This is a genomic window from Maribacter sp. 2-571 (genome assembly GCF_050589625.1).
Classification (GTDB): Bacteria; Bacteroidota; Bacteroidia; order Flavobacteriales; family Flavobacteriaceae; genus Pelagihabitans.
Genome location: NZ_JBNGOP010000035.1, coordinates 1 through 47,895 on the forward strand (window position 1 = coordinate 1; position 47,895 = coordinate 47,895).

General features: G+C 43.7%; 44 protein-coding genes. 26 read left to right on the top strand and 18 right to left on the bottom strand.

Annotated features, from left to right (window positions below; translation table 11 throughout):
• Window positions 1–663: 663 nt before the first annotated feature.
• Window positions 664–2,670 (bottom strand): putative porin, encoded by a 2,007-nt coding sequence (locus ACRD7P_RS18845; RefSeq protein WP_430909277.1) that lies wholly within the window; start codon window positions 2,668–2,670, stop codon window positions 664–666.
• A 132-nt stretch (window positions 2,671–2,802) separates the two neighbouring features.
• Here ACRD7P_RS18845 and ACRD7P_RS18850 point away from each other — a divergent pair, with 132 nt between their 5' ends.
• The 3 genes from ACRD7P_RS18850 (at window position 2,803) to ACRD7P_RS18860 (ending at window position 6,948) form a co-directional block, all read left to right on the top strand.
• A complete protein-coding gene (locus ACRD7P_RS18850) occupies window positions 2,803–3,399 on the top strand; it encodes a ribonuclease HII (protein WP_430909278.1) in 597 nt (198 codons plus the stop codon).
• 230 nt (window positions 3,400–3,629) lie between these two features.
• Window positions 3,630–6,077 (top strand): hypothetical protein, encoded by a 2,448-nt coding sequence (locus ACRD7P_RS18855; protein ID WP_430909280.1) that lies wholly within the window; start codon window positions 3,630–3,632, stop codon window positions 6,075–6,077.
• 172 nt (window positions 6,078–6,249) lie between these two features.
• Window positions 6,250–6,948, top strand: coding sequence for a TapB family protein (locus ACRD7P_RS18860; RefSeq protein ID WP_430909281.1), 699 nt, complete (start codon window positions 6,250–6,252; stop codon window positions 6,946–6,948).
• A 123-nt stretch (window positions 6,949–7,071) separates the two neighbouring features.
• On the opposite strand, the gene lipB is transcribed toward ACRD7P_RS18860, so the two are convergent.
• Genes lipB through ACRD7P_RS18875 form a run of 3 tightly spaced genes read right to left on the bottom strand, consistent with a single transcriptional unit; the run spans window position 7,072 to window position 8,753 of the window.
• A complete protein-coding gene (gene lipB / locus ACRD7P_RS18865; protein ID WP_430909282.1) occupies window positions 7,072–7,773 on the bottom strand; it encodes a lipoyl(octanoyl) transferase LipB in 702 nt (233 codons plus the stop codon).
• Window positions 7,770–8,561: a hypothetical protein gene (locus ACRD7P_RS18870; RefSeq protein WP_430909284.1), complete on the bottom strand. Its 792-nt coding sequence runs from the start codon at window positions 8,559–8,561 to the stop codon at window positions 7,770–7,772. Before ACRD7P_RS18870 ends, lipB begins: the two co-directional genes overlap by 4 nt.
• A gap of 36 nt (window positions 8,562–8,597) precedes the next feature.
• Window positions 8,598–8,753, bottom strand: coding sequence for a YqaE/Pmp3 family membrane protein (locus ACRD7P_RS18875; protein WP_138660057.1), 156 nt, complete (start codon window positions 8,751–8,753; stop codon window positions 8,598–8,600).
• A gap of 167 nt (window positions 8,754–8,920) precedes the next feature.
• Between ACRD7P_RS18875 and lysS the strand changes: the two genes are divergently transcribed.
• The 3 genes from lysS to ACRD7P_RS18890 all read left to right on the top strand — a co-directional run bounded on the left by lysS (window position 8,921) and on the right by ACRD7P_RS18890 (window position 13,633).
• Window positions 8,921–10,612, top strand: coding sequence for a lysine--tRNA ligase (lysS, locus tag ACRD7P_RS18880; RefSeq protein WP_430909286.1), 1,692 nt, complete (start codon window positions 8,921–8,923; stop codon window positions 10,610–10,612).
• Between the two features lie 41 nt (window positions 10,613–10,653).
• Window positions 10,654–12,075: a pentapeptide repeat-containing protein gene (locus ACRD7P_RS18885; protein ID WP_430909287.1), complete on the top strand. Its 1,422-nt coding sequence runs from the start codon at window positions 10,654–10,656 to the stop codon at window positions 12,073–12,075.
• A gap of 127 nt (window positions 12,076–12,202) precedes the next feature.
• On the top strand, window positions 12,203–13,633 hold the full coding sequence (locus tag ACRD7P_RS18890; protein WP_430909288.1) for an SLC13 family permease: 1,431 nt from the start codon (window positions 12,203–12,205) through the stop codon (window positions 13,631–13,633).
• A 167-nt stretch (window positions 13,634–13,800) separates the two neighbouring features.
• Here the strand turns inward: ACRD7P_RS18890 and ACRD7P_RS18895 are convergent, their stop codons facing one another.
• Window positions 13,801–14,109, bottom strand: coding sequence for a hypothetical protein (locus ACRD7P_RS18895; protein ID WP_430909289.1), 309 nt, complete (start codon window positions 14,107–14,109; stop codon window positions 13,801–13,803).
• Window positions 14,110–14,927: 818 nt separating this feature from the next.
• On the opposite strand from ACRD7P_RS18895, the gene ACRD7P_RS18900 reads away from it, so the two are divergent.
• Window positions 14,928–17,429, top strand: coding sequence for a zinc-dependent metalloprotease (locus ACRD7P_RS18900; RefSeq protein WP_430909290.1), 2,502 nt, complete (start codon window positions 14,928–14,930; stop codon window positions 17,427–17,429).
• A gap of 207 nt (window positions 17,430–17,636) precedes the next feature.
• Here the strand turns inward: ACRD7P_RS18900 and ACRD7P_RS18905 are convergent, their stop codons facing one another.
• Both ACRD7P_RS18905 and ACRD7P_RS18910 read right to left on the bottom strand, forming a co-directional pair.
• Window positions 17,637–17,849, bottom strand: a complete 213-nt coding sequence (locus tag ACRD7P_RS18905) for a class I lanthipeptide (RefSeq protein WP_430909291.1) — start codon at window positions 17,847–17,849, stop codon at window positions 17,637–17,639.
• 128 nt (window positions 17,850–17,977) lie between these two features.
• Complete coding sequence (locus ACRD7P_RS18910; protein WP_430909293.1) at window positions 17,978–19,870, bottom strand: tetratricopeptide repeat-containing sensor histidine kinase; 1,893 nt, start codon at window positions 19,868–19,870, stop codon at window positions 17,978–17,980.
• Between the two features lie 46 nt (window positions 19,871–19,916).
• On the opposite strand from ACRD7P_RS18910, the gene ACRD7P_RS18915 reads away from it, so the two are divergent.
• Window positions 19,917–20,678 (top strand): LytR/AlgR family response regulator transcription factor, encoded by a 762-nt coding sequence (locus tag ACRD7P_RS18915; RefSeq protein ID WP_430909294.1) that lies wholly within the window; start codon window positions 19,917–19,919, stop codon window positions 20,676–20,678.
• Between the two features lie 229 nt (window positions 20,679–20,907).
• On the opposite strand, the gene ACRD7P_RS18920 is transcribed toward ACRD7P_RS18915, so the two are convergent.
• Entirely contained in the window at window positions 20,908–22,107 is a 1,200-nt protein-coding gene (locus ACRD7P_RS18920; protein ID WP_430909295.1) for a lanthionine synthetase C family protein, read from the bottom strand.
• A 345-nt stretch (window positions 22,108–22,452) separates the two neighbouring features.
• Between ACRD7P_RS18920 and ACRD7P_RS18925 the strand changes: the two genes are divergently transcribed.
• From ACRD7P_RS18925 to ACRD7P_RS18965, 9 genes are all read left to right on the top strand, one after another.
• Window positions 22,453–22,896, top strand: coding sequence for a hypothetical protein (locus ACRD7P_RS18925; RefSeq protein ID WP_430909296.1), 444 nt, complete (start codon window positions 22,453–22,455; stop codon window positions 22,894–22,896).
• Between the two features lie 1,067 nt (window positions 22,897–23,963).
• Window positions 23,964–24,173, top strand: coding sequence for a hypothetical protein (locus tag ACRD7P_RS18930; RefSeq protein WP_430909297.1), 210 nt, complete (start codon window positions 23,964–23,966; stop codon window positions 24,171–24,173).
• An 864-nt stretch (window positions 24,174–25,037) separates the two neighbouring features.
• Window positions 25,038–25,445, top strand: a complete 408-nt coding sequence (locus tag ACRD7P_RS18935; RefSeq protein ID WP_430909298.1) for a DoxX family protein — start codon at window positions 25,038–25,040, stop codon at window positions 25,443–25,445.
• A gap of 11 nt (window positions 25,446–25,456) precedes the next feature.
• A complete protein-coding gene (locus tag ACRD7P_RS18940) occupies window positions 25,457–26,068 on the top strand; it encodes a hypothetical protein (RefSeq protein ID WP_430909299.1) in 612 nt (203 codons plus the stop codon).
• 13 nt (window positions 26,069–26,081) lie between these two features.
• On the top strand, window positions 26,082–26,987 hold the full coding sequence (locus ACRD7P_RS18945; protein WP_430909301.1) for a helix-turn-helix domain-containing protein: 906 nt from the start codon (window positions 26,082–26,084) through the stop codon (window positions 26,985–26,987).
• Window positions 26,988–27,228: 241 nt separating this feature from the next.
• On the top strand, window positions 27,229–27,402 hold the full coding sequence (locus ACRD7P_RS18950) for a hypothetical protein (RefSeq protein WP_430909302.1): 174 nt from the start codon (window positions 27,229–27,231) through the stop codon (window positions 27,400–27,402).
• A gap of 249 nt (window positions 27,403–27,651) precedes the next feature.
• Window positions 27,652–28,071: a MarR family winged helix-turn-helix transcriptional regulator gene (locus ACRD7P_RS18955; RefSeq protein ID WP_430909303.1), complete on the top strand. Its 420-nt coding sequence runs from the start codon at window positions 27,652–27,654 to the stop codon at window positions 28,069–28,071.
• Entirely contained in the window at window positions 28,068–28,910 is an 843-nt protein-coding gene (locus tag ACRD7P_RS18960; protein WP_430909304.1) for a hypothetical protein, read from the top strand. Before ACRD7P_RS18955 ends, ACRD7P_RS18960 begins: the two co-directional genes overlap by 4 nt.
• Window positions 28,907–29,584, top strand: a complete 678-nt coding sequence (locus ACRD7P_RS18965; RefSeq protein ID WP_430909305.1) for a hypothetical protein — start codon at window positions 28,907–28,909, stop codon at window positions 29,582–29,584. The genes ACRD7P_RS18960 and ACRD7P_RS18965 overlap by 4 nt, the downstream gene beginning before the upstream one ends.
• A 142-nt stretch (window positions 29,585–29,726) precedes the next feature.
• Here ACRD7P_RS18965 and hemL read toward each other — a convergent pair whose 3' ends face one another.
• The 4 genes from hemL to ACRD7P_RS18985 all read right to left on the bottom strand — a co-directional run bounded on the left by hemL (window position 29,727) and on the right by ACRD7P_RS18985 (window position 33,160).
• Window positions 29,727–31,007: a glutamate-1-semialdehyde 2,1-aminomutase gene (gene hemL, locus ACRD7P_RS18970; protein ID WP_430909307.1), complete on the bottom strand. Its 1,281-nt coding sequence runs from the start codon at window positions 31,005–31,007 to the stop codon at window positions 29,727–29,729.
• Between the two features lie 80 nt (window positions 31,008–31,087).
• Window positions 31,088–31,918, bottom strand: a complete 831-nt coding sequence (locus tag ACRD7P_RS18975; RefSeq protein WP_430909309.1) for a glucosaminidase domain-containing protein — start codon at window positions 31,916–31,918, stop codon at window positions 31,088–31,090.
• On the bottom strand, window positions 31,915–32,820 hold the full coding sequence (locus ACRD7P_RS18980) for a 1-aminocyclopropane-1-carboxylate deaminase/D-cysteine desulfhydrase (protein WP_430909310.1): 906 nt from the start codon (window positions 32,818–32,820) through the stop codon (window positions 31,915–31,917). The genes ACRD7P_RS18975 and ACRD7P_RS18980 overlap by 4 nt, the downstream gene beginning before the upstream one ends.
• Before the next feature lie 16 nt (window positions 32,821–32,836).
• On the bottom strand, window positions 32,837–33,160 hold the full coding sequence (locus ACRD7P_RS18985; RefSeq protein WP_430909311.1) for a hypothetical protein: 324 nt from the start codon (window positions 33,158–33,160) through the stop codon (window positions 32,837–32,839).
• Window positions 33,161–33,394: 234 nt separating this feature from the next.
• On the opposite strand from ACRD7P_RS18985, the gene ACRD7P_RS18990 reads away from it, so the two are divergent.
• A complete protein-coding gene (locus tag ACRD7P_RS18990; RefSeq protein ID WP_430909312.1) occupies window positions 33,395–33,562 on the top strand; it encodes a DUF5522 domain-containing protein in 168 nt (55 codons plus the stop codon).
• 70 nt (window positions 33,563–33,632) lie between these two features.
• On the top strand, window positions 33,633–34,217 hold the full coding sequence (locus tag ACRD7P_RS18995; protein WP_430909313.1) for a DUF4136 domain-containing protein: 585 nt from the start codon (window positions 33,633–33,635) through the stop codon (window positions 34,215–34,217).
• A gap of 93 nt (window positions 34,218–34,310) precedes the next feature.
• Here the strand turns inward: ACRD7P_RS18995 and ACRD7P_RS19000 are convergent, their stop codons facing one another.
• Window positions 34,311–34,781, bottom strand: a complete 471-nt coding sequence (locus ACRD7P_RS19000) for an Lrp/AsnC family transcriptional regulator (RefSeq protein WP_430909315.1) — start codon at window positions 34,779–34,781, stop codon at window positions 34,311–34,313.
• A gap of 205 nt (window positions 34,782–34,986) precedes the next feature.
• On the opposite strand from ACRD7P_RS19000, the gene ACRD7P_RS19005 reads away from it, so the two are divergent.
• Window positions 34,987–36,747, top strand: coding sequence for an aromatic amino acid hydroxylase (locus ACRD7P_RS19005; protein ID WP_430909316.1), 1,761 nt, complete (start codon window positions 34,987–34,989; stop codon window positions 36,745–36,747).
• Between the two features lie 372 nt (window positions 36,748–37,119).
• Here ACRD7P_RS19005 and ACRD7P_RS19010 read toward each other — a convergent pair whose 3' ends face one another.
• Complete coding sequence (locus ACRD7P_RS19010; protein ID WP_430909317.1) at window positions 37,120–38,052, bottom strand: M57 family metalloprotease; 933 nt, start codon at window positions 38,050–38,052, stop codon at window positions 37,120–37,122.
• Window positions 38,053–38,547: 495 nt separating this feature from the next.
• Between ACRD7P_RS19010 and ACRD7P_RS19015 the strand changes: the two genes are divergently transcribed.
• The gene (locus ACRD7P_RS19015; protein WP_430909318.1) at window positions 38,548–38,916 is read left to right on the top strand and encodes a hypothetical protein; all 369 of its coding nucleotides are present in this window, start codon (window positions 38,548–38,550) and stop codon (window positions 38,914–38,916) included.
• Between the two features lie 390 nt (window positions 38,917–39,306).
• On the opposite strand, the gene ACRD7P_RS19020 is transcribed toward ACRD7P_RS19015, so the two are convergent.
• The 4 genes from ACRD7P_RS19020 to alaS are packed head-to-tail and all read right to left on the bottom strand — an operon-like array spanning window position 39,307 to window position 44,395.
• Window positions 39,307–39,915, bottom strand: a complete 609-nt coding sequence (locus tag ACRD7P_RS19020; RefSeq protein WP_430909319.1) for a DUF4230 domain-containing protein — start codon at window positions 39,913–39,915, stop codon at window positions 39,307–39,309.
• Window positions 39,916–39,954: 39 nt separating this feature from the next.
• Window positions 39,955–40,923 carry a GSCFA domain-containing protein gene (locus ACRD7P_RS19025; RefSeq protein ID WP_430909320.1) on the bottom strand — a complete coding sequence of 323 codons (969 nt, stop codon included), beginning with the start codon at window positions 40,921–40,923 and terminating at the stop codon, window positions 39,955–39,957.
• A gap of 18 nt (window positions 40,924–40,941) precedes the next feature.
• On the bottom strand, window positions 40,942–41,763 hold the full coding sequence (locus tag ACRD7P_RS19030) for a carcinine hydrolase/isopenicillin-N N-acyltransferase family protein (protein WP_430909321.1): 822 nt from the start codon (window positions 41,761–41,763) through the stop codon (window positions 40,942–40,944).
• Between the two features lie 13 nt (window positions 41,764–41,776).
• Window positions 41,777–44,395: an alanine--tRNA ligase gene (gene alaS, locus ACRD7P_RS19035; RefSeq protein WP_430909322.1), complete on the bottom strand. Its 2,619-nt coding sequence runs from the start codon at window positions 44,393–44,395 to the stop codon at window positions 41,777–41,779.
• Between the two features lie 100 nt (window positions 44,396–44,495).
• On the opposite strand from alaS, the gene ACRD7P_RS19040 reads away from it, so the two are divergent.
• The 5 genes from ACRD7P_RS19040 to ACRD7P_RS19060 are packed head-to-tail and all read left to right on the top strand — an operon-like array spanning window position 44,496 to window position 47,651.
• Window positions 44,496–45,473 carry a M23 family metallopeptidase gene (locus ACRD7P_RS19040; protein WP_430909323.1) on the top strand — a complete coding sequence of 326 codons (978 nt, stop codon included), beginning with the start codon at window positions 44,496–44,498 and terminating at the stop codon, window positions 45,471–45,473.
• Complete coding sequence (locus ACRD7P_RS19045) at window positions 45,473–45,802, top strand: MerR family transcriptional regulator (RefSeq protein WP_430909324.1); 330 nt, start codon at window positions 45,473–45,475, stop codon at window positions 45,800–45,802. The genes ACRD7P_RS19040 and ACRD7P_RS19045 overlap by 1 nt, the downstream gene beginning before the upstream one ends.
• A 19-nt stretch (window positions 45,803–45,821) precedes the next feature.
• Window positions 45,822–46,421, top strand: coding sequence for a LemA family protein (locus ACRD7P_RS19050; RefSeq protein WP_430909325.1), 600 nt, complete (start codon window positions 45,822–45,824; stop codon window positions 46,419–46,421).
• A gap of 5 nt (window positions 46,422–46,426) precedes the next feature.
• The gene (locus tag ACRD7P_RS19055; RefSeq protein ID WP_430909326.1) at window positions 46,427–46,864 is read left to right on the top strand and encodes a TPM domain-containing protein; all 438 of its coding nucleotides are present in this window, start codon (window positions 46,427–46,429) and stop codon (window positions 46,862–46,864) included.
• On the top strand, window positions 46,845–47,651 hold the full coding sequence (locus tag ACRD7P_RS19060) for a TPM domain-containing protein (RefSeq protein ID WP_430909327.1): 807 nt from the start codon (window positions 46,845–46,847) through the stop codon (window positions 47,649–47,651). The genes ACRD7P_RS19055 and ACRD7P_RS19060 overlap by 20 nt, the downstream gene beginning before the upstream one ends.
• Window positions 47,652–47,895 lie beyond the last annotated feature (244 nt).

A 47,895-nucleotide genomic window follows, 5' to 3' on the forward strand; every position in this document is an offset into this window, starting at 1 on the left:
GTCCGGTAACTCGCTCGGCCCTCTATTCATTATCACGCCTCAGTGCCAAAGCGGGTGCAAATATAAGAGGGTTTTTTTGCTTACACAATACCTAGGCACTTTTTTTTGAAAAGGTTTTTAAAAAATTCAACAATCAATTGAAAATCAATATATTAAATCCGAAATAAAATTTAAAAAAAATTAATCGTTTTTGAAAAGGTCGCTGTCCGACATTACCCCATTAGTATCCTAATTGTTTCCTCAGAAATATAACCTGTTGGAAATGAACAAAATCCCTATAACTTTCCCCAATCCGACCAAACAAAGGCAACAAATCCCTCTTCCTAAAAAATAATGGCAATCTTTTTAAAATAACCCAGAGGCTTAATCGTACAAAGAAAGGGGAGAACGCGCAATTTCAACAGTATTCAACTCAAAAACAGCATGCTATACCATTTTTAGAGCAAAGGTGACCAAAAAAGCGTTTTTGGGCAGCTACCCAATATAATTTTCAGTTTTGCCTAAGAAGTGGTTTAAACTTTTCCAATTGGCTAAAAAATGGTGCTTTTTCACACTTTTTTCGACTTTTTTTCTTTCCGTAGCCCTGCTATGCAACTCAAAAAAGGCTTCAAAAGAGCAAAAAATCATGAATTTTCGCTTCAATCCAAAAAGTTTAAATCACTTCTAAGAAAAGAAGTTCCAGACCAACCCGAAACGAATTACAAAATCGCGATAAGGGTAATTAGGCGCAGCAAAAAATTCGCTGGTTTCGCCCAGGGAGGAATTAAAATGTTCGGCTTTTAGATAAATGCGCGTCTGCTGGACCCTTGCATTAATGAAAAAATCCATTAGCGGATATCCTCCAAGCTCCGTTTCATTTTGAAGATAGAATTCCCCGAGGACCGGATTATAACCGTTCATATTATAAGCGCTGAAGTATTTGAAATGAATGCCCGTCTGAATGTACATCGCCTTCTTAAAAACCTCCGATGAGAAGTATAAGGTATTTCTAGTGACCAACTGAGGAACGTTCAAAACCTGGTTCGTTTGGGTAACGTTCTGGTACATTACCGTATTGTTCAAGGCGAACTTGCCTAGCTTGAACTCCTTATTGTACTTTACTTTTATATAATTGATACTGTTCGTTTCTTGAAACGGTTTGATAAAAGCATTGTCAAGACCCGCTTCTATCTGTTCCGCCGAAGCGGCATCGGTATCCGGAGCAAAATAGGCGTAGTTATCCAATCGTGTATATTTCGCGCTTAGGTTTCCAAACAACTTGGATTCCAGATCGAATTGAAAGCTATTGACCCGCTCGTTTTCGAACCGTTCATCGTTCTGCCAGTTGTAATTCAAGTAGTCGCTCTGGTATAACAAAAAATTAAAATTGGGCAAGTTGGCCGAGGAATGGACCATAAATCGAAAACGATTGTTCTCATTTATACGATACCCTGCAGACGCATCGAGAAGGTTTCCGGTCAATCTCCCGGATATGGTATACCGGAACGCACCTTCAATGTCAAAACCTCCGATCCGTTTTTCATAATCCGCCCCAATAGCGATCTCTTCCCCTTTCAGCTGATTTTCCACACGTCCGTCGTCCGTAATCAAAATGCTATTGAAAAAATAATTATAGTTGTACAGGCTAAGGTTTCCTTCCAACCGACCCAAGGTAGCATTGTAAAAGGTGGCATTAAACTGATTGTACATTGTTTTTAAGGACGCGCGGTCATCTATTTCCGAAACGATACCATCCCCATAAAAGGCATCTTGTACCTCTTGATCGTATCGATAGAATTTGGTTTCGTAGTTGAACTCGTGCCCAATAGCCAAGGAAGTCTTTTCCACTTTACTGGAATCTTTTTGTTTTCGCACCAGTTTGTATCGATGGTCAAGATAGTAACGCTTCCCCAGAATTCTATTGTTTGCGTCGTCAAAGCGTATTTCTACCCTAGCCCTATCCGAAAAATCGGCTCCCCCGTTGACAAACTGTTCGTCAGCGGAAACAAGCCCCCCGTTCTCTTCCGTTTCTATATTTTGGGCAGCGATGTGCGCCCTTAACAGGTATCTTTTGTTTTTGCTCTCATAGTTTGTGGTGGTGCGAAAGTTCCCGGATTGCGATTGGTTGAAACGGTATTTGCCCAAAGAACGGAACCCTTTATAGGCTATCGAAAAATTCAACCTTCGAGAAGTGTTAAAAGCCAACAGCGCATCCAAAAGCTGTCCTTGTTCAAACGTTGTTTTGAACATGATGTCGGTCATCGGAGTCGCTACATTGTAATAATCGATGTCCTGTATTTCGGCGTAGTTGAAATGTTTTGCGATCGCTCCCATGGCAGGGTACAGCTGTTTACGTTCAAAATTGATTCCCAGACTATTGTAGGGCTGTCCCACGTTCGCAAAAGGCATCAATTCAAAATCGTCGCGTCTTAGATAATTATAGCGATATTCTTTTTGTATGGTCAACGTAGTATCCAAAAAAACGGTATCCCTGGCATGCGAAATGATCTTGTAGTCCTTGATCGTTACTTCGGGCGCCTTGGAATCCTCGGGATTCTTTCCGAATGGTTTCGGACCGGATTTCCGGTCATTTCCCAAGCTATCCGTTTCCCGCGGTGGCGGAAGTCCCTCTTCTTGTGCTAACGATACCGCTCCCATTAGGAGTAAAAAACAAAGGAGATAATATTTCATTGACCGTTATTAGGCGGGTAAAGTTAATTTTTTTTGTTCGTAATTAAATGTGAAAGTTTGCAAGAAGTTCTTGATAGGACCATAAGCTGTCCCGTCAAAAAAGTATCTTCGTTTAAATTTGGATGGCATTCCATGTTACAACTCTTCTTAAAATCCGAAAATGAAGCAGGTACCGATGAGGCGGGACGGGGTTGCCTTGCCGGACCGGTAACCGCAGCGGCCCTTATGTTGCCCAATAGCTTTTCCAACAACATTCTCAACGATTCCAAACTGCTCTCGGAAACCAAAAGATTGGCGTTATTACCCTTGCTGGAAAAAGAGGCCGTTTGTTTTGGTGTGGCCCACGTGTATCCGGAAACGATCGATAAGATCAATATTTTAAACGCCTCTATTTTAGCGATGCACCATGCCATCGATCAACTGGATAAAAAACCCGAGCACCTCATCGTTGATGGAAACCGATTTAAACCATACCAAAAAATACCGTTCGAATGCATCGTAAAAGGCGACAGTAAGTTTATGAGCATTGCGGGGGCCTCGGTATTGGCGAAAACGTATCGGGATGCCTACATGGAAAAAATTCATGAGGAGTTCCCCATGTACAATTGGAAGAAAAATAAAGGATATCCTACCAAAGAGCATCGTGCCGCCATTCGAAAACACGGGGTAACAAAGTATCACCGCAAGAGCTTTCGACTGCTACCGGAACAACTTTCATTGGAGATATGAGCAAACTGCTTACACTGCAATATAGCGGCAGCAACTATTTGCTTATACCGAAACCCTAAGCGTGATTGTAATGATGTTATGCCCAAACTCGGAAAACATTCGGTTTTAGTGCGTTTTCGCCCCTCATCACGATGTGTTACTGCATAAACCTAGGTAAAAGCCGAATAAAAAATCGCCCCATCAAAAAAAATGAGCAGTTACTTCCTATACCTTTGTAGCAAACCTTTTTCATGATACGGGTATTATCGCTTTTGGTCTGTTTCGTACTAGCCTTCGGCTGTGCTACCGATTATTCCCAAAAAACTACCGAACACCACCGCTACATTCCCCCGAACAGTAGTTTGGTTTTAATGATAAACGACCTTGGGTACCTACGGGACAGTATTTCCAATAACTTTTTTCTTCGGAACCTGAACGACAAGATACCCTTGGCAAGGGTGTTGCCAAAAATCGAACTGTTACAAAGTGCACCCCTGAGCGCTAAATGTCTTTTGGCTTTCACCCATTCGGGCGAGGTACTCTACATCGGTGAAACCGCCAAAGAAAACCCCAATGACAGTACCGCAACTACGCCCGAAAAACTTTTTACCCGCAAGGAGGGCAGCATTTTAAAACACAGCCTTGAAGGTACTGACGTTTATGCCACCCGCTCCAATTCCGTAGTATTGGTCGCATCGGAAAAAGCCCTTATTTCAGCGGCACTATTGCAGGCGGAACAGAAACCAAACCCGATTTTCAAAAAGCTGTATGCCACTTCCAATGAAAGACTGCCCCTAAACCTTCTCTTTTCCCTACACGAACAGGACACCTTGCGATCCAAAATATTTGGTAGCGAAACAACATTAGACCTTAAAAGCTTTGGCAAATGGATGTCGCTCGATCTTGCATCGTCACCTTACGAACTTCGCCTGGAGGGTATTGCCGTATCGGATACTTCAGTTACCGATTTTTTGGGGCTTTTTAAAAATACCACCCCCCTGCCCAACACTACGGCCGGTTTTGCCCCTTCCAGTAGTGATGCCATACTATCGTATTCCTTTGCCGATTTTGAGCGTTTTAGCACCAACCGACAACATTATACTTCACTGCAAAGTACCCAAGACCCTATTTTTAACGCAGTAGAAGAAGTAGGTGTTATCTTTAAAAAGAATGAAAAGGCAGTGGTGTTGAATACCTATGGGTCGGAAACCTTGTCCGATTTTTTAGGCAACATTCGACAAAATGGATACGAATATCAGGGCAATCCTATTTTTAAGCTCACCCAAACCGACTTTTTGAATATGTCCCTAACACCTTTGGTCACCGATTTTAATGCCGGTTACTATACGATTTTGGACAATGCCTTTCTATTCTCGTCCCATAAAGAACTCTTGGAGGAAAGCATTAGCGCTTTTAAAAACGGAAATACTTTTGACCGAGCTCCTGCTTACACCCTTATGAGCGAAAGGATCGCTTCCGCCGCAAGCATTCTGTTTGTCGGGAATGCATCCTACATGCAACAACTGTTGGATGGGCAGCTCATGAAGGACGCACATACAAAGGGTCAACATTCCATGTTCAAGGGGAATTTTGTAACGGCACAGTTAGTGGCGGAAGGCGATTTCTTTTTAACCGACATTACGGTACGTCAAAAGGACGGAACCCTGAAAGAGCCGCTATCGGAACCTATTACCATTGCCCTGGAAGATGAATTCAGTATGACCCCGCAATTGGTCCTCAACCATACCGACAAAAGCGGGGAAATTGTGGTGCAGGATAATCTAAACCGCTTGTATTTAATATCGGAAAAAGGTGAAATTCTATGGAAGAAACAGCTGGACGGACAAATACAGGGGCGCATCCATCAGGTAGACCTGTTGAAAAACGGAAGGCTACAGCTCGCTTTTACCACCGACCGACAGTTGATAGTCCTCGACCGAAACGGCAAATCGGTAGACGGGCTCAGCAGGTCGTTTGAAGGAGGGAACCTAAACCCCTTGGCCGTATTTGATTATGAGAACAACAAGGAATACCGCTTTGTGGTTACCCAAGGGGAACGCATTTTTATGTTCGACCGAGCCGGTAAAGACGTATCCGGGTTTACCTATCGTAAGGCCAAGAGCCCCGTAATCGGTACACCACAACACCTGGTTATCGGAAACAAGGACCATATTGTATTTCAATTGGCCGATGGCAGCCTAAAAATTTTGAGCAGAACTGGAAAAGTAAGGGTGCCGGTTTCCAAAAAATTCGAATTTTCCGGCAACCCCGTATTTATGCATAAAGATCGTTTCACCTTCTCCGATGCTAAAGGAGTACTGCACCAAATAGCGCCGAACGGAGAACACACCCGCACCGATCTTTCACTCAACACCGACCACGGATCAACGGGAAGCCAAAATTCCCTGGTGTACCAAAACGATAATGAGCTGCATATCAACGGAAAAACCATTACACTTGATTTGGGCATCTATACCGTACCGAAACTATTCTCGATCAAGGACGAGCTTTATGTTTCCGTTACCGATATTCAAAATCAAAATACATACCTGTTCGACAACCAGGGCCGCGCTATTTCCGATTTTCCGGTTTACGGAAATGGTAGTATCGCCCTTTCTACGACCAAACGGGACTCCAAACTGTTGCTTGCCGTTAAGAAAGATAGCAATACACTACTATTGTATCGTCTTGGCCTTTAATCGCGATTGCAACCTATACAGCCTCCGCGACCACTTATACAAAGTTGCCTACCAACGATATAGTTTCGTCCGTCATCCTAAGGAAAGCTTGCTACTTTTCCTCCCGTAACCTGGGGTTTCAGCGGTATAATATCAATTGCCATCGGAATCTTCCCTATAACTGATACAAAACATGAGAAATCTACTGTTCATACTGGTCGTACTATATTCGGGTTCTTTCTGCCTAAAGGCACAAAACAATTGCAGCAGATTTTACCCTTTGAACGAAGGGGCAACCTATACCTATACCAACTTCGATAAAAAAAATAAGCTTGAAGGTACCACCCGGTACACCATTGCGTCCGCAATCAACGACAACGGCGCCACAAAAGCGACCATGGCCTTAACGTTTTCCGATAAAAAGGGAAAAGAGGTATACGCCTCCGATTATAAGATCAGCTGTAGCGATGGCACCATACAGATCGATTACAAGTCACTGTTTCCCAATGCCATGATGAAACAGTATGAGGACATGGGGATGGAAATGGAGTTGGATGGTACCGATATTGAAATACCGAACGAGCTTACCGTAGGGCAAACTTTGGAAGATGCCAATGTGGCGATAGACCTTAGTATGTCCGGGATGAACATGAAAATTAAAGTGGACATGACCGATCGTAAAGTGGAGAAAAAAGAATCGGTCACTATCGCCGCGGGAACTTTCGATTGCTACGTGATTTCGGAGACCAACACCTCCCAAACCATGGGGGCGAAACAAGAAATGCGTTCCAAACTATGGCTTGCCGAGGGGGTCGGCATGGTCAAACAAGAGCTATACAAAAAGAACGGTAACCTAGTGAGCAGTACCCAACTTTCGGAGTTTACCCAATAAAACAATCGACCATATTCCGTTATACCACTAGCCAACCTTGATTACCACTCACCGCTGAAAGCGGCTTCAGTTTTTACCAAAACTGAAAAACCAAGCAAAAAACCGGGCGAACACCCGGTTTTTTCAATGGATACCTTCCACTTCGAACAAGCTTGTAAAATGTTCGATTAATTTTTGTTTTAACACCGTTTCATCCACTGCACGGCCACCAAGCTCGGCCTGCATGGAGGTAACCGCCTTATCCTTTATCCCGCAGGGGATCATCAGATCAAAATAGCTTAAATCGGTATTTGCATTTAGGGCAAAGCCATGCATGGTCACCCATCGGCTGGCCCGAACGCCCATGGCGCAAATCTTTCGTGCCCTTGGCGTCCCAACGTCCAACCACACCCCTGTTTCGCCTTTCGAACGGTCCCCTTTAATATCGTAATCAGCTAGGGTACGGATCACCATTTCCTCGAGCAACCGTAAATACTTGTGAATATCGGTAAAGAAGTTTTCCAGGTCCAATATCGGGTATCCCACCACTTGTCCCGGGCCATGATAGGTGATATCCCCTCCCCTATTAATTTTATAAAATTGTGCGCCTTTTTTGGCCAACTCCTTTTCGTTGACCAAAAGGTTGGAAATATCCCCGCTCTTTCCTAGGGTATATACATGAGGGTGCTCTACAAACAGTAAGTAGTTGGGAGTGGCCGCTCCGGCATTTTCCCTTCTGTTCTTTATCTTGACATCAAGAATTTCCTTAAAAAGTGTTTCTTGATAGTCCCAGGTGTCCTTATAGTCCTTTCGGCCCAGGTCCTTTACTATAATTTCCCTGTTCATTTCTCAAAAGCGACCTCAATATCGAAGTAATCGGGATCATTGTTCATTTGATACATGTTCGCTTCCAGTTCCACTCCCTTAAAATCGGAAAGGATCCTAGCATTTGGGTTGCTCACGCTTTTCACCTTGTAGGGAAAATGATATACCTGTTTAAAGCGCATCATATCCACAAAAGGATCGTCGGCCTTTAAGCTGGTATCCTTCTTCTTTGCCATTTCGGCTATTGCATCCTGCGTAATCTTCCGGGAAAATCCTTTTTTGCTAAAACGGGTATCAAAGGACTCGGCCATTTTAAAAATATCCTCCAAACCACCTTTTTCGGTCGAATCTTTTTTTGCGCCTTTCCCCCCCATCATACCTGCCAAGGGATCCATAGTCTGGTTCAGTTCCTTAATATCGGCGGTCGCAATGGCCTCGGCAAACTTGTCGATATCATCTAGGGTTTCAAAGGCGTAGGATAGGTGCATGTCCATCTTTTTTTCGCTATCGTCCATTTTCATGCTAAACCGCAGTGGCCGTAAGTTCTCCAGCCGCTGTTGCTCTTTCTTGGATAAGGTGGCGATGCTATCTTTTTTCTCCTCTAAAAAATCGGCAAAAACCACAACGGTATCTATTGTCTGTGGTACGACCGTATCATTTTCCGTAGCGGGCGCCATACCCATCATTTCCGAAAGGTCGAAACCAACGGCATAACTTCCACTACCGTCGTCGTTAAAGGTTATTTCTTCCCGTATCTGGCAAGCCGTAAAAAAAAGAAGCCCCAATAGGCCAAAACATATTTTTCTCATGGTATACGTTGCGTTTTAACGGCAAAGGTACAACGATCAGTTGGGATTGTTCAAAATGACCAAAGCGGCGATTACACCGGGAACCCAACCGCAGAGGGTGAGTAGCAATACAATTAAAAAGGAACCGCAGCCCTTGCCAATAACGGAAAGCGGGGGAAAGATGATGGCCAATAATACGCGTAAAAAACTCATTGATTTCGATTTTTGATGATTGATGTACCTATTGGTCGCAAACCTATACGTTTTGTTACAACGCCATAAAAATTATGCTTCCATGCCCTATGCCCCAATTTTCATTCAAGTGGAGTACCACAATAAATGCATGAAATAGTATCTTTGCAGGCTTAATATACGACTGTATGCAACTATCGGAACAAGAAATCGTTAGGAGAGAAAAGTTAACCAGACTTCGGGAACTTGGTATTGACCCTTACCCGGCAGCCCTTTACCCAGTGGATACCACCGCTGCTGAAATCGATAAGGCCTATACGGAAGGAAAACCTGTGGTTTTGGCCGGTCGTTTGATGTCCAGACGGATTCAGGGAAAGGCCTCCTTTGCCGAATTGCAGGATAGTACCGGACGTATACAGGTCTATTTTAATCGTGACGAAATTTGCCCCGATGACGACAAGACCCTCTATAACGAGGTGTATAAAAAACTACTCGATATTGGGGATATTATAGGAATCGAGGGAACTTTGTTCACCACCAAGGTAGGGGAACGTACCATAATGGTAAAGCATTTTAGCATGCTTAGCAAAGCGCTACGGCCGCTACCCTTACCTAAAAAAGACGCGGAGGGCAATGTGTACGACGAATTTAACGATCCGGAAACACGGTACCGGCAACGGTATGTGGATCTGGTAGTAAACCCTTCGGTAAAGGAAACCTTTGTAAAACGGACCAAAATCACCAATAGTATCCGACAATTTTATAACGATCGTGGATACCTGGAGGTAGAAACACCCATTTTACAGCCGATTCCGGGAGGAGCGGCGGCACGACCGTTTCTTACCCACCATAACGCCCTTAATATTCCCTTGTATCTACGGATCGCCAACGAACTCTATTTGAAAAGGCTTATCGTAGGTGGATTCGATGGGGTTTACGAATTTTCAAAGGATTTTAGAAACGAAGGGATGGACCGCACCCACAACCCGGAGTTTACCGTAATGGAGCTCTATGTGGCCTATAAGGATTACCATTGGATGATGGACACCACGGAGCAATTATTGGAACAAGTGGCCATTGATGCGAACGGCACGTCCAAAGTTACGGTAGGGGAAAACGAGATCGAATTCAAGGCACCCTATGCGCGGGTCCCAATTTTAGAAGCTATAAAAACACATACCGGGGTAGACGTGGCGGGTATGGACGAAAACCAATTGCGCACCACTGCAAAAACCCTCGGACTCGATGTGGATGAAACGATGGGCGTGGGAAAACTAATCGATGAAATTTTTGGGGAAAAGTGCGAACACCACTATATCCAACCGACTTTTATTACCGACTACCCAAAGGAAATGAGCCCCTTGACCAAACAGCATCGCGACAATCCCGACCTTACGGAACGGTTTGAGCTTATGGTGAACGGAAAGGAACTCGCCAACTGCTATTCCGAGCTGAACGACCCGATCGATCAACGGGAGCGCTTTGAGGAACAGTTACGCCTATCAGAAAAAGGGGACGACGAGGCCATGTTCATCGACCAAGATTTTTTACGGGCCTTGGAATATGGAATGCCGCCCACTTCCGGTATCGGCATAGGCATCGATCGCTTGGTGATGTTGTTGACCAATAACTCCTCTATTCAGGAAGTGTTGTTTTTTCCACAGATGCGGCCCGAAAAAAAGCAGGTGGAATTGACCGGGGAAGAAAAAATCATTCTAGACCTTTTAAAACCGAACGGCAATATGGATTTGGCGCAGCTGAAATCGCAAGCGGGTTTGAGCGGAAAAAAATGGGACAGATCCATGAAAGGCCTCTCCAAGGCCGAACTTATAAAAGTGGTAGTAGCGGGAGACCAAAAAAAGGTGCATTTGAAGACTTAAAAAATAGGTGAACCGAAATTTCTAGTCTAAAGAAACAATAAATGAGCCATGCCCCGTTGGACTTCACGGAATTTTATCAAGGCATCAATTCTTTTGGAGGAAATTCAATATTATTTACGCGTAGGACAATTTCAAATTTCAACAATCGCATCACGACTGTTGATTTTCACCGTAACCTGTTATTTATAGAATTTGCTGATTGTAAATTTTTCGGAGAAATCAATTTGTTTGATAGCCTTAAAAAAAGTGATTTAAGAATTACTTTCAATAATTGCACTTTCGAAGGAAGTTTACAAATACAAGACTGTGAATTCGAGGCTTTGTGCTTTTTTGATACAAATCAAGTATCTAATAAATTCGAAATTTACGGAAATAAGTTTAACTTTTTTTTCTTTAAAAACAGAGATCGGGGTTCTTCAATTGAACTAATTGGAAACATAGAAATTTGTAATAATGTCTTTTATGAAAAAGTAGACATACAAAATCTTAATCATGTAAGTGGTTCATTTGAATTTATTGAAAATGTGTTAGAAACATCCAAAAGGAAACCCAGCCTCCATACGTTAAAAGCAGCATTCAATAATTCAAAATTTCATAATGCCAACTTTTCAATGACGAATTTCGGAAAGGAGGTAGGGTTCGACCAAACGGTTCTAACAGGGGAAGAGGGGCTTCAAAATTTTAATGATTGTCATTTTGGGAGAGCCTATTTTAATCAAACGGATTTTGGCTCCTACGCACTTTTCAACGGAAGCAACTTCCATGACACAGTTATTTTAAACGGTTGTTCCGGAGTCGAAAAAACCATTGTTGATTTCTCCGGTTGCAATTTTGAAAATGATGTTTACTTCCACAATATTCAATTCCGTAGCCTTACTATCGTCAATTCTACATTTAAACAAAAAACAGTATTTAAAAATGTAGAATTTGAAAATATTGACCTTAGCGGAACACTGTTTGAAAAAACCTGCTCTTTTGATGATTTAAAAATTTTAAACGTTGGAAATTGTGGAAGAAGAACTCTAAGATCCATTAAACAGCAACTTCAAAAAACTGAAAATAGAATTGACTATAATCGTTTCAAGATTTATGAACTTGACGCATATAAAAATGAGCTTACTCTAAATCAATGGAAAGAAAAATTTATACTTCGGTTAAACTCAATTTCTTCTAAACACGGTACAGATTGGTTTAAAGGAGTGCTTTTTACTCTAATATGTGGAGGTGTTTTTTATACTCTATACTTTATAGCAGAATACCATTCACAGGAATTTCAAATCACCTGCGACAGTTTAAATTTTTTTTTAAAAGGTTTTTTTAAATTCTTGCTTCCCTCTTACACCTCTCCTTTTGAAAATGGTTTGATTTTTTGGTTTCAGTATATTCCTTTCATTCTTGGCAAAATTTTTATCGCGTATGGTATATATCAAACAATTGTCTCCTTTAGAAAATTTAGGCTTTAGCCTTTTGCTAATTATTATAGCAAGTCTCTTGATAATCGAGCCAAATAAAATTATTTTTTAGCCAAACACAGATAAAGTTTTTGGGGGCCAAAGAAATACTATAGCTTAGAAGTATTAACTCAATACTATGCAACTTAGTAGAAAAATAGGGCTGATTCTTGGCCCCATCTTATTCTTAATTAACACTTTAAAACCATTGGAATTTGTCTCTGAACATGGAGACAAGGTTATTGCGATAGCGTTATGGATGATTGTTTGGTGGATTACCGAAGCCGTTTCCATATCGGTTACGGCGCTATTGCCCCTATTGCTCTTTCCCTTGTTAAAAGTAATGCCCATTGCGGAAGTAGGCGCCAATTACGGCAGCCCCATAGTGTTTCTTTTTTTTGGCGGTTTTGTATTGGCCTTGGCCTTGGAAAAGGTAAATCTGCACAAGCGTATCGCGCTGGGTATCATCAAGATCACGGGCACAAGCCCCGATAGGGTGGTCCTCGGGTTTATGATCGCTACCGCTACCTTGAGCATGTGGATCAGCAACACCGCCAGCACGGTGGTCATGCTCCCTATTGCCACATCGGTCATTCGCTTGTTGATCGATGATGCGGATGGTTTTACCAAGGACGACAACAATTTTGCCTTGAGCGTTATGCTCGGTATCGCTTTTTCGGCAAATGCCGGCGGCATTGCGACCGTAATCGGTACACCGCCCAATTCGGTAATGATCGGACTGTTGGAAAATGAATATGACATTCAAATTTCCTTTTTGAAATGGATGGCGGTAGGCCTTCCCTTTTCCGTGGTCATGATCGCCATCAGTTATGTTGTTCTGGTGAAATGGATGTTCCCCAACAGCAAAAAGACCTTTGGCGCTTCCAAGGAAATCATTCAAAACGAACTCGACGCCCTTGGCAACGTTAGCGGTAAGGAAAAAATGGTGTTGGGCATTTTTGGCGTGACCGTTTTTCTATGGGTGTTCCGAACCGTACTGAACCAGCTTTTTATCGGGTTAAAATTGAACGACACCATGATCAGTATTTTTGCGGCCTTGGCGCTCTTCACCATACCCTACAATTTAAAAAAAGGCGATTTTATCATTCAATGGAAAGATACCTCAAAACTTGCCTGGGGCATTCTAATATTGTTCGGGGGAGGATTGGCATTGGCCAAGGGCATGTCGGTAAGCGGTATTGTCGACGTCGTGGCCAATGCCATTGCCAGTAGTGACATCAGCGCGCTGTTCACCGCTGTGCTGCTGATATTTTTGATGCTTTTTATGACGGAACTTATGAGCAACGTAGCCTTAGTGGCCGTTTTGGGCCCTGTAATCGCCGGTATTGCCATTGGGCTCGACGTTCCCCTACTCCATATGTTGATTCCCGTAACCATGGCCAGTAGTTGCGCCTTTATGTTGCCAATGGCCACACCTCCCAATGCCATTGTTTTTGCGAGTGGTTATGTAAAGGTATACGATATGGCAAGGGTCGGCATTGTTTTGAACTTTGTTGCGGTGCTGCTGTTGGTATTGCTTTTTCAGTTCGGGATCCCACTACTGTTCTAGTACTACCATTCCCGACATTGGTTTGCCCCTTAAAAATTGTTCTCCTCCGCTTATAGTAATACCATTTCAAAGTTAAAATGGTATAAAAGCTATGGCGCAAGGCAATAAAAAAGCCCCCTTGATTCAGGAGGCCCTATCATACCGGTCTATCCAAAAAAAAGTATCCGCTAGCGGTTACGCTTATAGGGATCAAAGCCTTCCGGCAAGTATTTTTTAGTATCGAAATCGACCTCAAAGTCATCTTTTGGGTCAATAAAGTTGATTCCCTCCACATTGGTCGGGTAGGCATAAGGATCAAAATTCTCCGGGAGATAATCGGCCGTATCGAACCCGAGATCGATTTCAATTTCGTTTTCGATTTCACGAATGCTATTTACATCAAAATCCGATGCCTCTTTTACCGGGTCTATCGCCAATGCAGTATTCGCTGCGAACAGCCCAATAATAATGGTTAATTTCAAATTGTAATTTTTCATAACTGTAGGTTAATTGTATGCATCTGTATAACGCAGTTGTCGGTTATTATTGTAAACCCATCCTACACGCGGATCGACCAAAATCGGCCCAATATTCGGATTTCGTATTTTTTGGTTCAAAATCACATCGACTCTTCAATTTTCACATCGATTTGTTCACATCCCGGTAACAATACCAGCTAATTTTTAAGAGAAAAAAAGTGTTATGCTTATGTTAAGAAGTTGTAGATGAACCGTTTATCGATGCTTTTTTCGACAAATATCATTTCAAACAGGTAGTAGGTGTCCCAAAATCAATCGTCCCAAACAAATTGTCACCGATACTGGCAAGGCCCTATAGCAATTAAGTTTTTGAAGGATACGGAAAAAAATAAAGCCGTTCTCCCCCGAGAACAGCTTTATTCATTGACTAATTCGAAAAAATGAGAAATTTTCTATCTAATAGACTGGAAAAAGCGGCAATTGTTACAGTATTCACCAAATTATTTTCACTTTTTTCGAAACGGCCTGTAAACGACGATCTGGGCCCCAGTTGTTGTTTGTATACAAGAACGACGGTATTTTTCGGTTGAAAGGCCTCCAATCCTTCGGGTTTACGGAAGCTAAAAATATCGCGATAAAGGCCCCAAATAAGCGTCCGAACGCATCAGGAGCAGGTAAAAGAACAACGCATGCCACGTTCGATATCGCCAAAATATCGGCACCTTCTTTACTGTGTTAATGGCCCGTTCCCCTGCACGGGTATGCTTATGATTTTCTTAACATCTCTTCCTTCGTTTTTTTCGGTTCTTTGGCAAAATTCAAAAAAACCGACGATAATGCTATCAATTTCTGTTTGGACCAGAATACTCATCCTTTTTCTCACCCTACAAACGGCCACGGTGGAAGCCCAGTTGTTTAAAAAGAAAAAGAATACCAGTGCCCAGGGTTCCGGTAAAAAAGGGGATAAGAAGGATAAGATAAAGCCCTATGACAAGGTCATTACCAAAGAGGCCAAAAGTGACCAAGGCTTGTTCACTACGCACCAGATAAAAGAAAGTTTTTATTATGAGATTCCGGACTCGCTGTTCAATAAAGAAATGCTTATGGTCACCCGGATCTCAAAAACGGCAAGCGGCATCGGTTTTGGTGGCGGAAAAATAAACACCCAAGTGTTACGATGGGAAAAGAAGCCCACAAAGGTGTTGCTGCGCGTGGTCTCCTATGATGTTGTGGCGGCAGACTCCCTACCCGTGCACGAGGCAGTGGTAAATTCAAACTTTGAACCGGTATTGCACGCCTTTGACATCAAGGCCTTTAAAAAAGATTCGGTCGCCCCGGCTACGGTAATCGAGGTGAACGACCTGCTAATCAAAGATGTTCAGGCCTTGGGCATGCCCAGTTTTTTTAGGGAACGGTATAAAGTATCCCGTTTGGACGAAAGCAGAAGTTATATCGAATCCATTAAAAGCTACCCGCTGAATATCGAAGCACGCCATGTAAAAACCTACTTTGCCAAAAAACCACCGAGCAATACCAGTTTGGGGTCCATTTCGGTCGAAATCAATAACTCTATGATCCTGCTTCCGAAAACGCCTATGAAAAGGCGGTATTTTGATGAACGTGTAGGATGGTTTGCCAGAGGACAGGTTGACTACGGTTTGGATGCACAAGAGAGCAAGACGGTACGTTTTTTAGATCGTTGGCGCTTAGAAGTAAAGGAAGCGGACAGGGAAAAGTTCAAAAATGGAGAACTTGTAGAACCTAAAAAACCCATTGTTTACTATGTAGACCGGGCCACACCGAAAGAATGGGTGCCCTTTATCAAACAGGGTATCGAAGATTGGCAGGTGGCCTTTGAGGCCGCTGGCTTTAAAAATGCCATTTTGGCCAAGGATCCGCCTTCGCCCGAAGAGGACCCCGAATGGTCTCCCGAAGATGTGCGGTACTCCGTTGTACGGTATTTGGCCTCCCCTATCCCCAATGCCAACGGCCCCCATGTAAGCGATCCCAGGACGGGCGAGATCTTGGAATCCGATATCAATTGGTACCATAACGTAATGACCCTCTTGCGCAATTGGTTTTTTATACAGACCGCGGCCATAAATCCCGAAGCAAGAAGCACGGCTTTCAAGGCCGAGGTCATGGGCAGGTTGATCCGTTTTGTATCGGCCCATGAAGTGGGACATACTTTAGGGCTTCCGCACAATATGGGAAGTAGTGTTGCCTATCCGGTAGACTCGTTACGATCGGCATCTTTCACCCAAAAATATGGAACGGCACCTTCGATTATGGACTATGCCCGTTTCAATTACGTGGCCCAACCGGAAGACGAAGGCGTGGCCCTCATGCCGGATATTGGTGTTTACGATAAATACGCTATTTCGTGGGGATACCGACCTATTTTAGGAAAAACGGCCGAAGAGGAGAAGAAAACCCTGGATCAATGGATCTTGGCCCATGCCGGAGATCCATTGTACCGTTTTGGACACCAACAGGTCGGAGATGTGGTCGATCCCAGCTCCCAAACCGAGGACTTGGGAGACAATGCCATACTGGCCAGTGCGTACGGCATTGCGAATTTAAAACGTATTCTCCCTAAGCTGGAGGAATGGACCGCGGAAGAAGGAAAAAATTATGAGGACCTTGAAAAACTCTATGGGCAGCTCGTAGGCCAGTTCAATAGATATATGGGACATGTTTCCAATAATATCGGTGGCGTTTATGAGCACCAAAAAACATACGACCAAGAAGGAGCGGTGTACGAGCATGTCGCCAAGGAGCACCAAAAAAACTGTATGGCCTTTTTACATACCGAACTTTTTACCACCCCGGAATGGCTTTTAGATCAAGGGATATTTGAAAAAATACAGTATTCCGGTTCCATAGAACAAGTGCGCGAAATGCAGGTGAGCACCCTTGAGCGGATCTTAAGTTTGGGCAAATTGGCCCGTTTGATCGAGAACGGGACCGTGAACGAAAAAGATGCCTATGGTATTTTGGAAATGATGGACGACCTTAGGAAAGGGTTGTGGTCCGAGTTACGTAACGGAAGTACCATCGACACCTATCGCCGGAATTTACAAAAGGCCCATATTGATCGGCTTGCGTACCTCATGACCGCGGAGAATCAGAAAAAACAACCGGTATTTGGCGGATATCAAAAATCTACCGTGGTCCATACCAGCCAATCCGATATTCGATCAGTGGCCCGTGCACAGCTGCGCTCGTTACAGCGTTCCATTAAAAACGCCATCAATAGAACGGGAGATCGTATGAGCAAGTATCATTTACAAGATGCCGAAAAACGCATTGCCTTGATCTTGGATCCTGTGCAGTAGGGGAATGTGCAAAAAGGGGAAACGTATGGAAGAGGACAAAACAACTGATGGGGTGTATCACCTATAAAATTCACTTATGTGGACATCGAAACCCTTAATGTTGTTGTGAAGGAGTTCAGGCAAAAATCCTATATTGAAACGTAAAGTTTGGGATAAGGAAACATAAAAGGCCGCCTTAAAACTTAAGGTGGCCTTTTTTTTATAAAACTATTCCATTTTACAATTGGCCATTCCACCGCTCCTGCAACCGTTCTCCGTTAAATTGCCAGGGCCATCACCGTAACATGGGTTTTGATCGGCATTACAGGAATTCACGGGCATATTTAAACCGGAACCTACACCACCGTTCAATTCTTTGGCTTCCAAATTAGAAATGACCCTCTTGTTTAAGGAAAGGCCAATTTTTTTCATTTTTTTCATATCGGTATATATTTAACAATTAATAATACAAGAAGATACCGATGAACATGTCCAAAGGGAAGGTAAAAGATTTGAAAGTACCGTTGGATCGTATAAACGTCTTCTTTTTTGGTTTAAAAAAAATCAAACTATACCGCTACAAAAGGAATGGAAATTTTCACCTCGGTACCGCCCGGTCCATTCGGTTCTTCCGAAATTTGTCGTATTTCAAATAATGGCAATGTACCTGCTTTTCTATGGAATAGGGCCAATCGTTCTTGTACGATCTGTAAGGACAGTGACCGATGGTCCCTTATGGAACCCGTACTACTTTCACGATATCCGATACCATTGTCCGTCACTGTACAGAGCATTGTGGTAGGGTTTAGTTTTTTAAGCAAAATTTTTATGGAACCCTTATATGTTATTGCGCCAAAACCATGTTGTACCGCATTTTCGATCAATGGTTGGATCAACATAGGGGGCAACTCGATCATTTCCTTATCAATGTTCTGATCTACATCAAAATAGAAATCGAAATTTTTAGAAAAATCGGACTGCAGTTCCAAATAGGAGCGCAGCGCGGTAAGCTCGTCCGCCAAAGCCACACGATCGTTTCGGGAATTCTCCAGAGTCAACCTTAGCAGGTTACCCAGTTTAATAATATAATCCTTTGCGGCATCGGGCCTTACAGTAATCAACATCGTGGCCTTTTGTAATGCATTGAACAGAAAGTGAGGGTTCATTTGAGATCGGAGCAACCGCTGCTGCAACGATACGTTTTCAAGTTTGTTTTTCAAGTTTTTTTGTCGGAACAACAGCAATCCAACGAAGGTCGACAATAAAAGGATACCAACAAGACCCAACAGCAATAACCGTTGCTGTTTTAACAATTTGGCATTTACCTTTGAAATCTCTTCCAATTTTGAAATTTTCCGTTTGTTGTTCACCGTTTCGTATTGTAACTCCAACTCGGCCAGCTCCTGTTTCAGCTCTTTCTTATGAAAGTTTTCTAAAAATCCGTTTCTTTCTTTAAGTACCTCGACGGCCATAGATTGATTTCCTTGATATTCATGTGCCATAACAAGATGTTGGTAGGCCAAATCGAGGATATCCTTATCATCTTTATTGGTAACGTTTTGCCTTAAACTGTCCGTTACCAATTTTAGATTGTCAATCGCCTCTTGCGTTTTTCCCTCATGTATATCCACATAACTATTGACTACCAATTGCAAAAATTCCGTGGTTGACGGTGCCACCCTCCAATCGGGAACGTAGGTTTCGAAAGTTTCCTTGGATTTTCGATAAAAATGCAAGGTGGAATCCTTATCATGTTCCTTGTAAAAATTTGCGATGTTGCAATAGATAAAGGGTAAATTGTCGCTGTAGCCATTTTGTAGGCTTCTATTTTTGGCCCTGTTAAAATAGAATAAGGAAGAATCCGGCATATTCAAATAACTTTTGGAATAAAGTACTCCCATGCGCGTTAGAACCACTACCGATGGCTGGGAAAGCCCCATACAAATAGAATCCCTAAGGTTTTGTCGGTAATAGTGCAATGCTTTTTCATTATTGCCCAAAGCCAAGTGATTGGCCGCTAGCGTGCCTATAATGTATCCGATGTACTTATAAGGGTACTTTTCATTCAATTCCAATGATCTGTAGAGATACGCATTGGATTTTACATACTGTTTTTGAAGTCTGTTGATCAACCCCAATAGATAGTTTGCCTGCAACAGACTTTTTTCGTCAACATGGTACTTTGGCTCACTTTCATCAAAGTTGGAAATCGCTTTTTTAGCCTGAACAATGGCCGAGTCATACTGTCCTGCCCGGTACAACGAAAAGGCTTTGCTGGAGTAATACTTGGACCAACCCTTCAAGTTTGAATCGGAAGAAAGCTTTCGCTTCAAAAGCTCGAAATTCTCTCGGTTTAGGCTATCTTCAATAAATGCATCGATCTTCGCTTGTTGTAATTGCTTGGTTTGGGAGTGGGTTATGCCAACAGTGAGCAAAAAACAGAGGGCCAGTACAATTCTCATAGAAATATTCTTTACTTTAAGGGTGTTTCAAATCTAAATAAACAGTATGGGTCAAGTGGTACGAACACTCCTTATAGAAGACAACCAGGACACCTTGGAATTCATCACCAAAATTATCGTTAAAGAACTGCATCCGTTGCAGATCGTTGCTTCTTGCGATACCGTTGTCGATTCAAAAAAATGTATTGCCGAATACCGGCCAGATCTAATTTTAATGGACATTCGTTTAAAGGACGGTGATGCTTTTGAAATTCTGGAAGCTTTTCCAAATCCGGATTTTGAAGTCATCTTTATTACGGGACACGGCCTATACATGCAACGGGCTTTTGAAAATTTTGCTTTTTCCTATTTGTGCAAACCTTTTGACAAAAAAGATTTGGTTACCATTATTAACAGATACCTTACTAAAAAGGAACGGTTATACGCCTCTTTTAAAATTCGTGTGTTACAAGATTTTATAAGTACCAAAGGCACTCGGTTTTTAGTGCATACCGGATCCAACCACGAGGCAATAGACCTTAAGAATCTCATATACTGCAAAGCGGATGGTAACTATACGCTTTTTTTTATGGACAATGGCAAAAAAATTATGGCTTCCAATGCACTCAAACATCATGAAAAACTATTGGAACCAAAAGGATTTTACCGAATCAATCGTTTTTACCTCATTAACGTAGAACATATTAAAGCCATACATAAAAAAGAGGCGATCGTATTGACCGATGGTAGCTCTATTAACTTGAGCTCTAGAAACAGGGAAAGACTGTCCGAACTCATCGAAAAATACAATACTTTTTCGTTACGCTAAACAGTTCCGTTCCACACCAAAATGGTAAGCTCGTAAAATCATTGTTTAAGACCTGTATTACCTTATCCCATTTTTAAAAGCACAACTATCTTTTATCGTTGTTTTTGTAAAGCACTTCCTTCTTTAAAAATGGCACCTCATCGATCGGTTTACGCTTTCCTGTTTCTATTTGTATAGACCAAACCATATTTCCTCGGAAAATACTGTTGGGGGGGCGTATTTTAAAAATTCAACTGATCAATAAGCACTCGTCCCAACTGTTTTTTTGTACGGTAAGGGAGTCGATCATAGATAAGCCTATACCAGCTACACCATCTAAAAGGCAAAGGCTCGGCCGATAGGATTCGGTTGCCCCATCCCAACGCTTATAGCCTGCATAACCATCTGTGAAAGTGCTTTTGGAAACACCATCACGAACCCAGAAGTCCGCAGCTTCTTGAAACGAGTCGTTTGAATGTTCCTTGTTCAAAAAACCAAAAATTTGTGCATTACCGTATGACCCATGACACAGTCCGGGATCGACCACCATCGTACTCTTTTTTGACCGTCGTCCCGAGTTGTATATCAGAACATCCAGGGCATTTGCCTGTATAGCGCCATCTTTCAATTCCGAACCTGCACGAAACAGGGAAATTCCGATTCCCAGATCACCATAACACCAGGCCAATCTGCTGTTATAATTTGGCTTTTTTCCGTTCTGGATAACATTGGGAAATTTTGACAAGGTGTTTCTTTGGTCCGCTCGCTGTTGTACGATATACCGCGTGCTTTTTGTTAGCAGGCGCATCACCTTTTCCGGATACAATCCTAACGGCAGCAGACGGGACAAAAAATTAACAATACTCGCCATCCCATGCGATAGTCCAAGGTTGCATACGGGCTGTTGCTTTTCTTGATCCATAACCATTTCCCATTTTACCGTATCCCCGCTTTCATGGGCAAGTTCGTCCAGCTCGGTCAAGAGCGCTCCAAGAAAATACGCGTACCGCTTCTTCAAGTTTTCGTCCGTTGTAAACTGATACCTTTTTAAAAACAAAAAACCATAGCCAAGGGCCCCATGTAAAAAGTCGTACTTTCCAGTGGAAAGGTCTATCTTCATTTGGGAAAACAAATAATTATCAAAAGGACATAAAAGCTCATCACAATCCACATCGATGAAGTTTTTCATGGTCAAATGTTGAATGACCCAACCAAAACCTGCTATTCCATCACAATAGGTCGGATATGAAAATCCACTATTGATCCTATCTATACACGTTGCAATAATAGCCACACCTAAATCGGCATGGTTATCTACATCCGTCCATTTGGAATAATAGAACTGAAACAATGCGCATCCCGAAATACCAGAAAGCACTCCTATATTTTTTTCGTTTTTATAGTTTTCCTGAATGTTTTGACTGATGTTTTTAAGGTGCTGTGCTAACAAAGGCTGTTATTTTGTTGAAATATAGATTACTTGGAAATGTAACGATATCCATATCAATTCAGCAGCAATTATGTGCCAAGTGACCATTTTCGCGTCTGAACGATGTATTTGAAGGTACGAGCGCCAGTCCGGCCGACCAAGAGGTTTTATATGTTTATGGATTAGATACACCAAGAGCGTCCAATACCATTAAACTTCAAATAAGGCATCTCGTGATTTTTTCAAGAACGCTATTTCCATCAGCGGAGTATGGGAACGTTAAAAAGCTGCCAAAAAAGTTGGCCCGGTTAAACCATTTTCCCAAAACAGCGTCCTAAAGAGGTATAATCCAAAAAATCAAAACCCATGAAAAAACTATTGATGTTGTCCGTATTATTCGTAACCTTAGGTGCCATGGCACAAGAGCGTACACCACATGAAGGCAAAAGACATGCGAAAGACCTTAGCCCTGAGCAATTGGCCACATTACATACCAAAAAAATGACCCTACACCTCGACCTTACCGATGCGCAGCAAAAACACGTTCAAGCGTTGCATCTGGAAAAAGCAAAAAACCGAAAACAAAAAATGGAAGAACGGCAAAAGTCAGGTGATACGGAGGAACGGAACAATTTAAGTCCTGATGAGCGGTACGCTAGAAAAAGTCAACGGCTGGACGATCAAATTGCAGAAAAAGCAAAAATGAGGGCAATTCTTGACGACTCACAATACCAACGTTGGGAAAAAATGGTCTTATACAAGCACAAACGGCGAAAAGGGGAACATCACAAATCGCGATCAGATAGATAATACCATCTTAACTTTGAAATAGCACTAATAAATCGTTTCTTTTTCAGCTGTTCTTCGTTAAAAAGCCTGTCCCCGGCTTGAACGGGGATATAACCGTAGCTAAGGCTATGCTTTCATTTTTTGCCTCAAACAACTAAAAAATAATTCAATTTCTATACGCGCGATTTCAAAGTTAAAATGGTATAATACGTTCTACAAACACGCATAACGGTGTTGTTGAAACGATTGAAAATCAGCAATCTTCCTACGACTAACTTAAAAAAGCCATTTCGTATTCCGAAATGGCTTTTTATTTAAGCACGCTTCCCTTAGCTAGGCCCGTGTCATTTACCTTGCAATACATTACACCCAGGTAATCACCTAACCCAAAACCGATGCGCTTCAGTCGCTTTGCGATACATGCAAGGAATACCGGCGAAACAGCAGCGTACTTTTGCTGTCAACAGGCCCAAACACATCCTCGTCGATAGCGCGGCGCCGTTTCTTCCGCGCGTTTATCGGGCAAAAATATCCTTTGGTCCCATAGGGCCATCATCGTTTTTTAAGGTATCGGACATACGCACCACAAAAAAAAACAGGTTGACCACTGAAATTGAGCTGGGAAAAACAGAAACTGTTCACCTTTCTTTCCCCCACAAGTGCGGCCTGACAACTGCGGGCCCGAACGTGCCGTTAGGAACCTCATGGTGAAACAAAAATATCGAGGCAATTCAAGACCATAAGGACAGGACGCCACAGCAGTTTACCAAAAAAAGATCGGTTATGGACACCATAATCAAAAACGGTATGAACATAATGGAGGTACTCTCACTTATCGCTAAATTGCAAACGAAAACAACTTAAAAGTTCGAAGTAGTGATGAAAAATTGAATTTTCTCACATTACTAAAGTACTGCAAAAACATTGCAGGACTTTGAATCCTGAACTGAGACGAGTAAATGAATTAGTTACAAGTAACCAAAAGTTTCATGATATTTATTTCGAAATATTCCCCGTTTTTTTCAATACTTTCTATAACTTTTTTGGTATGTTATTTCTTTTGTTTTGAACCTCCCCAAACGGATGCTATGGGAAGAGGTATTGCCGATGGGCTTAACACCATTGGAGGTCTATTATTTTGTATTCCATACGCTATTATAGTGATATTCTCAATTTATAAATTCACCCAAAATGAATTTGAATTTGAAAATAAATGGTTGTGGACAGTTGTACATACCACTCCATTTTTGATTGGCGTTTGGTATATCATAGCCAATTTTATTCAAAACAATATTTAAGTATGAAACAAAAATCGTGTGATGTCAATATCCATTGTTTGAGGGCGTTGAGCAAACAAACAGCATTATAGCCGAGGCCTTATGGTCGAAGGCGTTCGCCAAGTGGTCGAAAGTGACGCTCTATACCTTGCAAAGAGAGCGGAGGAAAAGCAAAATGAGCTTTACCCATGCCAAGTTCAATCTACCCTGAAAATGTGTATTGAGAACTGTCTTTAGGCAGGTATTGGTTTTCGTCATTAGAAAAACATGTGAGAATATCTTTTTTTAAAACAATGAAAATCAATTTTTTAAAACAACATTTTAATATTCAATCCATCTATTTTCAATGGGTTTGGATTTTGTGATTTACTAAAACATATCTTATTTACAGTGCTTAATTTGTTAAACGAGCCATTTTTTACCTGAAATTCCCATGTTGTACGTTTCCGTAGCTCGTTAATCATTTTAACTGTTATAGTACACTTCCAATGAGAAAAAATAAAAACATACCATCAATCGGGAATGCAGTGACCTACCCTATCTATCCTGTCATACTCAAATTTGCAACACCTTATTCCCTAAACGTAATATTTACCAATTGCCCCGTTGTCCATTAACCCCTTCCATCGGGATCGTCACAGTTTTGTTCAAAACGCCGACCGCACCTCCCAAATCGGTAATTTGTATCCATAGGTCCTTAATATGTGTACCCCAAAAAAAGCTTTCAAAGCTAAATTTGTATGTTAAAAAAAAGAGGATACCATTTGTCTTGCATTATTGTTGTATCGGACACCCGACAGTAATCGGCGTAAATAGCACCGGTATACACTAGCACCCGGGCAAGGGCCATACCTCATATATAAATCATCGTTCATAGCACATACCATGAATAACTTACGATTCCCCCCTAAAACAGATAGCGCAGCTTTGCTATTGCGGCTTTTTCTTGGCGGTATGTTTTTGTTGCATGGGATCGGTAAAGTATTCATCGTCGGGTTGGATATGGTCGTCATTGGTTTTCTAGAACGGGGATTCCCCGCATGGACGGCGTATGCGGCCACATTGATCGAACTTGTCGGTGGAATACCGTTACTCTTGGGAATCTATACCAGAATCAGCTGTTTGCTCCTGTTACCCGTTGCCTTTGGTATTTTCTATTATCACCTACCCTATGGTTGGGTCTTTCACAACCTTGGGGGTGGTTATGAGTATCCACAACTTATCATAATTGCCATACTGGCGCTTTTTTGGATCGATGGCGGCAAATATGCTTTACAAACAAAAAATCAGTGAAATCATTTCAAATGAAAAAATTACTGCTTCCCACACTTTTAGCTATCCTAATGGGTATCGTACCCTGTATAAGTCAAAACACAAAAGGTTCAGATCCCTTGTCATCTAAATTCTATCTCGAACTGCGACCGATACAATTTCTTTTAAGTGGGTATTCCGTAGTTGGCCATTACGCCGTTAGCGAACGTTCGCAACTTGGTTTAAACGTATTCGTGGCGACCCTTTCGGAAGGAATTACCGATTTTGTTTGGGATACCCAAGGTGTTTTAGATCTTGAAGCGAAGCAAGATATCGTACTTTCCGTTTCCTATCGCTATTTTCTAAATAAGAACAAGCCCCAACACAACTGGTTCATGGGTTCCGCAATAGGGGCGGAATTTTACACCCTTACCAATTTGAACGACAGTCAACAAATTCCGTATACTTTCTTCTTTGTTGCCCCGCGGATCGGATATAAATGGCATCCCTTTACCGCCAAACTGCCCCAGCTTTATGTGGTAGGGGAAGCAGTGGTGGTTTTTCCTATTTTTGATGATGGAACCGTACCATTCAACTCGGGAGCCACGGCACAAATAGGCTCGGTACTTCCCTCCCCCTTGGTAGGTATCGGTATTCAATTTTAAGTAACTTGTTTCGATGGAAAATACCTTGCATATCGCTACGATTCAAAAGTTGCATGAACTGGCCGGAATTTCGGCACCCAAACATCAACTTTTTAGCGTTCATAGAATAGAAAACCTAAGAAACCTAGGGCCTAATTTTCCAAAACGGTTGTCTTATGGATTTTATAGCATCGGCTTGAAGAAAGACCTAAGGGGTTATTTGAAATACGGTAGGACGCATTACGACTTTCAACAAGGGGCATTGGGATTTACGGCCCCATTTCAGGTAATGGAGTTTAATTCAGATCTCATGAACAATGGAACCGGTTGGATCTTACTGATACATGAAAACCTGATTGCAAATTCCCTTTCGGAACATCAATTTGACACCTACGCCTTTTTCAATTACGACGTCAACGAAGGATTGCACTTGTCCGAAGATGAAGAAAACGCTCTTCAAAAGTTATTCGAAAATATTGAAACGGAATACCATTTGCCTATCGACCGACATAGTAAAAATGTGGTCCTATCCAACATATCCTTATTGCTCGCCTACTCCCAGCGCTATTACCATAGGCAGTTCATTATGCGGAATGAAGTAAAACCGGATGTTTTAACAACCTTTGAAAAGGAACTCAAACAATACTACATAAAATCCGAAACTGAAGTAACATTACCCACCGTAGATTACTTTGCAAACGCGCTACATCTCTCGGCAAACTATCTTAGCGACCTCTTAAAGGCAACTACGGGAAAAACAGCTTTGGAACATATTCATATGCACTTGGTTTCCACGGCAAAAAAACGGTTGCTCATTTCCAACAATTCCATTTCTGGGGTAGCATATAGTCTTGGATTTGAATACCCTCAGTATTTTAGTCGACTGTTCAAAAACAAAACTGGCGAAACGCCGAGTGCCTTTCGACGTGGCCGACTGTAAATATTGCCGTCTTTGGCAGCTCACAATAACAATGTCCGCTCGTTTATCGGGCAAAAATATCCTTTGGTCCCATAGGGCCATCATCGTTTTTTAAGGTATCGGACATGCGCACCACAAAAAAAAGTAGGTTGACCACTGAAAAGGGGCAGGTTCACAACAAAACGCCGCCATACCAAGGGACTGGGCCTTACATTTAATGTATCGAAATCATCTTGTAAGAAAGACGTTAAAACAGCAAACCATGTCGTATAAAGAAAAAAGTGTTCTCTATTTTTTAGCATTGATGACGGTAAGCATCTTTTATTATCAAGTTGAACAGAACGATGCCAAAGAAATGGCGGCCGAAAAAGAGACCGTTCCCGTAGCGCTCAGTACTTCCGACAACGAAACCAACACCGCATATTATCTACCATAGATAACCATACTTAACCTACTTTAAAAGCCCGACAGTATCGGGCTTTTTTTATTGCCAAGATGCCGTTTGCAAAGATAACGAGGGCTATTCATTGACAAATGCCAGTACCCAACGTCCATCCGCCAACCTATAAAATACCACGTTTTACCATTGTCCCAAATGGTACAAAGAAGCTTTCTATATGTTCTGTTCAGTTGTTGTAAAAACAATTAAAGTTGTATATACAACTTTAATTGTTATCTTTATGCTATGGAAATTTTAGACTTCAGCACATTTCGACCCCAACAATGCATTTCCAGCAAGGTTATGCGACTCAACCGGGTCATTGCCAATATTTTTAGAAAGCACTTGCAACCCTTTGGGGTGACCGATAGCCAACTTTCACTTTTGTTCATCCTTTCCAAAACCAAGGACCGTAATCAAAAACAGCTTTCCGAGATGGCGGTACTTGAAAAATCCTCGCTTCATAGAAACCTAAAAAGGCTTTTGGCAGCAGACCTTATCGTTAGTGATCATGCCCGAAAAATCAACATCACAGAAAAAGGGAAGTTGTTGGTCAGCGCTATTATCCCCGAATGGGAAAAAGCCATGAAAGAAGCAGCGCAGTTATTGCAACCGGATGGCTTGGACGCCTTAGGGGTACTTCTCGTTAAAATTTCATCAAAATGAATACTTTATGGACAGCTCCTAGGGCTTTGGATGATGCTTCCCTGCTTATTTTAGGCACTTTGGTTCTCTTTCAGTTGACCCACTACACGGTCGCGAGTTGGAAATTCTTTAAAAATTCAAAAGGACGTTTTTTAAAGACAGCGTCCGTGACACTCTTTTGGATCGTTTATGGCGTTGTGTTCGTTAGTTCGGTTACCGCCATACCGTCATATGTAAACGCCGTTCCATATGTATTGTGCGGCTTATATCTGCCTTCGGTGATTGCAATCGTGCTATTGTTGGTTTCCCAAAAATTCAGAACGTTCACTGAACGCATGTCCCTTCGATGGATGATACAGAGCGTTGCCGGACCGGCACGGATGATTGTCGGTATGCTATTTCTGGTTTGGTTCTTTGCGGAACGACTTCCCGGAGTAGTGGCTTGGATTGCCGGTCCGGGAGACTGGATTTCTGGTTTTATCGCTTTTTTTGCTGTGGGATATCTGACCATTTTCCAAAAAACGGCCGGTTTGTCCGATAAGCACTGGTCACTTACTTCGTTTAGGAAGGCTACCGCCGAAAAACCATTCTCGAGGAACAAAAAAATCCTTGTCCGAAACCTCCATATTGCCATCATATTGGTCGGTTTTGGAATTTTGGACTTTATACTTGCTCCGGCGTCAACTGCCGTAAGCATCGCCCTCGGAGAGATACCCGAAGCCATGGGAAAACTTCCCTTAACGTTGATTCCTCTCGTCCTGGTACCACAGGTACTGGTATTGGAGGTATTGGCCATGCACCAGTTGATAGGTTTAAAACGTATGCTCAGAAATGACGTATCCAAAAAAAACACCATATGATCGAACAGCTTCCCAACTGGATCAATTTCCTTTTTCTTGGAACCTTGATCGCTACCCTCGGCTTCTTTTACCTTGCCAATGGCAAACCCAAAAAACTCATGGGGTTTATTGTTATTTGGTGCTTTATACAAGGCTTTTTGGGGTATGCAGGGTTCTACCGTATCACCGACAGCGTTCCACCACGGTTTGCCCTTGTGCTACTTCCGATCCTGCTTTTTTGGGGTTATGGATTACGACCCACACCACTGAAGGCTATCATTACAGTACGAACTACCCACCTGAGCACTTTTCTGCATACGGTACGTATACCGGTCGAAATAGTGTTGTGGTACCTCTACCGCTACGGTACGGTTCCTGAATTAATGACGTTCGAAGGCCGAAACTTTGATATTCTGGTAGGGATTACGGCACCTTTGATCGGATCACTATTTTACCTTGGACGGATTTCCAAAAAAGCCCTTTTGGCATGGAACGTCATCGGCTTGTTCCTGGTTTCCTTTATCCTCATTAACGGAATACTCTCTGCGGAACTCCCTTTTCAACAATTTGCGTTCGACCGGCCCAATACCGGTATCACCTATTTTCCATTTGTATTGCTGCCGGCTACCATTGTGCCCTTGGTAATCTACACCCATATTACGGACATCATAAAGCTACATAAGGAAATTTTTTGAACGGATATGTTTGGAAACAAACATGAGCCTTTTGTGACTTGGTAAAGCGGTCTTTTAGTAAAACGGTCCCTACAATGCCAAACGCTTACAAGAAGGCAAATGGGCAATGAACAAGTTATACCGTTTTAAACAGCAATCGATTTTAAAGGGATAAAGCATCCAATGCCGCTATGGTCCGATCCAAATCGTCATACGACAGGGCGTCGTTTAAAAAGTAGCTCTCGAATGCGCTGGGCGGCAAGTAAATGCCCTGCTCCAACATGCCGTGAAAGTACCGTTTAAAGGTATCGTTGTTGCCCTTGGCCGAAGATGCAAAATCGACCACCGGTACATCCGTAAAGTGCACCGATAGCATACTCCCGAAGCGGTTGATTTGATAGGGTATTCCTTTTTTTGCCAGTACGCGATCAAGGCCGTTTTCCAAATGGGCCGTTTTCTTTTCCAATCGGTCAAAAATTTCGGGGCGTTCGTTCAGCTCCGTCAGCATGGCCAGGCCAGCGCTCATGGCCAAAGGATTACCACTAAGGGTACCGGCCTGGTACACCGGGCCTTCCGGGGCTAAATGTGCCATAATTTCGGCATTTGCCGCAAATGCACCAACGGGCAGGCCGCCACCGATCACCTTACCAAAGGTTACCATATCCGCCTTTACTCCCAAGGCTTCCTGTGCCCCGCCCCTTGCCAAACGAAAACCGGTCATTACCTCATCAAAAATAAGGAGTATGTTCTCCTCGGTACAAAGTTGTCGCAAGCCTTCGATAAACAATTTTTCCGGAACAATACAGCCCATGTTGCCCGCTACGGGCTCAATAATGATCGCCGCAATTTCCCCTTTGTTCGCCGCCGTCAGCTTTTTAACGCCTTCCAAATCGTTGTAATCGGCCAACAGGGTGTCCTTGGCCGTTCCTTGGGTCACTCCCGGACTGTTAGGACTACCGAAGGTGACGGCCCCACTGCCCGCCTGTATCAAAAAAGAATCGGAATGTCCGTGATAGCAGCCGGCGAATTTTATGATCTTATCCTTTCCGGAATACCCACGGGCCAAACGTACGGCACTCATACAGGCTTCGGTACCACTATTTACAAAACGTATTCGGTCGATATTGGGAACCATGCCCACGGCCAAGCGCGCCAGTTCGGTCTCTATTTCGGTCGGCATCCCAAAAGACGTTCCCTTTTTTGCCTTTTCCACAACAGCGTTCACTACAGGGCCATAGGCGTGGCCCAGAATCATTGGGCCCCATGAGGCGATATAATCGATAAGTTGTCTGCCGTCCTCGTCATACAGATAGGCGCCTTTTGCCGATTTCACAAAAATAGGATCACCCCCTACCGCCCCAAAGGCCCTTACCGGGGAATTTACCCCTCCGGGGATATACTTTTTTGCTTCGGCGAACAGGGCACTGCTACGTTGGTATATCATTGGTTCTTTGTTGTATTTGGGTCTGTACTTTTGTATTTAGATTTGAATTTGGAAGGATTCCCTTTATTCCCGGTTACCGATCATTTATTGGTCCGGGCCGCGGCAACCAGCAGCTCTTGCCCTACGGAAATCGTACTTCCGGAGATACCGTTCAATCGTCGCAAATCCTCAATAGCGACCTTATACTTTCGGGAAATGGAGTACAGGGTTTCCCCAGCGCTTACGGTATGCGTTAAGGGTTCGGCGGTGACCACCTGGCCATATCCCTCCCGAACGACACCACGATCGTACCGATAGAGTTTGTGCTGTTCGATCAAAGAAATCAATTTTTGGGGATACCGCTTATCGGTGGCATAACCGGCCTGCTTCAATCCTTTCGCCCAACGTTTGTAATCATCATTGTCCAGTTCGAACAAAAAGGCGTAACGCGACCGCCCTGAAAGAAATATGCTATGGTCCCTAAAGGAGTACATGGGATGATTGTATTTGCGAAAACACTCGCCGGCCTCATCGTCGTCATGATAGGCGCGATCGCCCTCCCATCCTTTATGGCATTTTATACCAAAATGGTTATTGGTCTTCATGGCCAGGGCCCCTTTTCCAAAACCGCTCTCCAAAAGCCCTTGCGCCAATGTGATGCTCGCAGGAATGCCATAGGCCTTCATTTCCATTTGAGCCACTTCCGAAAAGGTGTCGATATATTCCGCTACGGAATTGATCGGGAAGGCTACGAATTTCCCCGTATCCTCCGGCAAGCTGTAATACCCATTATCGTCGTATACCGGCTTCTTTACAGGTTTGCTTGTTACTTGTTCCTTTGGGGTGTTGTTGCCATAGGTGGTCCGTTTTTTCATCTTACAGCCGACCAGCGTTACTCCCAAAGCAATACAGAACAATACCTTTTGTATCATATGTCTATTTGTGGTAATCCTTTCTTTTTCAATAGCGCGTTCATTCCCGCTATTCCCTGTAGCCCTCCGGTATGGATGGCCAATATCTTGGTATTTTCCGGAAAAAAATCATCTTCGATCAGGCGCATGATCCCGTAAAACATTTTTCCGGTATACACGGGATCTAGCGGAATATCCGTCTTTCTTTTAAAATCGTTGATGAAATGGATCAACGATTCGTCGACCTTTGCATAGCCGCCAAAATGGAAGTCGGTTTGCAACTCCCAGTCCCCGTTATCGGCAAATTTACGAATATCTTCCCTTAAAAAATCACCTTTTAATGCAGGAAAACCGATCAACCGTTGTGTAGTTTTGGCCGAATTGACGATACCTGCAAAGGTAGTTCCCGTTCCGGTACAGCAACAAATAACATCAAAAACCGCATCGGAATCGGTCAGTATTTCTTCACATCCCTTTACCGCCAAAGTGTTGGAGCCTCCCTCGGGAATATGATAAAATGGCCCAAAGCGATTTTCAAGTTCCGCTAAAAATTGGGGCCCTGTTTTGGTCTTGTAGGCTTGCCTGGTAACGAAATGAAGCTGCATTCCCTGACGCACGGCGAATTGTAAGGTAGGATTATCATGCCAACGGCCCTGCAGTTCCTCTCCCCGGACCACCCCTATGCTATAGAGTCCATTTTCCTTTGCCGCCGCAGCGGTAGCCGCAATATGGTTCGAATAGGCACCACCAAAGGTCAACAACGTTTGCACCCCCGTTTTCTGCGCTTCCTCTAGATTGTATTTGAGTTTTCGAAATTTATTTCCAGATACAAAAGGGTGTATCAAATCGTCCCGCTTTACGTGTAGCGTTACTTTTTTTCGTTCTAATAACGGGAAATGAATTTGCTGGTTCCGGGTCTTCAACTAAAAGTAGCTTGCCCTAAAGATATTTAATAAAACTGAACCAACGCCGTTGTTGCGGATAGGAAAGGTCGTGCTCGTTGTAATACGCCTCGCGTTCAAAGCTAATGTTCTGATAGCCCTTATAAAAGTCGAGATAAAACAAGGAACGTAACAGCCATTCGGTTAAGTACAAGACATAAAAAGGCACCACCAACAACTCCAGTTGTTGCTTCAAATGTATTTTTTCGTGATTGATCAGTACCGTATCGGACTTTAGGGCGTCTTCTTTCAAAATGATAAAAGGCCATACCGAAAGCCCTACGTAGTTACTATAAAAAAGATGTTTGAATATTAGAATCATAGAACATCATTTAAACGGACCTTTTCAAAGATAATTGTAAAGAAGGTCCTATGATTACCAAGCGTTTTTAGTTTCCAACAATTGTCATTTTACGACGAACACCCCATAAATCCCTATAATAGGTACGTTTTAAGCGCCCCTTTGGTCGTTATCAACACAAATCGTCTATTTTTGACCATACAAAGTTCAAGAATTGGGCCAAGTTGAACCCTAACGAAAACGGCCTTTGGTATTATGAAGAAGATCATACCCATAGAAGATGGCGATTTTTATTGGGCCGAGAACGGCTATCGGGTGTTTACCGCGCAATATCATCTTAAAAGGGGATATTGCTGCGAAAGCGGCTGTAGGCACTGCCCCTATGGCTACGACCCCAAAACGAACAAGCTTAGCAAGAACTAGTTTTCCGGCATGATTTTTGAGATTTAATCAACGATGAAAAATAGTACGTAACGTTATAAAAAAAATTGATATGAAGGCACTTAAGACATTTGTATTGCCGATGGTCGTGATGTTGTTCCTCAGTTCCTGTTCTTCGGTACGGGTATTGGCCGATTATGACCGGGAAGCTAATTTTACTTCTTATAAGACCTATGCGTTTTATAAAACGGGCATCGATAAGGCCCAAATATCCGATCTGGACAAAAAACGGATCTTAAAAGCGATCGAAACGGAGATGGCGAACCGCGGCTTCACAAAATCCGAACAACCGGACATGTTGGTCAGTATTTTCACCAAGGAACGGGAGCAAGTAAACGTCTACAACAACAACTTCGGCTGGGGAGGCTGGGGCGGTTGGGGTTGGGGCGCTGGCTGGGGCTGGGGTCCTGGTTGGGGCTGGGGTCCCGGTTGGGGAGGCAGCCAGGTAAGCACAAATACCCAAGGCTCGCTATACATTGATCTGGTCGACACCAAAACAAAATCGTTGGTATGGCAAGGTCGTGGCGTGGGAACGCTCAACAACATTAGAAAAATCGAGAAAAAGGAACAGCGCATACGTGAGTTCGTTTCCGAAATCATGAAAGCATATCCGCCGGATGCCCTAGCGGTAAATTAGAAATCAACATCCCCTCTTCTTGGAGGGGATTTTTTTTGGGGCATAAACGCAAAAGGGTAATTTTTAATGGGTAAATTTAAGTAGGAAATGGTATTAAACCAAAGGAAACGAGGTACTGTACTTTGCCTCGTTTAAAACGAAGGCACTCTTTACCGTACCAATGTGTGGCAAGGACGCTATTTTATCTTTGGAAAATGTAAAGTAGGCATCCAGATCGGTCACAATGATCTTTAATAAAAAATCGAACTCCCCTCCTACCACAAAACACTCTACCACTTCTGGATAGCGTTGCACACTTTCTGCGAACGCATCCATCATTTTACCTTTCTGTGCCTCTAAGGAAACAAAACTAAAAACAGTGATGGCATTTGCGATTTTTGGCCGGTCCAACAAGGCTACATATCCTTTGATATAGCCTTCCTTTTCCAGCCTTCGAATACGCTCATATACCGGTGTTTTGGTAATGCCGAGCTGTTCGGAAATCACTTTAATGTTCACCTTGGCATCGGCCTCCAGTAATTTTAGGATGCTACGATCGATGTCATCCAATTTTTGCGCAGTCATTTTTCCTGATTTTACTTTCTTCCTTCCATAAATTTACACTTTTTCCTTTTAAATGTATTATTATTAGGAAAAATTAGGTCCTTAATGACATTTATCGATTTTTTGTTCCATAATTAATACCTTTAGTAGGGAAAACAACGTTTTATGTTGGCATGACCAACCCTTATTCCTAGAATGGAACAGGGAAGACAATTTTGCTTAATTTATGGAAACCACTTACGAAAGCAATCCCATTCTGGACAAACTGCCCAAACACTTGCGACAGTATATTAAGCCACAGGCATATGAGGCGTACTCCGCTATCGACCAGGCGGTATGGCGTTATGTTATGCGTAAAAACGTAGACTATTTGAGTACGGTGGCCCATAGCTCCTACCTGAACGGACTTCAAAAAACCGGTATTTCCATAGACCATATTCCAAACATGTACGGTATGAACCGGATTTTGGAGGAAATCGGTTGGGCCGCGGTAGCGGTAGACGGTTTTATTCCCCCTGCGGCCTTTATGGAGTTTCAGGCCTATAACGTGCTGGTCATTGCCAGTGACATCCGACAGCTCGAAAACATCGAATACACCCCCGCCCCGGATATCATACACGAAGGAGCGGGCCATGCCCCCATTATAGCAAACCCCGAATATGCCGAGTATTTAAGGCGTTTTGGTGAAATCGGTTGCAAGGCCATTTCAAGCGCCAAAGACTTTGAACTGTATGAAGCGGTACGTCATTTGTCCATTATAAAAGAGGCAAAAGGCACACCGGCCAGGGAAATCCAAAAAGCCGAGCGACATATTGAAACCTTACAGCAAAACATGGGGGAGCCCAGCGAAATGGCCCTGATACGAAACCTACACTGGTGGACGGTGGAATACGGACTTATCGGCACGGTAAGCGACCCCAAAATCTATGGCGCGGGCTTACTGTCCTCTATCGGGGAAAGTGCCCTCTGTATGACCGACAAGGTGGAAAAACGGCCCTACTCCATTGCGGCCGCGGCCACCCCTTTCGATATTACGCGAACCCAGCCCCAACTCTTTGTTACTCCCGACTTCGCTTATCTAAGCCAAGTATTGGAGGAGTTCGCAAATACCATGGCCTTGCGCAAAGGCGGACTTAGCGGTGTACAAAAACTTATCGATTCTAAGGAACTGGGCACCATCGAATTGAGCACGGGCCTGCAGATTTCTGGGAACTTTAGTCGTGTCATTTCTTTTGAGGACGATCCGGTATTCGTGCAGACGAAAGGCCCAACGGCACTTTCCTATCGCGAAAAGGAATTGGTAGGGCATGGCACCTTACAACATTTCGATGGCTTTGGAACACCGCTCGGCAGACTCAAAGGCATCAACCTTCCCATCGAGGCCATGGGACCACGAGATTTGAAGGCCTATGCCATTTTTGAAGGCCAGACCATTACCCTGGAATTCGAGGGGCATATTAAAATAACGGGGGAGATCCTAACCGGAACCCGAAACCTACAAGGGGAAATCATTCTGATCACTTTTAAAGATTGCAAGGTAACCCACAAAAACAACGTATTGTTCGCGTCACATGACCGGCTTTACAATATGGCCGTCGGGGTCAGCATCGTGTCGGCATTCAACGGCCCGGCAGACGTTGGTAGTTTTGACCTGGTGTCGCACGACATCCATTCGACCACGATCAAACCGACCGCTTCCGCCGAACAAAGGCAATTGGAGGGATACTACCGTCAAATTCGGGAATTTAGGGAAGGGACCAATACCACTATTTCGCGGCACAAGGTATTTGAGGCGATAAAAACATCACATCCCAACGATTGGTTGTTGCCGGTGGAGCTCTTTGAACTCGCGATAAAAAATGGCGACTCCGGTTTTGCCAAGGAAATCGCCGACCACCTCAACACGGTAGTGTCAAATGATCAAAAGGTGGCCCATTTGGTCGATGATGGCATTTCATTGGCCAAGGCATTGCACCTAAACGAATAATTAGCGCTTTTTTTAAATGAAATAAGATAAAACAATATATTCGCACAAAAGAAAGCAAAACCAAAACCTGCAGACCAAACCATTTTAAATGGTAGGTCTCCGGTAGATCCAGAAGTGTTGTCACGGTGCAGTTTCTACACCTTTTGTGATTCCGGGGGCCCCTTTAAAAAAGCAGCGTTTTTAGCCCACTTGATGATGTTCCACACACATCTTTCCGAATACCCAAAATATGTGTTTTGTTATAGCTGTAGCACAGATAAGAGGCTCGGGTAATATCCGCTTGTTTTCCGGTAAACACCCACTGTTAGTACACCCATGTATCATTCCAAACATAGCTTCATATATTGGCCATGGGGCAACGCTCGGCGGTAATCAGTAGAGCGCCCGTAATGCCCGTTTATCGAACCGACTCAATTTACCTGTGGTCCTATTCGGATCCAAACAGCTAAGCATTATCGATTTAGAGTCCGTTTCTACGGGAGTTTCTTCAATCGCGACCCCGTTCAACGGGTTTGAATCGGCAATGTTCACGTCCCTCCCCTCACAACTTTCCAAAGTATAGTAATCGGTATGCTGCAATCCTATGGTATGCCCAAGTTCGTGGGTCAAAACCGCCTCCAGTCGCCCAAAGGACAGCCCGTTCAAATTAAAAATCTTAACAAACTCTCCCGGCTTCCCGTTCCTTTTCGGAAATCTCGCATTGGCACCAATTACATCTTCTGGTTTTAACGGATCGTTAAACACCCAAATATCCGCCTCCTGAAAGTCTTCTACCTCATTGGAAAATTTAACCGTAAACGAAATATCCAACCTGTTTAACCCATTGTATCTGTTTACCGCACTTCTTAAAGCCCTACGTTCCCTTTTGGACAAACCGAGCTGCCCGTCAGCGGTAACCAGGTTCTTAAATGCAAAGACTTTCAGATTCTTTTTGCCATTTGCTCCCAAGGCCACTAAAAACCTGCTTCGGTAATGTCGCCCTAAAACGGATTGCTTTTTATCTTTTAGCGCCAAGTGCGCTTTATGCATATCCTGGATTTCTGTCTTCAACAAGAAAATATCTTTCTCTACCACGTAGCCCTTCTGATTCCCTCCATAAATGGAGGGAACTTTTTCAATGCCGACATGCGTTGTATTCAAGGAAAGGTCATCCAACATATCCAATACTTCTTGTTCCACCGAAATAGGTGGTATTTCATCTTTACCGTTTGTTTCTTTCATGGGTTCCTGTTCCATATTTTGGGAACAGGATACTACCAACAGTAGCATCAATATACGGTTCAGGCAATATTTTACTGTGCTCATAACTCCTTCATTTTATGGTTAAATCGATAGTATTGGATAGGCATACTATTTTGAATAAGACACTACTTACCCAAATTACAGTCGTGCTTTTAAACTGCTATAAAACAAATTAAACTGAACTACCGGGTTTTGGCATCCCGGTACATTTTCGTGGAGTCAACGCTTTCTGTATTCCGTATTTCAACTTTACAATCTGTTCGGGTACTCTCAAACGTTTTGAATATGTAAAGAGGCACATCCAAGAGAGTGAAATGGGCCATGGCCATCAACGTAATCCGGAAAGCGTAGGAAATATAAAAAACGAGAAGAACTTCACCAACCAGACCAGACCAGGCCAGACCAAAAACCACTGTTTTCAAAAAGAAATTGACCAAGGCCAATGTACGCCGTCGGCCATAAAACGTAAAAAGTAGCCGTTACATAAATGCCATTATTTCCCTATATTACCTAACGGACAACTCGCCTGTAGGCGACCGGTAATAAAACCTCGGGAGAATGGATCGGCACACTCCTTTTTTAATAGATGGTATTGGAGCATTACTCTCCGCGGTACTAGTGGGAACAATTTTAATTCCTTTTCAACCCTTATTCGGTATGCCGAGGCCCGCTTTAGTTGTTTTGGGGTCGATCGCAATAGTATTTGCGTTCTATTCTTTTTCCTGTTTTGCGCTAAAGCCATTCTTATGGCATAGGTATCTAAGAGGTATTGCACTGGCCAACCTCCTTTATTGCGTCCTTACCACGGGACTGGTTTTACGGTATTACACCAAAATGACCTTTTTGGGCCTTGGTTACTTTTTTTTAGAGATCGTTTTGATTTTGGTTCTGGTCCGTTATGAACTCCATAAAGCAAAATCAGGATGAACCATACCCTAAACCCGGATTATGCATTAGAACTTCGTAATGAAGCTTTTAGCTGCGATAAAATATGACATTTTATGAATGTAAGCATAGCACCGCTACGGTTACATTTAAAAATGTAGCGCAGCACCATAGTTTGAAGTAGCTGGAAGCTGTAATAGATTTTCTAATGCATAAAGCGGGTTAAATACCTCATGTAAACCGGCTACGATCTATGGTGATGTCGGGGAGCCGTGTTATACCAACAGCAAATCAAAATACGCCTTATATCATTTTTTTTGAAATTACCGACACCTCAAGGGTTTTGCATAGCCATAACTTCGCCAACATTTACAAGAAAAGTACATGAAAAATGAACACATTGGAACGGTTCATTTTTATTTGTAACTGGTATTAGTCCAAAATAGGGGAGAAACCATCTGCCACAATCTCGTCTTCGTAAACCAGCGTCCACCCCATGGCATCGGTTAATACGTAAAATTTATGCAATTCACTGATCAATCGATTTTGGGCATTCTTTTTCAGGTTAGAGGCATTGACTTTTTTCAGCAGGGAAGCATTGACATTTTTTTTGATCTTATTGTAATCCGCAGCGGTAAACTGGTTTAAATAATCGGCCGAAACATCGTAATATTCAAAATCGGGATGCACTTTTATTTCAGGTTCGGGAATACGGGTAATGTGCAAGGTTTTGGTAGTTTCATCCAGTTCAAAATCAATTTTTCCCAGGTCATAGGCCACGGTAACCTCCGCATTTACCACCACAAGCGCTTTTTTATCGGCGGTGATCAAAGGGCCGAACAATTCTTGGGAATCCTTATAGTTATACACTTCCGCAAAATGACCTTCGGTCACTACCAACTTGGAAACGTTTTCGATCTGCTGTTGTATCAACATGGAATTTTCCTCTAAAATGGACTTCTCCTTTTTGTCCTCGGCGCATGAGCGAAATACCAACACCCCGGCAAGGGCGATTACGATACCTACGATTATTTTTTTCATTTGCTCATTTTTTTGATTCCGGACATTTGAAGGCAAGTACTACGCCTGGAGCGGAAACGCCATCCAAGGATGCTTCTCTTTAAGATACGTAATTTTTGTGCTAAGCGATCTTAAAAACTGTTGATGTTCCTCGGAATTGGGATGAAACGGTCGATGCTCCAAACCTTTCTGTACCGTTTCTACCGCATCCATGGTGGCCCGGGCTTCGTAGGTAATGTACGCCCCCTTAAATTTTTCCCAAATGTAATCCACGGCCACCGGGGAGGGGTGCACCATATCGGGACCATAAAAACGATAATCGCGCAGTTCGTCCATTTGGATCTCATAGGAAGGAAAATAACTACTGTTATCGCCAAACGTTGCCTTTCCGAGCACCTCATGAACGGCCGAAAGCAAATGGGCCTTGCTCCGTTGGTTCTCAACAAAACCGTCCTTCAAATGCCGTACCGGAGAAACGGTAAACACCACCTTTAGGCCTTGCTTTAAGGAGCGAACGGTGCTTATGATATTTTCTAAACTTGCGGTAATTTCCGAAATGGAAAGTAGTTCCTTGGCAAACTCCTTTTGCGGCACCTTGTGGCAATTGGCCACCGTTGTATCGGTTTTTAAGTGACGGTACGTCCAAGCGGTGCCCAAGGTAATGAACACATGTGTGGCGTTCCCTAAAAAGGCCCTAGTGGTTTTCAGCTGTCCGTTCAACTTTTGAAGGACCTGTTTTTCATTCGAATCGTTATGCTCGGAATGGGCATCAAAACAATGCCACTGCCCCTTGTCAAAAAACAGCGCTTCAGGGCCGTACATTTCCGCTCGCACCGCTCTTTCCAAAAAATTTTCGATCGCCCTGGGATGAAACAGGATGCCGAAGGGGTTCTGCAAGGTACGGAACCGATAGCGCTCCAACTTACCGCCCATATGATCGGAAAAGCAGGAACCCAATAATACGATTCGACTTTGATAATCGATCGCTCCCTTTGCTTGCGGTATCGGTACTTGGGTCTGTAAACGCATGGACTGTTTTAGGGGTTTCTATTCCAAAGGAATCGTTCGGGCCGTGTTTTTGGCAAATATTTCGTTCAGATCCAGTTGCGTGGTCTTTTCATTATCCAATTGATACACCAAAATCATTTTCATTTCGCTGATATTGATGAAGCTGCTGTACAGGGTGCCCCCTCTGCGACCTGTTTCGGTTTTCATCGGCACCTGTACGCCCCTCGCCCCGGCATTCCCCAACATCTTTAGGTCTACGGGAGTTTTCAGGGACTGTAAACGCTGCAGTTCCTTATCGATCGCTAAATACCTGGGACAGCTGATACCGTCCACTGCGGTATCGGAGAGGTTGAAATTGGTCATCAACAGACGATTTTCCTTAATCCGGACTATGTTTCGTTTTCCGTTTACCCACTCTACTACAACGGCGTTTCCCAAGCGGTCGCCGAACATCATATGCGCATTGTCGAGCGCGATCTTTTTACGTTCCAAATACGCTAAAGCTTCCGCTACCGTTCCACAGGAAGCCAAAATACGATCGCCCAAGTTTCCTTTAGGGCCTTTGTATCCTTTGGGGCGTTCTTGACCAGGGGTGACCGCCCCATCAAAAAAAAGTCCTTTTTCATTGATTCCCCCTTGTGCAAAATCGTCCCAACCGTACCACAGTCGAGCAAATTTCTTTCCTTTTGCCGGCTGTACCTGTATGTAGGCATCCGTATCGTAAAAATAATCTTCGTTGTTGACCGCATAAATGTTTCCCGTAGCTTCATCAATATAATAGAACACGGAACAGGCGAAGGCGGTACCACCACAAAAAAGCAATGGCAAAAACAATAGGATAAATGTTCGCAAAAGCGCCATAAAAGGTGTTTTGTTAGGGTTGCACGTAGGTTTTGGCACGTTCGAGCGCCGCTGCGATACCTCCGGGATCTTTCCCGCCCGCTGTGGCAAAAAATGGCTGCCCGCCACCGCCACCTTGTATGAGTTTTCCAAGCTCGCGTACAATGGTGCCCGCGTTCAACCCTTTGCTGGCTACCAGCTGTTTGGAGATGTAACAGGAAAGCAACGCCTTACCTCCTTGTTCGGTGCCGAACAAAAGGAACATATTGTCCTGATCTTGCCCCATGGCAAAGGCGAGATCTTTTATCCCTCCTGCATCCAAATCTACTTTTTTTGCCAAAAAACGGACACCGTCGACCACCTCCAACTCATCCAATAACGTTCCTTTAAGGTTTTTGGCCTTGTCCTTTAACAATGCTTCCAGCTCTTTTTTAAGACGGGCATTTTCGTCTTGTAGGGAAGTAACCGCCTTTAAGGGGTCCTGTGGATTGTTCAAAAGGTCCTTGATCTCAAAGAGGGCCTGATTGGCCTCGGCATAGAACGTTTTGACCGCATCGGAGGTAATGGCCTCTATTCTTCGGATACCGGCAGCGACCGCGCCCTCCGATCTGATCTTAAAATGCCAAACATCCGCGGTATTTTGTACGTGGGTACCGCCACAGAGCTCGATGGACTGGCCAAAGCGAACGGTCCGTACCGAATCGCCATACTTTTCCCCGAACAGGGACATAGCCCCTTCTTTTATGGCAGTTTCCTTTGGAACATTTCTGTTTTCCTCTAAAGGAAGTTGCCCTTCGATACGGGCATTGACAAAATTTTCAACGGCCTTGAGTTCCGCTGCCGTAAGCTTGGAAAAATGCGAAAAATCGAACCGTAGGTATTTGGAGTGTACCGCCGAACCTTTTTGTTCTACATGGGTACCCAACACTTCCCGTAAGGCCTGGTGTAACAGGTGTGTTGCGGTATGGTTCGCAGCGGTCCGTTGCCGTTGTTTTCCATCGACCACTACCTTAAAACGTTCCTCCAAATGTTCGGGCAAACGCTTTGCAAAATGTACAATTTCATCATTCTCCCTTTTGGTATCCACAATATACACCACGTCGCCATTGGACATCTCCAGGTATCCCTTATCGCCGACTTGTCCCCCACCTTCGGGATAGAAAGGCGTTAGGTTGAATACCAATTGAAACTGCTCCCCTTCTTTTTTGGAAACTACTTTTCGGTACTTTACCAGTTTCACGTTCGCCTCCAACACATCATAGCCCACAAATTCCTGCTCGGCGTCATCGGTCAGCTGCACCCAATCTTCCTTGGAAACTTCGGAAGCGGAACGGGAACGGTTTTTTTGTTCTTGTAATGCCGACTGAAATCCTTTTTCATCCAACGTAAAACCTTTCTCCTCCAAAATGAGCGCAGTGAGATCGATAGGAAAACCATAGGTATCGTACAACTCAAAAGCCTTACGCCCATCAATTTCTTTGCCCTTATTGGCCGTTATTATGGTATCGAGCAGCACCAAGCCTTGCTCCAAGGTATTCAAAAAGGAATGCTCTTCTTCCTTGATCACATTTTCAATAAGCTGTTGCTGTTCCCTGAGTTCCGGAAAGGCATCGCCCATAGTATCGCCCAACACTTTTACCAATCGGAACATAAACGGTTTCTTGGTATCCAAAAAGGTGAAACCGTACCGAATGGCCCGTCTTAAAATTCGTCGGATTACATATCCCGCCCCAGTATTGCTTGGCAACTGTCCGTCCGCAATAGAAAACGATACCGCCCTAATATGGTCGGCAATGACGCGAATGGCAATATCGGTTTCTTCCTTTTTTCCATATGCCGCATTCGAAATCACTTCTATTTCCCGGATCAACGGGGTAAAAATGTCGGTATCATAATTGGATTTTACGCCCTGCAATACCATGCATAAACGTTCGAATCCCATACCGGTGTCTACATGTTTTGCAGGTAAAGGCTCCAATTGTCCGTTCGCCTTTCGATTGTACTGCATGAAAACGAGATTCCAGATCTCCACTACCAAGGGATGGTCCTGGTTCACCAGACTTGCACCGGACACCTTTGCCTTTTCGGCGGCCGATCGGATATCGACATGTATTTCGGAACAGGGGCCACAGGGACCTTGATCGCCCATTTCCCAAAAATTGTCCTTTTTATTTCCCATGATGATCCGATCTTCGGGCACTATCTGCTTCCATAGATCGAAAGCCTCGGCATCCATATCGAGGGCATCGGCATCGTTGCTTCCCTCAAAAACGGAGACATACAGACTTTCCTTATCGATCTTAAGCTCCTCGGTAAGCAATTCCCAGGCCCATTGGATGGCCTCTTTTTTAAAATAATCGCCAAAACTCCAGTTGCCCAACATTTCGAACATGGTGTGATGGTAGGTGTCCTTACCAACTTCTTCAAGATCGTTGTGTTTGCCGCTTACCCGAAGACACTTTTGGGTGTCGGACACCCTGGCTGCTTTTGCAACACTGTTTCCCAGAAAAAACGCTTTAAATTGGTTCATACCCGCGTTCGTAAAAAGCAATGTGGGATCGTCCTTGATGACCATAGGGGCAGACGGCACTATCTTGTGGTCTTTTTCCTTAAAAAAGTTTAAAAATTTGGCCCGTATCTCGCTGGAAGTCATGAATATTATAAGGTTTTATAAAAATTAACAGTTTATACAAAACAATTTTTATATTTGTTTGTTTTGATAAAACAGGACAAAAATAGGATAAAATACATTCATGTCTAAGGTAAAGTACTATTACGACCCCGATACGCTCTCCTACCGAAAGATCGAGCCAAAGAAGTCGCGCCGGTACCGGAATATTGCCTTTTTTGTCCTCGGGGCGTTTCTTTTTGGGCTGTTGGGCCTCATCTTTTTGTTGAACACCAACATGATCAATACCCCGGCAGAACTGTCGCTGCGCAGAGAGGTCAAAAACTACGAACTGCAATTTGAGTTGCTCAATAAAAAAATGGAGCAGATCGAAGAGGTTCTGGGTAATATTGAGGAACGCGACAACAATATTTACCGTTTGTATTTTGAGGCCAACCCCATACCGGAGGAACAGCGGAGGGCAGGTTTTGGTGGTATCAATCGGTACAAATCCCTTGAGGGTTTCAACAATTCGGAAATGGTGATCGCCACCACCCGAAGGTTGGATATTATTAAAAAGCAAATGGCGATACAGTCCAAATCCCTGGACGAGATCACCAAACTGGCCGCCGAAAAGGAAAAACTACTCTTGGCCATACCGGCCATACAGCCTATAAGTAACGAAGATCTTACTCGAATCGCATCAGGTTATGGTTGGCGATCGGATCCTTTTACCAAAGCACGAAAAATGCATTGGGGCATGGACTTTACCGCTGCCAAGGGCACGCCCATATATGCTTCCGGTGATGGAAAAATCACTCGGGCCGACAACAACTCGTCGGGCTACGGCAAACACATCCGTATCGACCATGGGTATGGCTACATGAGCCTATATGCACACATGAGCGCCTATAACGTGAAGAAGGGTCAACGCGTAAAACGTGGCGACCTTATTGGTTTTGTGGGCAGTACGGGACGATCTGAAGCGCCCCACCTGCATTATGAGGTTTGGAAGGAAGATGACCGCATCAACCCCATTAACTTCTACTACGGCAGTTTAAGCGCTAAGGAGTTTGAAGACATGCTGAAATATGCGAACCAAGAGAACCAATCGTTAGACTGATGCAAGTAGACCTTCCCGAAAAACTGTATTATGGCATCGGCGAAGTCGCAAAGGCATTTGATGTCAACACCTCATTGATCCGTTTTTGGGAAAAGGAGTTCGATGTTATAAAGCCCAAAAAAAATGCCAAAGGGAACCGCAAATTTACCCCTCAGGACATCAAAAACCTTCAGTTGATCTATCATTTGGTGAAAGAACGCGGTTTTACGCTAGAAGGTGCCAAGACGCATTTAAAGGAAGGCAAGCAAAAGACGCTTGACAATTTTGAAATTATTCAAAAACTGGAGCGGGTGAAAGCTGCCCTGGTAAAAATAAAAGAACAACTATAACCCTCTAAACTACCTGAAAATGAAAAAAGGACTCATCGTACTGATCGTACTGGGCGTATTGGCGTTTGTGCTATACGACTGGGCCGTTGGCTTTAACAACACCGCGGTAACCTTAGAGGCCGATGCCAAAACGGCATGGTCGAACGTAGAAAGTGCCTACCAACGCAGAAACGATTTGATCGGAAATTTGGTAAAAACCGTACAGGGCGCCGCCGATTTTGAAAAAGGCACCCTTAAAGAAGTCATTGAAGCAAGGGCAAAGGCTACGGCCACCAACATCGATGCCAACAACCTTACCCCGGAGACCATGGCACAGTTCCAAAAAGCACAAAGCGGACTCACCGGCGCCCTTAGCAAGTTGATGGTGGTGGTAGAACGGTATCCCGACCTAAAGGCCAACCAAAACTTTCTGGAGCTGCAAAGCCAATTGGAAGGTACTGAAAACCGGATCAACGTAGAGCGGAACCGTTTTAACCAAAAAGTGAACGAATACGACATACACACTACAAAATTCCCAGGGAAGTTACTGGCCGGTTTGTTCGGCTTTAAAGAAATGGCGCGTTACAAAGCGGATGCCGGTTCTGAAGACGCTCCCGATGTAGAATTTGACTTCAATTAGAAAACATGTCCAGAGTCGAGGATTTTTTGACACCGGAAGAGGAGCTCGACGTGGTACAGGCCATTATAAAGGCCGAAAAAAAGACCTCGGGAGAAATACGTGTCCATATTGAGGCCCATACCCGCCTCGACCATTTTGAGCGGGCCAAGGAAGTATTTCACCTCCTTAAAATGGACAATACCAAGGACGAGAACGGCGTGTTGATCTACGTAGCGGTGAACGACCGCAAGTTCGCCATTTATGGCGATCGGGGTATTGACAACGTGGTGCCGGAAGGCTTCTGGGACTCTACCCGCGATGCCATTGCCCAACAATTTAAGAACAATCATTTTAAACAAGGGCTTATCGATGGCGTACTAAAGGCCGGAAAAGTATTGGAAGCACATTTTCCGTGGTTCCATGGTAATGAAAACGAACTTAGCGATGAAATCTCCAAAGGCTAGCATACTACTGCTTTTTTTATGCAGCCTGAGCTTAGGGTTCGCCCAATATACCATACCGGAAAAACCCGCCCTTTCCGAACAGACGAGCCTTTACGACTATGTGGGGCTTTTGAACAAAGGGCAACAAACTTCCCTGGAACAAAAGTTGATCCGTTATTCGGACAGTACCTCTACACAGATCGTAGTGGCGATCATCGAATCGACCAAAGGAGAGGATATCGATTTTCTTGGAGCGCAGTGGGGCCAAAAATGGGGCATCGGACAAAAGGGGAAGGACAATGGCGTTTTGGTACTACTGGCCAAAGGAGATCGCCGTATCGCCATTAGTACCGGTTATGGGGTAGAAAGCCGTTTGACCGACGCCCTCTCGCGACGGATCGTACAGAACATCATCATTCCACAATTCAAGCAAAACGATTACTACCGAGGGCTTGATATGGGTACGGATGCCATTTTTGCCGCATTGACCGGTGCTTTTAAGGAGGAACGCACTTTTAACAACGACTCCGGTTTTCCGTTCGAATCGTTTCTTCCCATTATCATCTTTTTGATCATCCTATTCATACTTACCCGTCGGAACCGTGGCAATCGCGGTGGCCGTGGTGGAGGCAGAAAATCGGGACTCGACCTTTGGGATATAATTATTTTGAGCAATATGGGCCGAAGTGGTGGCTCAGGTGGCGGTTTTGGCAGTGGCGGAGGCTTTGGCGGCGGAAGCGGTGGCGGATTTGGCGGCGGCTTCGGTGGCGGTGGCTTTGGCGGTGGCGGTGCCTCGGGAGGGTGGTAAGTTACAAGTTCAAACGCAAGTGTCAAGTTCAAACACAAACACAAATTCAAATTCAAATTCAAAATTAATCGCCAAATTCAAGCTCAAAAATCAAATCCAAATACAGAGCGAAGCCGCGTGTGTAATGTCCTCAACTAAAAATGCAACACGACTACTCCAGGTCAATTACTTTTTACTAGGGCGTGTTAACACAAAATAGGTATCTTTGTTAAATGGAATTGACGGATACCCAATTTGAAACGAT

Bases quoted from the DNA above. Each gene is read 5' to 3' on its own strand.
- ACRD7P_RS18845 (WP_430909277.1), bottom strand. From the start codon at position 2,670: ATGAAATATTATCTCCTTTGTTTTTTACTCCTAATGGGAGCGGTATCG.
- ACRD7P_RS18850 (WP_430909278.1), top strand. From the start codon at position 2,803: ATGTTACAACTCTTCTTAAAATCCGAAAATGAAGCAGGTACCGATGAG.
- ACRD7P_RS18855 (WP_430909280.1), top strand. From the start codon at position 3,630: ATGATACGGGTATTATCGCTTTTGGTCTGTTTCGTACTAGCCTTCGGC.
- ACRD7P_RS18860 (WP_430909281.1), top strand. From the start codon at position 6,250: ATGAGAAATCTACTGTTCATACTGGTCGTACTATATTCGGGTTCTTTC.
- lipB (WP_430909282.1), bottom strand. From the start codon at position 7,773: ATGAACAGGGAAATTATAGTAAAGGACCTGGGCCGAAAGGACTATAAG.
- ACRD7P_RS18870 (WP_430909284.1), bottom strand. From the start codon at position 8,561: ATGAGAAAAATATGTTTTGGCCTATTGGGGCTTCTTTTTTTTACGGCT.
- ACRD7P_RS18875 (WP_138660057.1), bottom strand. From the start codon at position 8,753: ATGAGTTTTTTACGCGTATTATTGGCCATCATCTTTCCCCCGCTTTCC.
- lysS (WP_430909286.1), top strand. From the start codon at position 8,921: ATGCAACTATCGGAACAAGAAATCGTTAGGAGAGAAAAGTTAACCAGA.
- ACRD7P_RS18885 (WP_430909287.1), top strand. From the start codon at position 10,654: ATGAGCCATGCCCCGTTGGACTTCACGGAATTTTATCAAGGCATCAAT.
- ACRD7P_RS18890 (WP_430909288.1), top strand. From the start codon at position 12,203: ATGCAACTTAGTAGAAAAATAGGGCTGATTCTTGGCCCCATCTTATTC.
- ACRD7P_RS18895 (WP_430909289.1), bottom strand. From the start codon at position 14,109: ATGAAAAATTACAATTTGAAATTAACCATTATTATTGGGCTGTTCGCA.
- ACRD7P_RS18900 (WP_430909290.1), top strand. From the start codon at position 14,928: ATGCTATCAATTTCTGTTTGGACCAGAATACTCATCCTTTTTCTCACC.
- ACRD7P_RS18905 (WP_430909291.1), bottom strand. From the start codon at position 17,849: ATGAAAAAAATGAAAAAAATTGGCCTTTCCTTAAACAAGAGGGTCATT.
- ACRD7P_RS18910 (WP_430909293.1), bottom strand. From the start codon at position 19,870: ATGAGAATTGTACTGGCCCTCTGTTTTTTGCTCACTGTTGGCATAACC.
- ACRD7P_RS18915 (WP_430909294.1), top strand. From the start codon at position 19,917: ATGGGTCAAGTGGTACGAACACTCCTTATAGAAGACAACCAGGACACC.
- ACRD7P_RS18925 (WP_430909296.1), top strand. From the start codon at position 22,453: ATGAAAAAACTATTGATGTTGTCCGTATTATTCGTAACCTTAGGTGCC.
- ACRD7P_RS18930 (WP_430909297.1), top strand. From the start codon at position 23,964: ATGGGAAGAGGTATTGCCGATGGGCTTAACACCATTGGAGGTCTATTA.
- ACRD7P_RS18935 (WP_430909298.1), top strand. From the start codon at position 25,038: ATGAATAACTTACGATTCCCCCCTAAAACAGATAGCGCAGCTTTGCTA.
- ACRD7P_RS18940 (WP_430909299.1), top strand. From the start codon at position 25,457: ATGAAAAAATTACTGCTTCCCACACTTTTAGCTATCCTAATGGGTATC.
- ACRD7P_RS18945 (WP_430909301.1), top strand. From the start codon at position 26,082: ATGGAAAATACCTTGCATATCGCTACGATTCAAAAGTTGCATGAACTG.
- ACRD7P_RS18950 (WP_430909302.1), top strand. From the start codon at position 27,229: ATGTCGTATAAAGAAAAAAGTGTTCTCTATTTTTTAGCATTGATGACG.
- ACRD7P_RS18955 (WP_430909303.1), top strand. From the start codon at position 27,652: ATGGAAATTTTAGACTTCAGCACATTTCGACCCCAACAATGCATTTCC.
- ACRD7P_RS18960 (WP_430909304.1), top strand. From the start codon at position 28,068: ATGAATACTTTATGGACAGCTCCTAGGGCTTTGGATGATGCTTCCCTG.
- ACRD7P_RS18965 (WP_430909305.1), top strand. From the start codon at position 28,907: ATGATCGAACAGCTTCCCAACTGGATCAATTTCCTTTTTCTTGGAACC.
- hemL (WP_430909307.1), bottom strand. From the start codon at position 31,007: ATGATATACCAACGTAGCAGTGCCCTGTTCGCCGAAGCAAAAAAGTAT.
- ACRD7P_RS18975 (WP_430909309.1), bottom strand. From the start codon at position 31,918: ATGATACAAAAGGTATTGTTCTGTATTGCTTTGGGAGTAACGCTGGTC.
- ACRD7P_RS18985 (WP_430909311.1), bottom strand. From the start codon at position 33,160: ATGATTCTAATATTCAAACATCTTTTTTATAGTAACTACGTAGGGCTT.
- ACRD7P_RS18990 (WP_430909312.1), top strand. From the start codon at position 33,395: ATGAAGAAGATCATACCCATAGAAGATGGCGATTTTTATTGGGCCGAG.
- ACRD7P_RS18995 (WP_430909313.1), top strand. From the start codon at position 33,633: ATGAAGGCACTTAAGACATTTGTATTGCCGATGGTCGTGATGTTGTTC.
- ACRD7P_RS19000 (WP_430909315.1), bottom strand. From the start codon at position 34,781: ATGACTGCGCAAAAATTGGATGACATCGATCGTAGCATCCTAAAATTA.
- ACRD7P_RS19005 (WP_430909316.1), top strand. From the start codon at position 34,987: ATGGAAACCACTTACGAAAGCAATCCCATTCTGGACAAACTGCCCAAA.
- ACRD7P_RS19010 (WP_430909317.1), bottom strand. From the start codon at position 38,052: ATGAGCACAGTAAAATATTGCCTGAACCGTATATTGATGCTACTGTTG.
- ACRD7P_RS19015 (WP_430909318.1), top strand. From the start codon at position 38,548: ATGGATCGGCACACTCCTTTTTTAATAGATGGTATTGGAGCATTACTC.
- ACRD7P_RS19020 (WP_430909319.1), bottom strand. From the start codon at position 39,915: ATGAAAAAAATAATCGTAGGTATCGTAATCGCCCTTGCCGGGGTGTTG.
- ACRD7P_RS19025 (WP_430909320.1), bottom strand. From the start codon at position 40,923: ATGCGTTTACAGACCCAAGTACCGATACCGCAAGCAAAGGGAGCGATC.
- ACRD7P_RS19030 (WP_430909321.1), bottom strand. From the start codon at position 41,763: ATGGCGCTTTTGCGAACATTTATCCTATTGTTTTTGCCATTGCTTTTT.
- alaS (WP_430909322.1), bottom strand. From the start codon at position 44,395: ATGACTTCCAGCGAGATACGGGCCAAATTTTTAAACTTTTTTAAGGAA.
- ACRD7P_RS19040 (WP_430909323.1), top strand. From the start codon at position 44,496: ATGTCTAAGGTAAAGTACTATTACGACCCCGATACGCTCTCCTACCGA.
- ACRD7P_RS19045 (WP_430909324.1), top strand. From the start codon at position 45,473: ATGCAAGTAGACCTTCCCGAAAAACTGTATTATGGCATCGGCGAAGTC.
- ACRD7P_RS19050 (WP_430909325.1), top strand. From the start codon at position 45,822: ATGAAAAAAGGACTCATCGTACTGATCGTACTGGGCGTATTGGCGTTT.
- ACRD7P_RS19055 (WP_430909326.1), top strand. From the start codon at position 46,427: ATGTCCAGAGTCGAGGATTTTTTGACACCGGAAGAGGAGCTCGACGTG.
- ACRD7P_RS19060 (WP_430909327.1), top strand. From the start codon at position 46,845: ATGAAATCTCCAAAGGCTAGCATACTACTGCTTTTTTTATGCAGCCTG.